General features: G+C 63.4%; 49 protein-coding genes and 2 pseudogenes. 13 read left to right on the top strand and 38 right to left on the bottom strand.

What is annotated here, in order from left to right; translation table 11 throughout:
• Nucleotides 1-142: 142 nt before the first annotated feature.
• From E8E95_RS08410 to E8E95_RS08375, 8 genes are all read right to left on the bottom strand, one after another.
• The gene (locus E8E95_RS08410) at nucleotides 143-976 is read right to left on the bottom strand and encodes a lipase secretion chaperone (RefSeq protein WP_280349420.1); all 834 of its coding nucleotides are present in this window, start codon (nucleotides 974-976) and stop codon (nucleotides 143-145) included.
• A gap of 15 nt (nucleotides 977-991) precedes the next feature.
• Nucleotides 992-1,960, bottom strand: coding sequence for a triacylglycerol lipase (locus tag E8E95_RS08405; RefSeq protein ID WP_280349419.1), 969 nt, complete (start codon nucleotides 1,958-1,960; stop codon nucleotides 992-994).
• A gap of 331 nt (nucleotides 1,961-2,291) precedes the next feature.
• Nucleotides 2,292-5,351, bottom strand: a complete 3,060-nt coding sequence (locus E8E95_RS08400) for an efflux RND transporter permease subunit (protein WP_280349418.1) — start codon at nucleotides 5,349-5,351, stop codon at nucleotides 2,292-2,294.
• Entirely contained in the window at nucleotides 5,348-6,364 is a 1,017-nt protein-coding gene (locus E8E95_RS08395; RefSeq protein WP_280349417.1) for an efflux RND transporter periplasmic adaptor subunit, read from the bottom strand. The genes E8E95_RS08400 and E8E95_RS08395 overlap by 4 nt, the downstream gene beginning before the upstream one ends.
• Nucleotides 6,365-6,479: 115 nt before the next feature.
• On the bottom strand, nucleotides 6,480-7,259 hold the full coding sequence (locus E8E95_RS08390) for an ABC transporter permease (protein ID WP_280349416.1): 780 nt from the start codon (nucleotides 7,257-7,259) through the stop codon (nucleotides 6,480-6,482).
• Complete coding sequence (locus E8E95_RS08385) at nucleotides 7,256-8,188, bottom strand: ABC transporter ATP-binding protein (protein WP_280349415.1); 933 nt, start codon at nucleotides 8,186-8,188, stop codon at nucleotides 7,256-7,258. The genes E8E95_RS08390 and E8E95_RS08385 overlap by 4 nt, the downstream gene beginning before the upstream one ends.
• Nucleotides 8,189-8,302: 114 nt before the next feature.
• A complete protein-coding gene (locus E8E95_RS08380; RefSeq protein WP_280349414.1) occupies nucleotides 8,303-8,923 on the bottom strand; it encodes a glutathione S-transferase in 621 nt (206 codons plus the stop codon).
• 90 nt (nucleotides 8,924-9,013) lie between these two features.
• A complete protein-coding gene (locus E8E95_RS08375) occupies nucleotides 9,014-10,978 on the bottom strand; it encodes a methyl-accepting chemotaxis protein (RefSeq protein WP_280349413.1) in 1,965 nt (654 codons plus the stop codon).
• A 261-nt stretch (nucleotides 10,979-11,239) separates the two neighbouring features.
• Here E8E95_RS08375 and E8E95_RS08370 point away from each other — a divergent pair, with 261 nt between their 5' ends.
• Nucleotides 11,240-13,909, top strand: a complete 2,670-nt coding sequence (locus E8E95_RS08370; RefSeq protein WP_280349412.1) for a cation-transporting P-type ATPase — start codon at nucleotides 11,240-11,242, stop codon at nucleotides 13,907-13,909.
• Between the two features lie 52 nt (nucleotides 13,910-13,961).
• Here E8E95_RS08370 and E8E95_RS08365 read toward each other — a convergent pair whose 3' ends face one another.
• From E8E95_RS08365 to E8E95_RS08355, 3 genes are all read right to left on the bottom strand, one after another.
• Nucleotides 13,962-14,570 (bottom strand): flavin reductase family protein, encoded by a 609-nt coding sequence (locus tag E8E95_RS08365; protein WP_280349411.1) that lies wholly within the window; start codon nucleotides 14,568-14,570, stop codon nucleotides 13,962-13,964.
• 98 nt (nucleotides 14,571-14,668) lie between these two features.
• The gene (locus tag E8E95_RS08360) at nucleotides 14,669-15,409 is read right to left on the bottom strand and encodes a tetratricopeptide repeat protein (protein WP_280349410.1); all 741 of its coding nucleotides are present in this window, start codon (nucleotides 15,407-15,409) and stop codon (nucleotides 14,669-14,671) included.
• Between the two features lie 815 nt (nucleotides 15,410-16,224).
• Complete coding sequence (locus E8E95_RS08355) at nucleotides 16,225-17,109, bottom strand: LysR family transcriptional regulator (RefSeq protein ID WP_280349409.1); 885 nt, start codon at nucleotides 17,107-17,109, stop codon at nucleotides 16,225-16,227.
• 136 nt (nucleotides 17,110-17,245) lie between these two features.
• On the opposite strand from E8E95_RS08355, the gene E8E95_RS08350 reads away from it, so the two are divergent.
• Nucleotides 17,246-18,226 carry an NAD(P)H-quinone oxidoreductase gene (locus tag E8E95_RS08350; protein WP_280349439.1) on the top strand — a complete coding sequence of 327 codons (981 nt, stop codon included), beginning with the start codon at nucleotides 17,246-17,248 and terminating at the stop codon, nucleotides 18,224-18,226.
• Between the two features lie 43 nt (nucleotides 18,227-18,269).
• On the opposite strand, the gene E8E95_RS08345 is transcribed toward E8E95_RS08350, so the two are convergent.
• Genes E8E95_RS08345 through E8E95_RS08325 form a run of 5 tightly spaced genes read right to left on the bottom strand, consistent with a single transcriptional unit; the run spans nucleotide 18,270 to nucleotide 22,382 of the window.
• Nucleotides 18,270-19,049, bottom strand: a complete 780-nt coding sequence (locus E8E95_RS08345) for an SDR family NAD(P)-dependent oxidoreductase (protein ID WP_280349408.1) — start codon at nucleotides 19,047-19,049, stop codon at nucleotides 18,270-18,272.
• Complete coding sequence (locus tag E8E95_RS08340; RefSeq protein ID WP_280349407.1) at nucleotides 19,046-20,221, bottom strand: acyl-CoA dehydrogenase family protein; 1,176 nt, start codon at nucleotides 20,219-20,221, stop codon at nucleotides 19,046-19,048. Before E8E95_RS08340 ends, E8E95_RS08345 begins: the two co-directional genes overlap by 4 nt.
• A gap of 25 nt (nucleotides 20,222-20,246) precedes the next feature.
• Nucleotides 20,247-20,960: a histidine phosphatase family protein gene (locus E8E95_RS08335; protein ID WP_280349406.1), complete on the bottom strand. Its 714-nt coding sequence runs from the start codon at nucleotides 20,958-20,960 to the stop codon at nucleotides 20,247-20,249.
• Nucleotides 20,950-21,327, bottom strand: a complete 378-nt coding sequence (locus E8E95_RS08330) for a DUF6285 domain-containing protein (protein ID WP_280349405.1) — start codon at nucleotides 21,325-21,327, stop codon at nucleotides 20,950-20,952. Before E8E95_RS08330 ends, E8E95_RS08335 begins: the two co-directional genes overlap by 11 nt.
• Nucleotides 21,324-22,382 carry a phosphotransferase family protein gene (locus E8E95_RS08325; RefSeq protein WP_280349404.1) on the bottom strand — a complete coding sequence of 353 codons (1,059 nt, stop codon included), beginning with the start codon at nucleotides 22,380-22,382 and terminating at the stop codon, nucleotides 21,324-21,326. The genes E8E95_RS08330 and E8E95_RS08325 overlap by 4 nt, the downstream gene beginning before the upstream one ends.
• A gap of 203 nt (nucleotides 22,383-22,585) precedes the next feature.
• Here E8E95_RS08325 and prpR point away from each other — a divergent pair, with 203 nt between their 5' ends.
• The 5 genes from prpR (at nucleotide 22,586) to E8E95_RS08300 (ending at nucleotide 29,892) form a co-directional block, all read left to right on the top strand.
• Nucleotides 22,586-24,559 carry a propionate catabolism operon regulatory protein PrpR gene (gene prpR / locus E8E95_RS08320; protein WP_280349403.1) on the top strand — a complete coding sequence of 658 codons (1,974 nt, stop codon included), beginning with the start codon at nucleotides 22,586-22,588 and terminating at the stop codon, nucleotides 24,557-24,559.
• 279 nt (nucleotides 24,560-24,838) lie between these two features.
• Nucleotides 24,839-26,449, top strand: a complete 1,611-nt coding sequence (locus E8E95_RS08315) for a long-chain fatty acid--CoA ligase (RefSeq protein ID WP_280349402.1) — start codon at nucleotides 24,839-24,841, stop codon at nucleotides 26,447-26,449.
• An 83-nt stretch (nucleotides 26,450-26,532) separates the two neighbouring features.
• Nucleotides 26,533-26,862 (top strand): DUF485 domain-containing protein, encoded by a 330-nt coding sequence (locus E8E95_RS08310; RefSeq protein WP_280349401.1) that lies wholly within the window; start codon nucleotides 26,533-26,535, stop codon nucleotides 26,860-26,862.
• A complete protein-coding gene (locus E8E95_RS08305; protein WP_280349400.1) occupies nucleotides 26,859-28,505 on the top strand; it encodes a cation acetate symporter in 1,647 nt (548 codons plus the stop codon). Before E8E95_RS08310 ends, E8E95_RS08305 begins: the two co-directional genes overlap by 4 nt.
• Nucleotides 28,506-28,629: 124 nt before the next feature.
• Complete coding sequence (locus E8E95_RS08300) at nucleotides 28,630-29,892, top strand: OprD family porin (RefSeq protein WP_280349399.1); 1,263 nt, start codon at nucleotides 28,630-28,632, stop codon at nucleotides 29,890-29,892.
• A 41-nt stretch (nucleotides 29,893-29,933) separates the two neighbouring features.
• Here E8E95_RS08300 and E8E95_RS08295 read toward each other — a convergent pair whose 3' ends face one another.
• The 3 genes from E8E95_RS08295 to E8E95_RS08285 form a co-directional block, all read right to left on the bottom strand.
• Nucleotides 29,934-30,230 carry a putative quinol monooxygenase gene (locus tag E8E95_RS08295; protein WP_280349398.1) on the bottom strand — a complete coding sequence of 99 codons (297 nt, stop codon included), beginning with the start codon at nucleotides 30,228-30,230 and terminating at the stop codon, nucleotides 29,934-29,936.
• 74 nt (nucleotides 30,231-30,304) lie between these two features.
• Nucleotides 30,305-30,988, bottom strand: a complete 684-nt coding sequence (locus E8E95_RS08290) for a type 1 glutamine amidotransferase domain-containing protein (RefSeq protein WP_280349397.1) — start codon at nucleotides 30,986-30,988, stop codon at nucleotides 30,305-30,307.
• A 90-nt stretch (nucleotides 30,989-31,078) separates the two neighbouring features.
• Complete coding sequence (locus E8E95_RS08285; protein ID WP_280349396.1) at nucleotides 31,079-31,510, bottom strand: nuclear transport factor 2 family protein; 432 nt, start codon at nucleotides 31,508-31,510, stop codon at nucleotides 31,079-31,081.
• A gap of 136 nt (nucleotides 31,511-31,646) precedes the next feature.
• On the opposite strand from E8E95_RS08285, the gene E8E95_RS08280 reads away from it, so the two are divergent.
• Entirely contained in the window at nucleotides 31,647-32,618 is a 972-nt protein-coding gene (locus E8E95_RS08280; RefSeq protein WP_280349395.1) for a LysR substrate-binding domain-containing protein, read from the top strand.
• Between the two features lie 156 nt (nucleotides 32,619-32,774).
• Here the strand turns inward: E8E95_RS08280 and E8E95_RS08275 are convergent, their stop codons facing one another.
• The 7 genes and pseudogenes from E8E95_RS08275 to E8E95_RS08245 form a co-directional block, all read right to left on the bottom strand.
• Nucleotides 32,775-33,950 carry an MFS transporter gene (locus E8E95_RS08275; RefSeq protein ID WP_280349394.1) on the bottom strand — a complete coding sequence of 392 codons (1,176 nt, stop codon included), beginning with the start codon at nucleotides 33,948-33,950 and terminating at the stop codon, nucleotides 32,775-32,777.
• A gap of 21 nt (nucleotides 33,951-33,971) precedes the next feature.
• A complete protein-coding gene (locus E8E95_RS08270; protein ID WP_280349393.1) occupies nucleotides 33,972-34,343 on the bottom strand; it encodes an ethanolamine utilization protein EutQ in 372 nt (123 codons plus the stop codon).
• The gene (locus E8E95_RS08265; RefSeq protein ID WP_280349392.1) at nucleotides 34,340-35,668 is read right to left on the bottom strand and encodes an FAD-dependent oxidoreductase; all 1,329 of its coding nucleotides are present in this window, start codon (nucleotides 35,666-35,668) and stop codon (nucleotides 34,340-34,342) included. The genes E8E95_RS08270 and E8E95_RS08265 overlap by 4 nt, the downstream gene beginning before the upstream one ends.
• Nucleotides 35,669-35,678: 10 nt before the next feature.
• A complete protein-coding gene (locus E8E95_RS08260) occupies nucleotides 35,679-36,914 on the bottom strand; it encodes an FAD-dependent oxidoreductase (protein WP_280349438.1) in 1,236 nt (411 codons plus the stop codon).
• Nucleotides 36,903-37,064: pseudogene (locus E8E95_RS08255) on the bottom strand (rubredoxin); the annotation flags it as partial. The gene E8E95_RS08260 and the pseudogene E8E95_RS08255, both read right to left, overlap by 12 nt.
• Before the next feature lie 13 nt (nucleotides 37,065-37,077).
• Nucleotides 37,078-38,523 (bottom strand): aldehyde dehydrogenase family protein, encoded by a 1,446-nt coding sequence (locus E8E95_RS08250; RefSeq protein WP_280349391.1) that lies wholly within the window; start codon nucleotides 38,521-38,523, stop codon nucleotides 37,078-37,080.
• A gap of 10 nt (nucleotides 38,524-38,533) precedes the next feature.
• Nucleotides 38,534-39,721: an aromatic ring-hydroxylating dioxygenase subunit alpha gene (locus E8E95_RS08245; protein ID WP_280349390.1), complete on the bottom strand. Its 1,188-nt coding sequence runs from the start codon at nucleotides 39,719-39,721 to the stop codon at nucleotides 38,534-38,536.
• 407 nt (nucleotides 39,722-40,128) lie between these two features.
• Between E8E95_RS08245 and E8E95_RS08240 the strand changes: the two genes are divergently transcribed.
• On the top strand, nucleotides 40,129-41,835 hold the full coding sequence (locus tag E8E95_RS08240; RefSeq protein WP_280349389.1) for a BCCT family transporter: 1,707 nt from the start codon (nucleotides 40,129-40,131) through the stop codon (nucleotides 41,833-41,835).
• Nucleotides 41,836-41,996: 161 nt separating this feature from the next.
• Here E8E95_RS08240 and E8E95_RS08235 read toward each other — a convergent pair whose 3' ends face one another.
• Nucleotides 41,997-42,905 (bottom strand): LysR substrate-binding domain-containing protein, encoded by a 909-nt coding sequence (locus tag E8E95_RS08235; RefSeq protein ID WP_280349388.1) that lies wholly within the window; start codon nucleotides 42,903-42,905, stop codon nucleotides 41,997-41,999.
• Nucleotides 42,906-43,210: 305 nt separating this feature from the next.
• On the opposite strand from E8E95_RS08235, the pseudogene E8E95_RS08230 reads away from it, so the two are divergent.
• Nucleotides 43,211-43,499, top strand: a pseudogene (locus E8E95_RS08230) (hypothetical protein); the annotation flags it as partial.
• Nucleotides 43,500-43,644: 145 nt separating this feature from the next.
• Here the strand turns inward: E8E95_RS08230 and E8E95_RS08225 are convergent.
• From E8E95_RS08225 to E8E95_RS08185, 9 genes are all read right to left on the bottom strand, one after another.
• Nucleotides 43,645-44,379, bottom strand: a complete 735-nt coding sequence (locus E8E95_RS08225; protein ID WP_280349387.1) for a lipoate--protein ligase family protein — start codon at nucleotides 44,377-44,379, stop codon at nucleotides 43,645-43,647.
• The gene (locus E8E95_RS08220) at nucleotides 44,376-45,080 is read right to left on the bottom strand and encodes a 2-oxo acid dehydrogenase subunit E2 (protein ID WP_280349386.1); all 705 of its coding nucleotides are present in this window, start codon (nucleotides 45,078-45,080) and stop codon (nucleotides 44,376-44,378) included. Before E8E95_RS08220 ends, E8E95_RS08225 begins: the two co-directional genes overlap by 4 nt.
• Nucleotides 45,081-45,083: 3 nt before the next feature.
• Nucleotides 45,084-45,317: a lipoyl domain-containing protein gene (locus E8E95_RS08215; protein WP_044872454.1), complete on the bottom strand. Its 234-nt coding sequence runs from the start codon at nucleotides 45,315-45,317 to the stop codon at nucleotides 45,084-45,086.
• Nucleotides 45,318-45,321: 4 nt separating this feature from the next.
• A complete protein-coding gene (locus E8E95_RS08210; RefSeq protein ID WP_190832110.1) occupies nucleotides 45,322-46,347 on the bottom strand; it encodes an alpha-ketoacid dehydrogenase subunit beta in 1,026 nt (341 codons plus the stop codon).
• Between the two features lie 24 nt (nucleotides 46,348-46,371).
• A complete protein-coding gene (locus E8E95_RS08205; RefSeq protein WP_280349437.1) occupies nucleotides 46,372-47,451 on the bottom strand; it encodes a 2,3-butanediol dehydrogenase in 1,080 nt (359 codons plus the stop codon).
• Nucleotides 47,452-47,507: 56 nt separating this feature from the next.
• Nucleotides 47,508-48,497, bottom strand: a complete 990-nt coding sequence (locus tag E8E95_RS08200) for a thiamine pyrophosphate-dependent dehydrogenase E1 component subunit alpha (protein ID WP_280349385.1) — start codon at nucleotides 48,495-48,497, stop codon at nucleotides 47,508-47,510.
• A gap of 12 nt (nucleotides 48,498-48,509) precedes the next feature.
• Nucleotides 48,510-50,090, bottom strand: a complete 1,581-nt coding sequence (locus E8E95_RS08195; RefSeq protein ID WP_280349384.1) for a GMC family oxidoreductase — start codon at nucleotides 50,088-50,090, stop codon at nucleotides 48,510-48,512.
• A gap of 51 nt (nucleotides 50,091-50,141) precedes the next feature.
• The gene (locus E8E95_RS08190) at nucleotides 50,142-50,660 is read right to left on the bottom strand and encodes a transcriptional initiation protein Tat (RefSeq protein ID WP_280349383.1); all 519 of its coding nucleotides are present in this window, start codon (nucleotides 50,658-50,660) and stop codon (nucleotides 50,142-50,144) included.
• Nucleotides 50,661-51,013: 353 nt separating this feature from the next.
• On the bottom strand, nucleotides 51,014-51,937 hold the full coding sequence (locus tag E8E95_RS08185; protein WP_280349382.1) for a transporter: 924 nt from the start codon (nucleotides 51,935-51,937) through the stop codon (nucleotides 51,014-51,016).
• Nucleotides 51,938-52,267: 330 nt separating this feature from the next.
• On the opposite strand from E8E95_RS08185, the gene E8E95_RS08180 reads away from it, so the two are divergent.
• Nucleotides 52,268-54,217 carry a sigma-54-dependent Fis family transcriptional regulator gene (locus E8E95_RS08180; protein WP_280349381.1) on the top strand — a complete coding sequence of 650 codons (1,950 nt, stop codon included), beginning with the start codon at nucleotides 52,268-52,270 and terminating at the stop codon, nucleotides 54,215-54,217.
• Between the two features lie 59 nt (nucleotides 54,218-54,276).
• Here the strand turns inward: E8E95_RS08180 and E8E95_RS08175 are convergent, their stop codons facing one another.
• Complete coding sequence (locus E8E95_RS08175) at nucleotides 54,277-54,828, bottom strand: VOC family protein (protein WP_044872449.1); 552 nt, start codon at nucleotides 54,826-54,828, stop codon at nucleotides 54,277-54,279.
• A 260-nt stretch (nucleotides 54,829-55,088) separates the two neighbouring features.
• Here E8E95_RS08175 and lipA point away from each other — a divergent pair, with 260 nt between their 5' ends.
• Nucleotides 55,089-56,066, top strand: coding sequence for a lipoyl synthase (gene lipA, locus E8E95_RS08170; protein WP_280349380.1), 978 nt, complete (start codon nucleotides 55,089-55,091; stop codon nucleotides 56,064-56,066).
• Between the two features lie 20 nt (nucleotides 56,067-56,086).
• Nucleotides 56,087-56,281: a twin-arginine translocase TatA/TatE family subunit gene (gene tatA, locus E8E95_RS08165; protein ID WP_280349379.1), complete on the top strand. Its 195-nt coding sequence runs from the start codon at nucleotides 56,087-56,089 to the stop codon at nucleotides 56,279-56,281.
• Between the two features lie 280 nt (nucleotides 56,282-56,561).
• Here the strand turns inward: tatA and E8E95_RS08160 are convergent, their stop codons facing one another.
• Nucleotides 56,562-56,999 carry a heme-binding protein gene (locus tag E8E95_RS08160; RefSeq protein WP_077522374.1) on the bottom strand — a complete coding sequence of 146 codons (438 nt, stop codon included), beginning with the start codon at nucleotides 56,997-56,999 and terminating at the stop codon, nucleotides 56,562-56,564.
• Between the last annotated feature and the right edge of the window lie 138 nt (nucleotides 57,000-57,137).

Here is a 57,137-nt window from a genome sequence, read left to right as displayed (position 1 = left end):
GCTAAGGGCAGCGCAGCTGCCCCGAAACACCTAAAGGGCAGACCTGTGGTCTGCTTAGCGATTGAAATCGCCCCCACAGGTGCTCCCGACAGACCTCCAGTCATGACTGATCTCACCACCCGCCAGAATCAGGTCCACTCGCTCAGCGTTCCACAGGCGGGATATCGCTTTTCCCATCGACTGGCTTGCTGGTGACCTTCGCCCGTTCCCGGTCCAGTTGCGCCAGGCGATCCGCCGCTTCTGGGTTCAGCGTCGCTGCCCGCATGCGGTAAACCTCGTCATCGCTTGCCCCTTGCTCGCGCATCTTGCTCACTGCAGCCTCCAGCTTGAGTATCTGCAACGGCGCTTCCTTGGCTTCCCGCACTTCCGGTACCAGCGCAGCATCCAGTGCGGCCAGTTTCTCTTGCTTTTGCGCGTCGGAGAGCCTGTGGTCCTGCAGGATTTCCAGTCGCGCCAGTGCATCCGCGTTGAAGGCGTCCTCGTCGCCAAACAAGCCTTGCACTTCCTTTTGGCTGAAAAAAAGAGCCCGCGTCTGCCGCATCGCTTCCACGCGAGCCCGCATGTCTGCCAGCGAATTACCCTGCGCCTGAATGCGTTTTTCAACGTCCACAAGCGCCCTCTTGTAATCGAAATAGCATCCCAGCAGGCGCTTGGCTTCGGCTGCCGGACGGGGCTTGAGCCGCTTGTCGATCTCGCGCTCGATTTCGGTCCGGATCTGGTCGAGGCTTGCTTCGCCCACTGCCGCCAGGAAGTACTCGAACCACAGGCGCAAGCCGCTATCGACGACCAGCACGTCACCGTCGCTGCGCAAGTCGCCATCGGGCTGGGTGCCATCCATGGAACGTACGAAGGAGGGCGCATGGGTATCGCCTGCCTCGGGCGTTTCGACGCCTCGGAGAAGCGACATCTGGACAAGAACGGCGGCCATGACGGCCACCGCTCCCAGTCCCGCACACACTGCTTTGGTTTTCTTCATGCCGATCTCTTGCCGCTACAGCCCCGCATTCTTCAGACGATTTGCGTGTTGCCGATACAGCGTGATCGGGTTGGTCTCGAAGAGGTTCACCAGGCCCGCCGTATGGTTGATGGCATCCATATGGTTCATGCCGTAATCGTCGCGAATGACTTTGCCCAGATGCTGGGCGCAGCTACTGACCAGGCCATCGTTCTTCGCTCCCCGGAAGACCAGCGATACCAATGCCAGGGTTGGATCGATGGCGTCGGCGGTGTTGGTGTACGCCTGCGCACCGCCCCAGGAAAAGTACTTCACGCCATTGACTTGATAAGCGCCTTCGCCGCACTCGGTGGTCGGGATACCTTCTGGATGCGCGGCGTTGAATGCCAACGAACCGGCGGTGCTCAGGGATTGAAGCGAGGCTGCGGAGTTTTGTGGCAGGCCGCCATCATTCGAGAGGATGCCGATCAATTGCGTGAGGCCATTGGATATCGACTGCACCGCATCACCGGCCATTCCCGGAGGTGTAATGCCGAGGATCGCATCCACGGCCTCCCCTTTGCCGTTGGCCCCGTGCACGCTGGTGACTGAAGCCACCAGGTCCGGTCGCACCGAGGCGACATAGCGCGCGGTCGGGCTGCCCTGGCTGTGGCCGATGAGGTTGACTTTGGACTTGCCGGTGACTGCGAGAATTTGCTGGACCTGAAGCAGCAATTGTTCGCCGCGAACTTCATGGCTGTTGGAGGCGGACACTTGCGTCAGATAGACGTCGGCGCCGTCGTAGGCGCGCAACTGATCAGGGATGCCGTACCAGTAATCGAGCAAGCCGATCTTGTCGAAACCAAGTGCACCATGTACCAGCACGATCGGGTACTGGGTTTTCGTATATCCGCACTGGCCGGTGAGGCTGAAACATGCGGCCTGCGCAGACAGCGGCAGGGCGGCAGTGATGGTGACGGCGGTGAGAGTTGCGGCGGCAAGTAGCTTGCCAACGTGCTTATTCATTTCATTCCCTCTGGTTTTTTATTTTTGTAGTTCTGGAATGCGGTTTTTTAGTTGGTGGCCTGGTCGTGGGTACCTCCTTTGCTGAAGTTCGTTCTGGCAATCACTTCAGCAAGGTATTTGATTCAGGTGCGACCCTCCCCCCTCCAAACAAGGGGGTAAAGAGTTCGACATGTTCGCGATCAGGACGGGGGGCGCGATGAGTTACATAAAACGGCAGTTTTCAATGCTGTCGTTTCATCTTTCGCATAGGTGAGAGCTAGACACTGGCGTCTATTCGCAAGCGCTTATCCTGCGAAGCGCGACGGTCCCTTGAAGCACAGTCGAATGCCCATCAGGCCGTCGCCGCTTCCAGCTTGTGAATCGGCTTCCAGCGGCGCACTTGCTGGTAGAGGGTGGGTACTACGAAGAGTGTGAAGAAAGTGCCCACCAGCAGGCCGCCGACTATCACCATGCCGATCTGTTGCCGGCTTTCCGCGCCGGCGCCCGAGGCGATGGCGAGCGGTACCGAACCCAGGACCATGGCACCGGTGGTCATCAGGATCGGCCGCAGGCGTTTCACCGAGGCTTCCATCACCGCCTCATGCAGGTCGATGCCTTGGCGCAGCAACTGGTTGGCGAACTCGACGATGAGGATGCCGTGCTTGGTGATCAGGCCGATGAGGGTGACCATCCCCACCTGCGAGTAGATGTTCAGGGTGCCGCCGAAGAGGGTCAGCGCCAGCAAGGCGCCAGCCATGGAGAGCGGCACGCTGAAGAGGATGATCAGCGGATCGATGAAGCTCTCGAACTGCGCCGCCAGCACCAGGTAGATGAACACCAGGGCCAGGGCGAAGATCAGCGCGACGCCGGTGCTGGAATCCTTGAAGTCCCGCGAGGTGCCGGTGTAGTCGAACTGGGTGTCCGACGGGAACACCGCGCGCGCCGCCTCTTCGAGATAATCCAGTGCCTCACCGAGGGTGTAGCCGGAGCCGACGTTCGCCGTCACCGTCACCGCGCGCAGTTGGTTGAAGTGGTTGAGTTCGCGAGGCGCCACGGTTTCCCTCACATCGATCAGGTTGGCCAGTTGCACCATACTGTCGTTGCGGCCGCGGACGTAGACGCGATTGAGGTCGTCCGGATTGCTGCGGTCGACGTTGGCCAACTGCACCAGCACGTCGTACTGCTCGCCATTCTGCTTGAAGCGGGTGACCTGGCGACTGCCGAACAGGCTTTCCAGGCTACGGCCAATGGCGGCGGTGTCCGTGCCCACCGCCACCGCCTGCTCGCGGTTGACCGTGACCTTGAGCTGCGGCGAGTTGAGTTTGAGGTCGCTGTCCAGGCTTTCCAGCGCCGGGTTGTCGCGCACCCGCTCCATCAGCTGGTCGACGTACTTCTGCAGCTCGCTGTACTCCAGCGAGGAACGGATGACGAAGTTGACCGGCTGGTTGCGCGCGCTCTGCCCGAGCGGTGGCCGGTTGATCGGGAAGGCGCGCACGCCGGGAATGTCTCGTAGCTTGGGCAGGAGCTCGTCGCGGATCTCGAACTGGCTGCGGCCACGGGAGTCCCAATCCTCCAGCTTGAGGAAGGACAGGCCCTGGGCCACGGTGGGGAAGCCCACCACCACCATGTAGCGGTTGGCTTCGGGAATCGATTTGTAGGCCTCTTCCAGCAGCTTCGCGTAGCGGCTGGTGTATTCGATGGTGGCGCCATCGGGGCCGTTGATCGAGCCGACTATGGTGCCGGTGTCCTCGGTGGGCGCCAGTTCGCTACGCAGGCCGCCGAACAGGATCAGGCAGAACACCAGGATGCCCGCCAGCAGCAGGATGATCAGCATCCAGGCACGCAGCACCCGTTCCAGCAGGTGGCGGTAGCTGTAGGTCAGCGCATGGAGGAAGGACTCCACCAGGTTGTAGAGGCGGCCGTGCTTCTGCTCGGCATGGGGCTTGAGCAACTGCCCGCACATCATGGGCGACAGGGTCAACGCAACGAAGCCGGACACCAGCACCGCGCCGGCGAGTGTCCAGGAGAATTCGGTGAAGAGCTTGCCCGAGGTGCCCTGCATGAAGCCGATGGGGGCGTACACGGCGGCCAGGGTCAGGGTCATGGCGATCACCGCGAAGGCGATTTCCCGGCTGCCCTTGTAGGCGGCCTGGATCGGCGACATGCCCTCCTCTATGTGCCGGTGGATGTTCTCCAGCACGACGATGGCGTCGTCCACCACCAGGCCGATGGCCAACACCATGGCCAGCAACGTCAGGGTGTTGATGGAGAAGCCCAGCAGCACCATGAGGCTGAAAGCGCCGATCAGCGACACCGGGATGGTCACCAGCGGAATCAGGGTGGCGCGCAGGGAGCGCAGGAACAGGAAGATGATCAGGATCACCAGCACCACCGCTTCCCAGATGGTGGTGTAGACGTTGTCGATGGACTCGCGGATGAACAGCGAGTTGTCGTTGGCGATGGTCATTTTCATGCCGTCGGGCAGCAACGCCCGCAGTTCCGGCAACGCGGCATTGAGGCCATCGGAGATTTCCAGCGGGTTGGCCGTGGCCTGCTTGACCAGCCCCAGGGAGACCGCCGCGCGGCCATTGAAGCGCACGATGCTGCGTTCATCCGCCGCGCCGATCTCGGCGTGGCCCACATCGGCCAGCCGCAGCAGATAGCCGCGCTGGTCGTTGAGGATCAGGTCGTTGAATTCCTCGGGTGTGCGCAGGTCGGTTTCCGACAGCACGCTGAACTCGCGCTGCACGGACTCGATGCGTCCGGCCGGAATTTCCACGTTCTGCCGGCGCAGCGCGTCTTCCACGTCCTGCACGGTGAGGTCATGGGCGGCGAGCTTTTCCGGGTCCAGCCAGATGCGCATGGCGAAGCGCCGGGCGCCGCGAACCTGCACCTCGGAGACACCGGGGATGGTCTGCACGCGGTCGCGGATCACCCGCTCCAGCACATCGGTGATCTCCATCGCCGAATGCTGCTCGCTGTAGAAGGCAATCCAGATCACCGGCTGCGCATCGGCCTCGACCTTCTGCACGATGGGTTCGTTGATCTCGTCCGGAAGCAGGCCACGCACCCGGCCCAGTCGGTCGCGCACGTCATTGGCGGCTTCGTCGGCGTTGGTGCCAAGGCGGAACTGCGCGGTGATCTGGGTGTTTTCCGAGCGACTGATGGACGCCACGAAATCCAGCCCCTCGATGCCCGAAAGCACGTCCTCGATGGGCTGCGCCACCTGGGACTCCATGATCTCCGGGCTGGCGCCGGGGTAGATGACGTTGACTGTGACGATGGGCACGTCGATGTTGGGATATTCCCGCACCGCCAGCCTTTGGTAGGCCAGCAGCCCGAGCAGGACCAGGATCAGCGACAGGACGGTGGCGAATACCGGCCTGCGGATGCACACATCAGAGAGGGTCATGCCCCACCTCGCGCTACGGTGCGGACCTCCAGTCCGGGACTGACCTTCTGCCAGCCCGCGGTAATCACCTGCTCGTTACCCTGCAGGCCCTCACGAACCTCAGCCTTGCCGCGCAGGCGCTGGCCGATCTTGATCGGGCGCCGCTCCACCTTGCCGCCCACCACCAGGTTGACGAACAGTTGCTGCCCCACCGGCATCACGGCTTCTTCAGGGATCAGCAAGGCCTGCGGCCGTTCGGCGAGGATCACCGATACCTTGACGAACTGGCCGGGCTTCAGGCGATGGTCCTGGTTGGGAACCTGGGCGCGGATCGCCTGGCTGCGGCCGACTTCATCCAGGCGCGGGTTGAGGGCGATGATCGCCCCACGGAAACGTTCGCCCGGATAAGCGTCCAGGCTCAGTTCCACCGCCTGGCCGATGCTCACCTGGCTGACGGCTTTCTGCGGCACACGGAAATCCACCTTCAGCGGGTCCAGCACCTCCAGGTTGACCACATCCTGGCCGGCGCTGAGATAGTCGCCGACGCTGACCTGGCGCAGGCCGAGCGTGCCGTCGTAGGGGGCGCGGATCTGGGTCTTGTCGAGGCGCGCCTGGGCCAGGGCCAGGCTGGCGCGGGCGGCCTGTTGCTGGGATTGGGATTCGTCCTGCGCCTGGGCGTTGCTGGCGCCACGGGAGAACAGCATTTTGGCCCGCTCGTAGCTCTTTTCCGCCAGGTCGAGATTGGCCTGGGCCTGAGCCAGCTCAGCGCGGGCGATGGCATCGTCCAGGCTGACCAGCAGCTCGCCGCCCTTGACCATCTCGCCCTCGCGAAAATGCAGGCGGGCCACCCTGCCCTCCACTTCCGGACGGATCATCACCGACTCGTCCGAACGCAGCGAACCGAAGGTCACCAGTTCATCGCGCACCAGCGCCCGCTGCGGCTCGGCCACCTCCACCAGCGGCGCCTCCTGGGCCACGACGGACCACGAGGCGAGTGCCCCGAACAACAGCCAGGCGGTGCGAGGGAAGGTCATCCGGAGCCTCTGCGACAGGGGATAGGGGGGAAGGAAGTCTGCCGACTGTTTCGGCAGACTTCCACGGGCGTCGATACTGAGGATAACGCCAGTCTGTGTCGCTATGTTTCCCGGTTTACTGGCGCATGCCGCGCCCGCTCACGAGAAGGCGGATGCAGGCGACATAGAGAATGGTCATGGTGATCAGCATCAGCACGATGGCAACGCCGATGTTGATGTCGGAAACACCGAGGATGCCGTAGCGGAAGGCGTTGACCATATGCAGGATCGGGTTGCCCAGGGAAACCGCCTGCCAGAACGGCGGCAACAGGTTGATCGAGTAGAACACGCCGCCCAGGTAGGTCAGCGGGGTCAGCACGAACGTCGGGACGATCGAGATGTCATCGAAGTTGCGCGCGTACACGGCGTTGATGAAGCCGCCGAGGGAGAAGATGGTGGCAGTTAGCAGCACCACCAGCGCGGTCACCCCGATGTGGTGCACCGTGAGCTTGGTGAAGAACAGCGACAGGAAGGTGACGATCAGCCCCACCGCCAGCCCGCGTAGCACGCCACCGATGGTGTAGCCGAGCAGGATGGTGTGCGGCGACACCGGCGATACCAGCAGCTCCTCCACCGAACGCTGGAACTTGCTGCCGAAGAAGCTCGACACCACGTTGCTGTAGGAGTTGGTGATGACCGACATCATGATCAGGCCGGGGACGATGTAGTCCATGTAGCTGAAGCCGCCCATGGCGCCGATCTGCTTGCCGATCAGGTTGCCGAAAATGACGAAGTACAGCGCCATGGTGATGGCCGGGGGCAGCAGCGTCTGCGGCCAGATGCGCGTGAAGCGGCGGACTTCGCGGTAGACGATGGTTTCCAGGGCGACCAGGTTGGCGCGCAGTTCCGAACTCATACGGCCACCTTCGCCAGGTTTTTCTCCACCAGGGACACGAACAGCTCCTCGAGGCGATTGGACTTGTTACGCATGCTCAGCACGTCGACGTTCAGGGCGGCCAACTGACGGAACAGCTCGGTCAGGCCCTGGGTCTTCTCCACCTGCACTTCCAGGGTGTGGTCATCCACCAGCTCGGCGGGGTAGCCATTGAGCTGCGGCACCACTTCCAGGGGCTCCTTGAGGTCCAGCAGGAACGTCTCCTTGTGCAGCTTCTTCAGGAGGTCCTTCATGCTGGTGTTCTCGATGATGCGGCCATGGTCGATGATGCCGATGTTGCGGCAGAGCTGCTCAGCCTCCTCCAGATAGTGCGTGGTGAGGATGATGGTGATGCCCTGCTCGTTGAGCTCGGTGAGGAAGCTCCACATGGAGCGGCGCAGCTCGATATCCACGCCTGCGGTGGGTTCGTCGAGGATCAGCAGGCGCGGCTGGTGGACCAGCGCGCGGGCGATCATCAGCCGGCGCTTCATGCCGCCGGACAACTCGCGCGAAGCCGAATTGCGCTTTTCCCACAGGCCGAGCTGGGTCAGGTACTGCTCGGCGCGCTCCTTGGCGATGTTCGCCGGGATGCCGTAGTAGCCCGCCTGGGTGACGACGATGTCGAACACCTTCTCGAACTGGTTGAAGTTGAATTCCTGGGGCACCACGCCGAGGCAGCGCTTGAGCGCATAGGGCGATTTGTCCAGGTCATTGCCGAAGACACTGACGCTGCCGCTGGTCTTGTTCACCAGGGTGGACAGGATGCCGATGGTGGTGGACTTGCCCGCGCCGTTGGGGCCGAGCAAGGCGAAGAAATCACCTTCGGCCACGTCCAGGTCGATCCCCTTGAGGGCCTGGAAGCCATTGCCGTAGGTCTTGGTCAACTGCCGGATGGACAGAGCGGAGCTCATGATGGATTCGTCTGCTTCAGAAGGAAGGGGCTAGATAAGGCCGATTGCCAGCAAATTCAACTGCAAAACGCTGCACATCAGCCTAGGTTCCAGGAGTCGGATCGGCGAGCCGGATCACGTAAGTGCCGTCATCACCGCCTTTCGATAGGCCGGTCGGGCTTTCAGGCGCTCGTACCAGGCTTCGAGATTGGGCAGCTCCGGGCGCAGGACCGGCATCTCGAACCAGGCATAGGCAAAGCAGCCGAGGGGAATATCACCCATGGCAAAGCGTTCACCTGAAAGGTAGGGACGCTCGGCCAGGGCCCGGTCGGGAATGGCGAGTAGTTGACCGCAGCGGGTCAGTGCCGCCTCGATCATCGCGTGATTGCGTTCAGCCGGCGGCGTGCGCAGGGTGCCCCAGAACAGGTCGCGGAATGGCGTGGCGAAGCTGGACGTGGCCCAGTCCATCCACTTGTCCCCTTCGGCGCGCGCCACCGGCGAGTCCGGGTAGAGGCTGCCGGCGGAATAGCGCGCGGCCAGGTAGCGGACGATGGCGTTGGACTCCCAGAGCACCAGGTCGCCATCTTCGATCATCGGCACCTGGCCGTTGGGGTTGCGCTCGCGATACGTCGGCTCATTGACCAGGCCGAAGGCGCCACCGGCATCCAGCTGTTCATAGGCGACGCCGACTTCCTCGGCACACCAGAGTGCCTTGCGCACGTTGGTGGAATTGATTCGCCCCCAGATCTTCAGCATTGCGACACTCCAGGCCGGTTGGACAGGGGCACCATTCTAGAGCGCGATGCCGGGTGACGGAATGCCGAATCCTCCAGACTTGCTCTGGACTCAAAGCCGGAAGTGACCGGCCATCCCTTGCAGCTCCTGCCCCAGACGGGCGAGCTGGACACTGGAGGTTGCGGTTTCATCCATGGCCACGGCCGATTGATCGGCGATATCGCGAATACTGGTAACGCTGCGATTGATCTCCTCGGCCACTGCACTCTGCTGTTCGGCCGCTGCGGCGATCTGCTGGTTCATCTGGTGGATCAGTGTCACCGCTTCGGCGATGCCGGCCAGGGCCTCTTCGGTCAGGTTGGCGTCCTGCACCGTCAGACCCACCAGGTTTTCGCTCTGCTGCATGTGTTCCACCGAGCTGCGCACACCCTCGCGCAAGGTGGCGATCAGCCGTTCGATCTCTGCAGTGGACTGCTGGGTACGCCGCGCCAGCGCCCGCACTTCGTCCGCCACCACGGCAAAACCACGGCCCTGCTCGCCTGCGCGTGCCGCTTCGATGGCGGCGTTCAGGGCCAGCAGGTTGGTCTGCTCGGCGACGCTCTTGATCACATCCAGCACGGTGCCGATGCTCTGCGTGTCCTGGCTGAGGCGCTGGATGCTGGACGTGGTTTCTTCCATGGCGTGGGCCAACTGGTTGACCCGCTCGAGGGTCTGGCGCACCACCTGGTTGCCACTGCTGACGCGGTTGTCCGCCGCTTCGGTGGAACTGGCCGCAGCCTCGGCGTTACGCGCCACCTCCTGCACGGTGGCAGCCATCTGGCTCATCGCCGTGGCCACCTGATCGGTTTCTTCTCGCTGGCCGTTCACGCCCACGCGGGTCTGCTCGGTGACGCTGGACAGCGCCTGGGCCGAAGCGGAAATCTGCGCCACGCCGCCCTGCAGGCGGCCCACCATGTCGCGCAGATTGCCGGACATACCGGCCATGGCCTCCATCAACTGGCCAATCTCGTCGCGTCGCTGTACCTCGATGCTGGCACTGAGATCGCCCTCGGCGATCTGCCGGGCCAACCCGATGACGCGGCGCAATGGCCGGACGATCAGCAGGCTGATCAGCGCCGTGGCGGCCAGGCCGATCACCAGGGCCAGGGCCGCCGCCAGCAGGATCAGCAGCGAGCTGGAGTCCTGCTGGGTACGCATGTCGGCCTTCTGCAGTTCGTAGGCACGGTCCACCGCCTGCACCACCCGGTCCGCCTGGGCGGCCAGGCGCACGTACTCCTGACGCTGCTGGGCCAGGGTGGCGGTGTAATCCTTGAGGCGTTCGTTGAAGGAGTCGACGTTGCCGATGACTTCGGTGAGCACGGCGGCGTAGCCGGGGTCCTGCATGGCGTCGCGCAGTTCGGCGGCGAGCTTCTGCGCGTCCAGCGCTTCCTGGATCTGCGGGGCGCTGGCTTCTTCCGTGCCCCGGCTCTGTTCCAGGCGCAAGCGGGCCTGGTTGAGCGCCTGCAGGAGCAGCTGGTAGACGCGGCCGATTTGCCCGCCTTGAGTCACCAAATCGGCGCCCTGCGCGCCCTGGGAGCTTTTCAGCAGGTCGACACCATCCTCGTTCAGGCCGCTCTGCAACACATCGAGGCTGTTGGATGCGCTGACCACCAGCCAGTTGGCCGCGTCGAGCGCCAGGCGCTGGTTGTCGGTGAGTTCCACGTAGCGGTCGAATGCCTGGCGGTATTCGGTCATGGCCTGGGTCACTTCAGCCAGGGCCTCGCGACCGGGGCCGGAAAGCTGCGCGGCCAGCGCCTCGCTGCGGGCGGCTATGGCCTCGGCCTGCTGGCGCAGCGTCTCGGCATGCTTGGCGTCGGCGGTCAGGGCGTAGTCCTTTTCCGTGCGCCGAATCACCAGCACATCGCTGCTGATGGCGCGCATTTCCTCCAGCAGGCGCGCCCTGTCGTCGACCGCGCGCAAGGCGGTGAAGCCGGTGGCCGCCACCACCAGGGTCAGCGCCAGGACGACGCCGAACCCCAGCATCAACTTGTTGGCTGTGCTCAGGCTCGCCAGCCTGCGTTGCAAGACAGTCCACATGCTCCTACCTCCCCGCAAGGCGACAACCGCACGAACGCGATCTGCTATCCGCTTCCCCGAAGGCGCGACCATAGGAGCTGGCGCATGGTGGCGACAAGCCACAATCCTGCCTTCCCAAGGGCCGTGCTGTTTTTGGCTAACTGGAGGTCGTTTCTGGATAGCTTTCTATTCTTCCTACAAAAAACCAGGAACTGACCCAGGCCAATAAAGGACGCCCGCCGGGAAACTAGGCTTGACTCAGGATTCGCCAAGGAGGACCCCATGACCGCCCCATCAGCTACCCATTGGCACGCCGAGACCGCCGAAGCCAGCCTGCAGCAGCTGGACAGCAGGCCAACCGGGCTGGACATGGAGGAAGCGGAACGTCGCCTTGCCAGTTTCGGACCCAACCGTCTCCCCGAGCGGGCCGGCGCAGGCCCCCTGAAGCGCTTCCTGCTGCAATTCCACAACCTGCTCATCTACGTGCTGCTGGCCTCCACCCTGGTCACCCTGGCCCTCGGCGAATGGTTGGACAGCGCAGTGATCTTCGGTGTGGTGCTGATCAATGCCGTGGTGGGTTTCATCCAGGAAGGCAAGGCCGAATCGGCCATGCGCGCCATCCAGAAGCTGTTGACCCTGGACAGCCGGGTCAAGCGCGGCGGCGAAGTTCGGCAGATACCCGCCGAGGAACTGGTACCGGGCGACCTCGTCCTGCTGGAGGCCGGCGACCGCGTACCGGCGGACCTGCGCCTGCTGGAAACCCGCGACCTGCGCATCGAGGAAGCAGCGCTCACCGGCGAATCGGTCCCCACCGACAAGACCAGCCAACCGGTGACCCCGGACGCCAGCCTGGGCGACCGCCACAGCATGGCCTACTCCGGCACCCTGGTCAGCGCCGGCAGCGGCATCGGCCTGGTGGTCGCCACCGCCGGCGCGACCGAGCTGGGCCGCATCAGCCACCTGCTGGGTTCGGTGGAGCAGTTGCAGACGCCGCTGCTGGCGGACATGGCGCGCTTCGCCCGCCAGCTCACCCTGATCATCCTCGTGCTGGCGGCCGCCACCTTTATCTTCGGCATCCTGCTGCGCGGCTACAGCGCCGACGACATGCTGATGGCTGCTGTAGGTCTGGCCGTGGCCGCCATCCCCGAGGGCCTGCCGGCGGTGCTGACCATCATCCTGGCCCTGGGCGTGCAGCGCATGGCCCGCCGCAACTCGATCATCCGTCGCCTGCCGGCCGTGGAAAGTCTGGGCGCGGTGACCGTGGTCTGCTCCGACAAGACCGGCACCCTGACCCGCAACGAGATGACGGTGCAGCGCGTCTACACTGCCGCCCGCCGCTACGACGTCTCGGGGGTGGGATACGCGCCCGAAGGCGACGTCAGCCCGACGATCGACCTGGCGCATGACCTGCACGAACTGGCGCGCGCCGGCCTGCTCGCCAACAGCGCCAGCCTGTGCGAGGTGGGCAGCCAGTGGTGCATCACCGGCGACCCCACCGAAGCTGCCCTGCTCACCCTGGCCGGCAAGCTGCAGCTCGACTCGGATGAGGAAGCCTCGCTACGGCCCCGGGTCGACGCCATCCCCTTCAGCTCCGAGCGTCGCTACCTGGCCAGCCTGCACCGCGACGACAGCGGCCAGGGCGTGATTTACCTGGTGGGTGCACCGGAGCGGTTGCTGGAAGTCTGCGATCGGCAATGGCGCGACGGTGCCTCCGAGCCGCTGGACCCGCGCATCTGGGACGACGTGTTGGGCGAAGGCGCCGCCTCCGGCCTGCGCATGATCGGCCTGGCCCGTCGCACTGCCGGTAGCGGCCAGCACGAACTGGACCATGCCGACCTGGACAACGGCTTCGTGCTGCTGGGCCTGGTGGGCATGCTGGACCCGCCGCGCGAGGAAGCCATCCTCGCCATCGAGGAATGCCACAGCGCGGGCATCCACGTGAAGATGATCACCGGCGACCATGCCGCGACAGCCGCGGCCATCGCCGAACGTCTGGGCCTGCCGGCGGGCAACCCGCTGACCGGAGCCGACCTGGATGACCTGACCGACGCCGAACTCGATGCCCGGCTGAAGGAAACCAGCGTATTCGCCCGCACCAGCCCAAGCCACAAGCTACGGCTGGTGGAGCGCTTGCAGGCGATCGGCGAGCGGGTCGCCATGACCGGTGACGGGGTCAACGACTCCCCTGCCCTCAAACGCGCCGACATCGGCATCGCCATGGGCATCAAAGGTACCGAGGCGGCCAAGGAGGCCGCTCAGATGGTGCTGGCCGACGACAATTTCGCCACCATCGCCCACGCGGTGGAGGAAGGCCGTACCGTTTACGACAACCTGAAGAAGTCCATTCTCTTCATCCTTCCCACCAACGGTGCCCAGGCGATCGTCCTGCTGACCGCCATCCTGCTCGGCCTGACGCTCCCCATCACGCCGCTGCAGATCCTCTGGGTGAACATGATCACCGCCGTCACCCTGGCGTTGGCACTGGCCTTCGAGCCAGCCGAGGACGACCTCATGGCGCGCCCGCCGAGGGACCCGAAGGCGCCGCTGCTGTCCGGCGAGCTGCTCTGGCTGATCCTGCTGGTTTCGGTCCTGCTGACCGTGGCCAGCCTCGGCCTGTTCATCTACACCCAGCAGTTGGGCTGGAGCATGGAGGCCAGTCGCACCCTGGCGGTGAACGCCCTGGTATTCGGCGAGATCGGCTATCTGTTCAGCAGCCGGAGACTGAACGGCCCGGCGAGTTTCAGCTTCAAGGACAACCCGATGGTCTGGGGCATGGTCGGCCTGATGGTGCTGCTGCAACTGGCGTTCACTTACGTGACGGCGTTGCAGCAGCTGTTCGGTACCAACAGCATGAGCATAGAAGGCTGGAGCTGGTGCCTCGGGACGGCCGTGGCGACTTGCTTGGTCGTGGAGGCGGACAAGTGGGTGCGCCACCTTCGATCAGCAGGATGACGCGGGTCAGGAGCGTACGCCGGTCACGCCCTACTGGCAGCGAAGGTGCGGCTCAGGTCGGCCGCACCATGTTGAAGGTCTCACGGGTGCGGGTGTAGGCACTGCCGCCCAGGCGCCCCACCAGATCCAGACGCTGCGGATCCACCCGGCCCGCTTCGGTCAGCACCGCGTCATCGATATGGGCCAGCAGCACCTCGGCGAAAACCAGGTGGCAGTTGGGATTGTTACGCGGATAGGGCTGGATCTCGGCCACCCGGCACTCGAAGGCAACCGGCGCGCCGAGCACCCGCGGTGCCCGCACACGCACGGACGGTTCGGTGGCGATGCCACAGATCTCGAACTCACTCACGCCGTGGGGCAGCAAGGCGGCGCTGGCATTCATCGCTTCCGCCTGTTCGAAGGAAACCAGCTGGATCACCAGTTCGCCGGTCTCCTGCACGTTGCGCAGGGTGTCCTTGAGCTGGCCGTCGCCGCGCGTATTGATGTTCACCAGCACGGTCGCCGGATCATCACTGATGACCTGGAAGAAACTGAACGGCGCCAGGTTGCTCACACCCTCCTTAGACAGAGTGGAAACCCAGGCGATAGGGCGCGGCGTAATGGTGGAGGCCAGCCAACGGTAGGCGTCCAGCGGTGCCAGCTGGGCGAAATCGAGCTGCATGAATGAGACTCCAGCAGGGAGAAAACGGCGATTATGCCCTGCCGTCGGGAGCAGCGACACAGACGCCTTGAGCGCTGGAAGGGCATCGCGTCCCGGCGTCAGCCACGTAGCAGATAAGCCCCCGGGGGAATCCGTCCCTGCAGCTTCTTGCATTTGCCGGGAGCCGGCTGCTGACCCGCTGGCCGATCCGGGAACCAGACCCGGCACTTCCCCGGTGGCGGCATGTATTCGCGAGGAATACGCACCTCATCATCGGCCGGCTGGGAACCGTACGACGCAGCCTGCAGGCCACCGCCCTGCCAATCACCCACCTGCGAATCGGCCAACAACTCGCCCTCCGTTGGCGCCGCCAGCCCATCGGCGGCAATACCGGCCACCTGCCGAGCCTGCACATCCTGGTCGAGGCCAACGCGGACCTCAGCCTCCTCGTCCCGCTCCACTTCCACCTCGGACCCAGTCGATATCCCTGGCCCCATGGCCTGCCGGGCCGACTCGATCAACTGGAAATTGCGCTCACGCAGTTCGGGATCGTTGCGCCCCCGCGCATTGGAGCGCGTGGCCAGTGCAACGGCCTGCGCGTACTGCCCCTGCTGGAAGCGAACCTGTCCCAGGTAATGCAAAGTCGCCGGATTGTTCGGCTCGATCCGCAAGGCGCGCTCCAACGTATCGTCGGCCTGCTCCACCTCACCGAACTCCAGTTGCAGTGAAGCAGCCTCCAGCAGGGCAGCCGAAGCACCGTTGTTCGGTTGAGCAACCCGTCGATCTGCCGAAAAAGCCGGCAGCGCAGCGGCTACACAAAGCGAGAGCGTCAGGATCGACAAGAGGGACTTGGCTTGCATCGAAGAGGGCTCTCAACTGGACTCATGGGCGGAAGATCGCGGCGAAATCCGACCTTGGCCAACGCCCTGAAGTTCCCGACCGCCCCGCGTACGGCCGAAGGCGTGGCTTTCCTGATAAACTTGCCGCCCATTAGGCACGATCCACCCTGCGCCGCTCAGCCAAACGTCCTTTTCCTGCATTTCCTCCCGCGTCCCTTCGGAATCAGCGGAGATACCCGGTAAACGCAGCACATCAGAAGCTCCCGAATGACCGCTCTAGACGCCCTCCAGCCCCAAACCACGCGCCCTGCCCTGTCCCGCCGCTTCTCCGTGGCGCCGATGATGGATCGGAAATAGTCATCTATTCAGACCAATACTGGTGCACCTTCCAGCGAAACCCTCTGCACCATGTACCAAATCTGTACCAGTGTGCAGATCAGTCCCACCGGGATTGGACGGACCGAGAACTTCCGGGCACAAAAAAGCGCCCCGCAAATGGGCGCCCTGACAGTTGCCGAGCACTGACGAAGGGATTCGAACCCTGGAAGCTGCCATACCGCCCCAAGCCGCGCTAGAGCAGCCGCCGGGCCTTGCTGGTCGGCCTAAAGCGGCTCTCGGCGGTACCGTTTTTGCCCCATATTTGCCACATAACCAAACGACCTAAAGCAGCCATCGACTGGTGCCGGCGGATAGTCGAGCCTGGTGCCAAGCATAAATGAGGGAATGTCTGAGCCGCCTTTGCAAGGCAAGGTAGCCCAGGCCATCTGAGTGCAGCGCCCATGCCCGGCGCCAAGGTCCTTCCGTCATGGAGAGAGCAGCTTCGTGAATTTGGTGATTCACAAAGCAGACGATGCCGCTCCGTCAAATGCCATCAGTACGGCCTCTATCACCACGCGGATCTTGGCGGTATGACGCAGGTCGCCGTGCGTGACCATCCATACCTCGTAAGGGTGACTGCGCGCACGAGTGGGCCAGACACGGACCAGGTCATCCCGTTCGCCCATGTATAGGGGAAGCTCGCCCATGCCCAGACCGGCAGCAATGGCGTTTCGGACCATAACGCTGGAATTCACTGCGGTGACGATCCGGCCGGATGCGGCCGACTCGTCCACCAGGGTCACGTCGCGGCCTTCGACCAAGTGGGGTTCGTACATCACCAGGTCGTGCCCCAGGAACCCGGTGCCGGGCTCGGGGGTGCCATGGACATCGAGGTACCCCGCCGAGGCGAACAGCCCCATGGGCCAACTGGCCAGGCGCCGTACCACAAGGTCCGGGTTGTCCGGCTTTCGCGTGCGGATGGCGATATCGGCTTCGCGGCGAGCGAGGTTGAGCACGTCCGATGAACTGTTGAGATTGACCCTCACATCTGGATAGCGGGCGTGCACGCGCGCCATGGCCGGAATCACGAAATCGACGGCCAGGGAGTCAGTGGTGGTTACCCGCACTTCGCCGGAGAGCGCCTTGTCGCGCCCTTGTGCCCGGCGTACCAGCTCAAAAGCCGCGGTTTCCATACGCTCGGCCGCTTCCAGGACGGTTTCCCCTACCCCGGTCAGTTGGAATCCGCTGGAGGTGCGCAGGAACAGGGTCGAGCCAAGCGCCTGCTCCATGGCGGCGATCCGCCGGCTAACCGTCGCCTGGTCCACGTTCAGTTCCCGGGCGGCGCCACGCAGCGTCTGCTGCCGGGTCATCGCCAGGAACACTCTTGCATCGTTCCAGTTCATTTCGCCTTCCTCCTGCTGCATTCCTGCAAACAGGGCTTGTGAAAACACTGCGCGACGGTGCAATCCCGCGCTCCTACGATGCTCGGCATCTCCCGTCGAGGTTCATGACATGCACAATCCCCCTCTCCCCCAGCATATGACCGCCATCGAGATCAGCCAGCCGGGCGGGCCGGAAGTCCTACTGCCGACCCTCCGCCCCACGCCCGCACCACGGGGTCGCGAGGTCCTGATCCGGGTCCGGGCCGCCGGCGTCAACGGCCCTGACGTGCTCCAGCGCAAGGGTCTGTACGACCCGCCGCCCGGTGCCTCGGATATTCCTGGCCTGGAGGTCGCTGGTGAAGTCGTGGCGCTGGGCGAAGGCGTGACCCGACTGCGTATTGGCGAGCAGGTGATGGCGCTGATTCCCGGTGGCGGCTACGCCGATTATGCGGTGGCCGACGAACGCAACGCACTGCCATTGCCGAAGGGCTTGGAACTCACCGAGGCGGCCGCCCTGCTGGAAACCTTCATGACGGTCTGGACCAACCTGTTCCAACGCGGGCAGTTCAAGGCAGGCGACAGTGTGCTGATCCACGGAGGCGCCTCCGGTATCGGCACCACCGCGACCATGCTGGCTCGTGCATTCGGCGCCTCCACTGTGATCACCACCATCCGCAACGAAGAGCAGCGTCAGGCCAGCCTGGCCCTCGGCGCCGACGTCGCGATCAACTATCAGACAGAGGATTTCGTTGAGGCCGCGCTGGCCGCCACGGCTGGCAAAGGCGTGGACGTGGTGGTCGACATCATCGGCGGTGACTACGTGAGTCGGAACTATCAAGTCGCCGCCATGAACGGACGCATCGTACAGATTGGCCTGCTGAAGGGGCCGGCCCAGAACGTCGACCTCTTCCCCATGTTGACCAAGCGCCTCACTCACCTCGGCTCTACCTTGCGTTCACGCAGCCACGAGGAGAAGGCTGCAATCATGGCGGAGCTGCAGGCTCACGTCTGGCCGCTGATCGAGTCCGGTCGGGTCAAGCCTCGGGTCAGCGCCACTTTCAGCCTACGGCAAGCCAGCGATGCTCATCGTCTGCTCGATACCGGCGGCCACATCGGCAAGGTCGTGCTGACGGCCTAATCCCACCGGGAGGTGCGATGCCCAGCGGGCATCGCATCCTTCGTCACAGACCCGAGCAGGCATGTCCTCCGTCCACTATGATCTCGGCCCCGTTCATGCCCCGCCCGGCGTCGGAAGCCAGCAGCAGCAACGCCCCCTCCAGGTCTTCATAGGTGCAGAAACGCCGCGACGGTACGCGCGCTCTCAGGCGCTCGCCCGCCTCGCTGGCGAGGAATCCATCGTTGATTTCAGTCACCACGTACCCCGGCGCGAGGGCGTTGACGCGAATTCCGAAGCGCGCCAGTTCCAGTGCCATGGAGCGGGTCAGGTGGCTGAGGCCGGCCTTCGCGGCGCAGTACGGACCAACGCCCCCGCCCACGCGCGATGCGAGGATCGATGTGACGTTGATCAGGCTGCCACCCTGCCCCGCCTCGACCATCCTCCGAGCAGCCTCCTGCGCGACCATCCAGGCGCCTTTCAGGTTGGTATCGAGAACGGCGTCCCAGTCTTCATCGCGATAGTCGAGGACGCGCTTCGTATCGCTGACTCCGGCATTGTTGACGACGATGTCCAGCCCGCCGAAGTCCGCCTGGATCGCATCCAGGCACTCCACCACCGATGCGCGGGCAGTCACGTCCAATGAATAGGCCCTGGCCTCGTGATCGTTGAAACGGATATCGCTGACCAGTTCATCCAGGCGCTCTACCCGCCGCGCTGCGACGGCGACGCGAGCACCAGCTGCGGCCAGCACCCGCGCGAAGTGCCGGCCCAATCCACTGGACGCGCCGGTCACCAGGGCACGCTTCCCGCGCAGGTCGAAAGCAAGCAGCGGAGAACGACTCATTGGGCACCTGCCTGCACACGAGCGAGGATTTTGCGCGCGAGGCTCATGCGATGCACTTCGTTGGGGCCGTCGTAGATCCTGAAGCCACGGGCGTCGCGGAAGATGCGGTCGACAATTGCTTCGCTGGTGACGCCCTGGCCACCCAGCACCTGCACACTGCGATCGATCACTCTCCAAATGCTTTCGGAGCTGATCACCTTGGCCATGCTCGACTCGGAATTCCCACGTTCACCCTGGTCCAGCACCCAGGCGCAATGCCAGATGGCGAGGCGCGTGGTGAGCAGGTCCATCTCGTTATCGGCGAGCATGAAGCCGACGCCCTGGTGCTCGCCCAATACCTTGCCGAAGGATTCGCGACGGCTGGCGTAAGCACAGGCCACGTCATGAGCACGGCGCGCCTGCCCCAGCCAGCGCATGCAGTGGGTCAGGCGCGCAGGCGCGAGCCGCACTTGCGCATAGCGGAAGCCCTTGCCAACCTCGCCCAGCACATCACTGGCGGGCACCCGCAGGTTCTCGAAACGCAGCACCGCATGGCCACCAGTGAAGCAGCTATCCAGGGAATCCATCATGCGTTCGAGGATGAATCCGGGGCGGTTGGTATCAGTCAGGAACATAGTCGCGTTGCCGTCCTCGGTACGCGCCATGATGATGGCGAAGCTGGCACCCTCCGCTCCGGTGATCAGCCACTTGTGGCCATTGATGAGGTAATCGTCGCCGTCGCGCACGGCCGTAGTGGCCAGCATCGACGGATCGGAGCCAGCGCCTGGCGCCGGCTCGGTCATGGCGAAGCAGGAGCGGATATGGCCCTGCACCAGTGGGCGCAACCAGCGATCCTTCTGCGCCTCGGTCGCCACGACTTCCATCAGGTGGATGTTGCCCTCGTCGGGGGCATGGATGTTCATCGCGGTCGGGCCGAGCGGCGAATAGGCGGCCTCCTCGAACACGATTGCCTTGGCGGTGTGGGACAGTCCCAACCCGCCCATTTCGCGAGAGGCATGTGGCGTCAGCAGGCCACGTGCGCGGGCTTTCGCAACCAGTTCCTGACGTAGCTCGCCGGATGGACCATGCGGCGTCTGTCGGGGGTCGTTCTCCAGCGGGATGATCTCCGTGGCAATGAATTCCCGTACACGGGCCTGCAGGTCTAGAAGGTCATCCGAAAGCGCAAAGTTCATGGGTGATTTCCTGTGGTGAAAAGGTTCAAACCCTCAGCCCGGCCGGTTCGATGGCCAGGAAGAGGTTTTCCAGCACGGTGCCGTGGATACCGGCCTTGTGTGGGTCGTAGGGGGTGAAATTGAGCGTGCGAATGAGGGCGCCAAGTACCTGGTCGCCACGCATATCGATGTCGAGCACGTTTAGGCAGGCGGTGTCCTGCTCGAAGGCGGCGATACCGGCGAGCCCCAGGCCCGCCGCCCAGCCCAGCAGGATGCGATTGACCGCGTCATGGCTGACGATCAGGGCGCTGTCCCAGGCCGGGTCCTGCAGCAATTCGAAAAAGAGACTGAGCACGCGGCGCTGGAAGTCATCCCAACGCTCACCGCCGAGGAAGCGCGCCCCGGCGACACCCGCTGCACGGTATGCGCCAACCACCTGCTCCCGAAGCGCTTCGGCCGGAATCTCGCGCAGGCGTCCCGCGCGAATCTCACGAAGCTCGGGCATGGACTCCACCGGGGCTTGATTCCCCTGCAACAGCAAGTCGAGCGTCTGCCTGGCGCGCGGATAGTCGGAGCACAACACCCGGTCGAACGGAACATCCTGCAAGACCTGCCCAAGCGCCCACGCCTGCTGCGTGCCCGTGCGCGAAAGCGCCACGGTACGCGGATCCAATGGCCGTCCCTGTGCGTCGAAGTAGTCGACGTGCCCGTGCCTGACCAGGTAGCAACGGCGCCGCCGGACGTCGGACTCAGCGTACATCGTTGAGCACCTTGGGATTGCTGATGCCGAGGCGTGCCCGGGTGATGTCCGCAAGCGCATCCAACAAGCGCGCCTGTTCGCCTCCGGGCTGATCGAAGATGCCCTGGCGAATGAACTGCGCTAGCAACGCCATTGCGTCGTCCCGAGTCAGCCCTGCCAATCCGCGCGGTTCCAGTACCTGCGCCAGGGCTTCGCATTCGAGGTCAACAGCGCTATTACCCCGCTCGATCTCACGTGCGGCGATGGCCATGGCGCTGGCGATCATCCGGCAGTCATAGGCAAGGCTCGCGGGCAGCGCCGGAAGCAGCTCCCCAAGGAGCAGGCCGCGGGCGGTGGCCAAGAGTTCGGTTGCGTTCGGCGCGCTCATGACGTGGCTCCACTGAGGATGAGGATTTCGTGCTCCAGCTCCGGCACCATACGGCCGGTCAGCGCCAGCTCCAGGGACGTCTGCTGCCCGGTCAGGTGGCGCTGCGCCTGCTGCAACGCAACCACCGCCCAGCGCAGGTGGGCCATCAGTTGCCAGAAGCGCAGCTCCTCAGCGCCGGGACGATAGCCGGACACCGCTGCGTAGCCATCGAGGAAGTCATCCAGCTCCCCTACTCCGCCGGCCAGTCGGTCCGGGCGGGCGAACCGCCAGCAACGTGCAGTGAACCAGCCGATGTCCTCGCGGGGGTCGCCCCAGCCGGTGAACTCCCAATCGAGCACACCCGCCAGCCGTCCCCGGTCCACCATGTAATTGCCGGTGCGGTAATCCCGGTGAATCAGCCGCGAGGGGACCGGCGCGGGGCGGTTCAGTTCGCACCAGCGCAACCCCCACTCGATGACTGGGTGACTGCCCGGCAGTGCGTCGAGGTAGCTCCGGTGCTGGTCGATGCTCGCCTGTACCGGGTCGGCAGCGGCGGCCGGCAGGAAGTCGAGCGCCGCATGTTCAGGCGTGATCCGGTGCAGCAGCGCCAGACTTTCGCCCAGTTCGCGACAAAGCGCCGCGCGGGTTGGCTCAAGAGCCGGATCGGTGGTGAGGCGATGGCCGCTGGCCGTACCGCCGAGCGCCTGCATGACGAAGAAATCGCGCCCGATCACCTGCGTATCACGGCACAGCCAGAGCGGTTCCGGCGCCTTGACACCTGCCTGGTGCACTGCCTGCAACACGGCGAACTCCTGCGCCCGGTCCATGCTGACCGCCACCGAGGACGGCGCATCGGTGCGCAGAACCCAGCGCCGCTCGGCTTGCCAGGAGCCCGAGGACAACCTGGCCTTCAGTAGCCAGTTTTCCTGGATGGCACCGCCCGACAGGCGTTCGCAGCTTTCGATCTGGACACGCTCACAGCCGACCTGCTGGGCGAGAAATTCAGCCAGCGGCGCCAGGGCGTCTGGAATGTCGATCCGGTACGGGCCGGATCCTGCGGAGGGAATGCTATACATCGGCAGCTCTTGCTCACGGGTGATGACTTACGAGCGAGAGAGCAAGAGCTATTCCAGTTCTCTATAAATTCTTATAACTCCTTTAATAACAACGCTTTATGGCGAATCTTGAAGCCTGCCCTGACTTATCAGCCCCCTTGCTCATTGCAGATCTGAAATCTTTGTTTCAGGCTAGAAAAGCCAGAACACCAGCGGACCCGACCATGCCAGATGCGCAGTACCTGCCCCGAGTCGTCGCCCTCATCACCCACCTCCGTGCCCCCGAAGGCGCCAGCCGAATGGCTCGGATCGTCCAGCAGGTGGTGCCCGATTATCACCAACGCGCCCAGGTGGAAATCGTCGAGACGACGGTCACCGAACTGCGACGCACCGGCAAGGAGCTGGAAAGCCGCGAGGACGTTGACCTGATCATCTGCTCCGGGGCCACCGCTGATTACCTGCGGCGCCATATCGGCACCACCATCCTGTCCATCCGCATGGGCGAGTACGACCTCATCCGCGCCCTGGACATGGCCAGGGCACGGGCCACCAAGGTGGGTATCGTCAGCTTCCAGCAGGCTCACCCGGAACTGGACGCGATGGCGTCACTGTTCACCGTCGACCTCCGTCAGGCGACTTACACCAACTTCGACGAGGCACGTCAGCGCATTCGCGAACTGGTGGATGAGGGCTATCGGGTGATAGTCGGCTCTTCCACAGCAGTGGAAGTGGCCGAAGCGGCCGGCGCCCAGGGTGTGCTGGCGTTAAATGCCGACGCGGTGCGCCGGACGCTGGACGAAGCGCTGGCGATCTGCCGCAGCCGTACCCAGGCGCTGATCCAGCAGCAGCGCCTGAGCGCGGTGCTGCGCAACCTCAGCGATGGCGTGATCGCCGTTGACGCCGATGGCATCGTTCAATCGATCAATCCGCGTATGGCGCAATTGCTCGGCATTTCCATCGAGTGGGCAAGGCAGCGTCCTCTCGCCGAGCTGATGCCGGAACTCGACATCAGCAGCAGCCTGAACCAGGGCGAAAGCGAAGAGAGCCGGCTGGTCCGCGTTGGTACCCGAACCCTGGTCGCCAATGTCACCCCGGTCATCGAGCATGGCAAACCCGACGGTGTGGTGATCTCCTGCCAGGAGACGAACGCCATCCAGCGCGCCGACCGCCGTATCCGCAGTCAGGCGCGCCCCCGTCAGTTCACCGCGCGCTACCACTTCGACCAGCTCCTCGGGCAGGCCGCCGATTTTCGTGCCTTGCTGGAACTGGCCCGGCGCTATGCCGACACGGACTCCACCGTACTGATCACCGGTGAAAGCGGCACCGGCAAGGAGCTACTCGCGCAGAGCCTGCACAACGCCAGCCAGCGCCAAGCGGGGCCGTTCGTGGCGATCAACTGCGCGGCGTTCCCAGAAGCGCTGCTGGAAAGCGAACTTTTCGGCTACGAGGAAGGCGCCTTTACCGGTTCGCGCAAGGGCGGCAAGTCAGGCCTGATCGAAGCGGCGCATACCGGCACCCTGTTCCTCGACGAGATTGGTGACATGCCCGTGACCCTGCAGACCCGGCTCCTACGTGTGCTGCAGGAGCGTGAAGTGTTGCGTCTGGGCGCCTCGGAGCCGACCCCGGTGGACATACGCGTGGTCGCCGCGACCCATTGCGACCTGCGCGGACGGATTGCCGATGGCCGCTTCCGCGAGGACCTCTACTACCGCCTGAACATACTCCGCCTGGTCGTACCGCCCCTGCGCGAACGCCTCGGGGATATCCGCCTGCTGGCCGGCGCCATCCTCGACCGGCTCGCGCTTCCGATGGCGGCCGCCAACGCTGGCCAGGCACTGCTGGACCGACTCATGCCGCGCCTCCAGGCGCACCGCTGGCCCGGCAACATTCGCGAACTGGAAAACCTGGTGGAGCGCGCGGCGCTGTCGGCGCAGACCCTCGGTGACAACGATCAGGACAACCCGGCTGGCCTGCGCGCCCTGTTCCCCGAACTGTTCGAGCCGGGCGCCCAGGTGCCGACGGCGGACCAGCCGGATACGTCGGACCAGGCGCTGCGCAGCGTCGCCAAGGCCAGCGAAATCGCCCATGTCCGCCGGGTGGTGGATGCCTGCGACGGCGACCTCGATGAAGCGGCGCGACAACTGGGCATCAGCCGCACGACCCTGTGGCGACGCCTGCGCGCGGGGCGTTCAACCTAGCTCGCGCCGTTTCGCGCCAACCGCCGGCAGCCGCGACCGAAATTTCAACCCTGAAAAATCATTACAGAACTGAAACTGGAAGACGTGAAACGAGGGGGCTTTCGTGAGGTGAGCGATCAACTCACCAATCACCTATCCATTTGAAACAAAAGACTTTAAATCCACAAATCCCCGTCACCGAAAGCCTCTGGCACAGCCCTTGCTCTGACCCGATTGAGAGGCTGTGACCGACCGGACCCAGCCTCTATGCCCAAACAAGAACAAGGCAGGAGGTTGCCCGTGCAAGGCCTGATGATGAATTTCAACCTGGGAATCACCGCAATCATGCGGCATGCACTCCAGGTTGCGGCCGATACTGAAATCGTTTCCCTGTTTGCCGATGGCAGTGTGCATCGCTATCGCTATGCCGAGGCATTTGCACGAGTGGCCCGCCTGGCCAACGTCCTTGATGCCCTGGATTGCCCTCCGGGTGCGCGGGTCGGCACCCTGGCGTGGAACGACCATCGCCACTTCGAACTGCATTACGCCGTGCCCTGCTCCGGGCGCGTGTGTCACACCATCAACCCCAAGCTGTTCCCGGAGCAGATCCGCTACATCATCCACCACGCCGCAGACGATCTGCTGTTCATCGACCCGCAGTTCATTCCCCTGGTGGAAACGCTTCAGCATGAACTCCCCTCGGTACGGCGCTTTATTGCCCTCTGCGCAGAGGACGAACTACCCGCCAACAGCCTGCCCAACCTGCTCAGCTACGAAACGCTGCTGGCGCAGGCGGCGGACAGCTATGCCTGGCCGGAACTCGATGAGCGACAGGCCAGCGGCCTTTGCTACACCTCGGGCACCACCGGCAACCCAAAAGGCGTACTCACCAGCCACCGCAGCACCGTGCTCCACGGCATGGCGCAGAACATGGCCGACAATGTTGGCCTGCGCGCCCTGGACGTGGTGATGCCGCTGGTGCCGATGTTCCACGTCAATGCCTGGGGCATGCCGTACAACGCCGCCATGGTAGGCGCCAAGCTGGTCCTGCCCGGTCCCAAGGTGAGTGACGCGGCGGCGATGGTAAATCTGATCAACGATGAAGGCGTCACCTTCTCCCTAGCCGTACCGACGCTCTGGGCCAACATCAGCCAGTACCTGGCCACCCACGACATCGCCGTGCCCGCACTGAAACGCGCCGTCAGCGGCGGCGCCGCCTGCCCGCTGGCACTGATCGAAGCCATGGCGCAGCACAACATCGCCCTGGAGAACGGCTGGGGCATGACCGAGATGAGCCCCATGGGTAGCTACAACCGCTATCAACCCTGGTATGCCGAGCTGGATGACAGCGCACGCGGCCCGCAATTGCTCAAGTCCGGCCGGGCACTGTTCGGCGTGGAAATGCGCCTGGTCGACGAGGCAGGGAACCTCCAGCCCCACGACGGCCTCGCGTCCGGCGCGCTGCAGGTACGCGGGCCCTGGGTGTGCAGCGGTTATTTCGGCCAAGAGGGTTCCGAAGAATGGTTCGACACCGGCGACGTGGCCACCATCGACCCGCACGGCTACATGCAGATCACCGACCGCATCAAGGACGTCATCAAGTCCGGTGGCGAATGGATCTGCTCGGTGGAAATCGAGAATGCCGTGATGGCCCATCCGCAGGTGGCCGAAGCGGCGGTGATCGGTGTCGCCCACCCACGCTGGAGCGAACGCCCGTTGCTGGTGGTGGTACCGCGCCAAGCGGATGCCGCCCCCAGCCACGAGGAGCTGATCCGTTTCCTGGAGGGCAAGGTGCCGAAATGGTGGCTGCCCGACGCCAGCGAACGACTGGATGAGCTGCCCCACACGGCCACCGGCAAAGTGAGCAAGAAAACCCTGCGCGAGCTTTACAGCGACTACGCCTGGCGCTGATCGCCCCCCCAGTTCTCCTCCTCACGGCCCGCCTCCCCGGCGGGTCGACGGGCAGCCCTACAACAAAAACAAGTGGAGTCACCATGACCAGCACACCCGAAGACCATGCCGAACACTATCGCCGCATCCGGCAGGACCCGAGGTATATCGCCCTCACCCGAGCCCGCTCGCGTACCAGTTGGTGGCTCACGCTGCTGGTACTGGCGAGTTACTTCCTGTTCATGGGAGTGGCGGCCATACGGCCGGATCTCCTGCATCTACCGCTCTACGCCGGCAGCCACCTCAGCCTCGGCATCCCCCTGGGTGCCCTGTTGATCCTGGCGACCTGGCTGCTGACAGGCTGGTACGTGCACCGCGCGAACACCCATTTCGACCGTCTCGGCAACAGCATCATCGAGGAGAGCCAGGCATGAAACGCACTTCAATTGCCGGCCTTGCCGCACTGCCCCTGTTCGCGCAGGCCGGCGAAATCGGCCAGGCGGGTCCGAACCTGCACGCCATCGGCATCTTCCTCCTGTTCGTCGGCATCACTCTGCTGATCACCTGGTGGGCGGCAAGGCGGACCCAATCCACCCACGATTTCTACACCGCCGGCGGCGGCATCACCGGCTTGCAGAATGGCCTGGCCATCGCCGGCGACTACATGTCCGCGTCCACCCTGCTGGGGCTGTCGAGCCTGATTTTCGCAAAGGGCTATGACGGGGTCATCTACGTCACCGGCTTCTTCATCGGCTGGCCGGTGCTGACCTTCCTGATGGCCGAGCGCCTGCGCAACCTCGGCAAGTACACCTTCGCCGACATTGTTTCCTTCCGCCTCGACCAGCGCTGCATCCGCATCCTCGCGGCCTGCGGCTCGCTGACGGTGGTGAGCTGCTACCTGTTGCTGCAGATGGTCGGCGCCGGCCAGTTGATCAAGTTGCTGTTCGGCCTGGACTACGGCGTCGCCGTGGTGCTGGTCGGCCTGCTCATGCTGGTCTACGTGGTGTTCGGCGGCATGCTCGCCACCACCTGGGTGCAGATCACCAAGGCCATCCTGCTGCTGGCCGGCGGCACCACCCTGATGCTGATGGCCCTGGCACAGTTCGACTTCAGCCTGGAAACCCTGGCGCGCCGTGCCGTGGAAAGCCACGCCAGCGGCTGGAACCTGATGGGTCCCGGCAGCATGCTGTCGAACCCGGTGAACGTGGCGTCCATGGCGCTGGGCCTGGTGTTCGGCCTGGCCGGCCTGCCGCATATCCTGATGCGCTTCTTCACCGTGCCCAACGCCCGCGAGGCACGCAAATCGGTGTTCTACGCCTCGGGCTTCATCGGCTTCTTCTTCCTGGTGGTCTGCGTGCTCGGCTTCGCCGCCATCGTCATCGTCGGCACCGACCCGCAGTACTTCGTCGACGGCAAGCTGGGCGGCGCCCTGGTTGGCGGCAGCAACATGGTGGCCATGCACCTGGCCAAGGCCGTGGGCGGCAACCTGTTCCTCGGATTCCTCTCCGCCGTGGCCTTCGCCACCATTCTCGCGGTGGTCGCCGGGCTCACCCTGGCCGGCGCCTCGGCCATCTCCCACGATCTCTACGTCACCGTGATCAAGCGCGGCCAGGCCAGCGAAGCGCAGGAAATGCGGGTCTCGCGCCTGGCCGTGCTCGGCCTCGGCCTGCTGGCGATCACCCTCGGCATTCTCTTCGAGCAGGTGAACATCGCCTTCCTGGTCGGCCTCACCTTCGGCATCGCCGCGTCGGCCAACTTCCCGGTGCTGATCATGGCCATGTACTGGCAGGGCCTGACCACCCGCGGCGCCATCTGGGGCGGACTCACAGGGCTGGTCAGCGCACTGGCGCTGGTGATCCTCTCGCCCACCGTCTGGGTCACGGTGCTCGGCCACGACAAGGCGATCTTCCCCTATGACCACCCTGCGCTGTTCTCCATGCCACTGGCCTTCCTGGTCATCGTGCTGGTGTCCAGGTTCGACCGCAGCGCGCAGGCCGCGCGGGACCGCCAGGGCTTCGCCGACCAGGCCGTGCGAGCCGAGACAGGCCTCGGCATGGCGGGGGCGACCGCGCACTGACAGCCCCCACCACCGGCGCCGCTCTCGCGTCGCCGACTGTTGAGCGTGGCGCGGTCCTGGCTCCTTTGGACCGCGTCCTTTTTATTCCCGCCCTACCCCAACAACAAGAAACAGAGGACTCACCATGCGTTACAACACCTTCACCGCCGGCCTGCTTCTGGCCGGTGGCGCCTTCGGCTTGCCTGGCCTTTCCCTGGCGGAGTTCGCCAAGGACAGCAAGGCCAGTCTGGAACTGCGCAACTTCTACATGAACCGTGACTTCCGCCAGAGCGGCGCTACTCAGGCCAAGGCCGAAGAGTGGGCCCAAGGCTTCCTGCTGCGCTACGAGTCGGGCTTCAGCGAAGGCCGCATCGGCGTGGGCGTCGACGCGCTGGGATTGCTCGGTGTGAAACTCGACTCGGGTGCGCAACGCAGTGGCACCCAACTGCTAAAGCAAGACCGGGAAACCCGCCGCGCCCAGGACGAATACGCCGAGCTGGGACTTACCGCCAAGCTCAAGGTCTCTCGCACATTGCTGAAGCTGGGAACCCTTCAGCCGCGCTTGCCGTCGGTTGCCTACAACGACGGACGCCTGCTGCCCCAGACCTTTCGCGGTGGCCACCTGAGCTCGCAGGAAATCGACGGTCTGACCCTGGACGCCGGACGGCTTACCCAGGTCAACCAGCGCAATTCCTCGGACTACGAGGACATGACGGTCAGCAATGGCAGCGCCGGGGGCATTGGCGTGAAGAGCAGCAAGACGAGCGACGCTTTCAACTTTGCCGGCCTCACCTACCAGTGGAGCAGCCAGTTGGCGACTGCTTACCACTACGGCGAGCTGGAAGACCTCTACCGTCAGCACATCCTCAACCTCACTCACAGCCTTGCGTTCTCGCCGCAACAATCGCTGCGTACCGAATTGCGCGCGGCTAGAGCCAACGATGCCGGCAGCAGCAATGTCGACAACGACGCCTATGGCGCCATGCTGACCTACCGCTTCGCCGCCCATTCTCTCGGCGTCGCCTACCAGCGCATGGCGGGAGACACGGGCTATGCGTACATCGCCGGTAGCGACCCATTCCTGTTCAACTACGTCCAGTTCGGCGACTTCGCCAACCGTGACGAGCGTTCCTGGCAGCTGCGCTACGACTACGATTTCGCCGCCATGGGGATACCGGGACTGACCTTCATGACCCGTTACATCACGGGCGACGGTATCGAGTTGGGCGCTGGCAAAGCGCATGGCAAGGAATGGGAGCGCAATACGGATATCGCCTATGTGTTCCAGAGCGGAGCGCTGAAGAACCTCGGCGTGAAATGGCGCAACGCCACGGTACGCACTCGCCACTTCGGTAACGATCTGGACGATAACCGTCTGATCCTCAGCTACACACTGCCAGTCTGGTAACCCCAGGGCGCGGGCGGGCCATTCCCGCCCGCGCGGGGAAGTCAGGTGACGCGGGTCGAGCGAATGATATGCGGCACAGACTGCAGCAGCGGCTCAGCCTTCTTCAGGGCTTGCAGCAGGTGCTCCGTCTGCCAGTGGGCGGCCTCGTCGCCCGCTGTTTTCCAGACCTCGAACGAGCAGAACTCCAGAGCATCTTCCGTGGACTGGTAGTAGGCATATTCGAGGCAACCTGGCTCTCCACGCGTAAGCGTGCTGAGTTCGCGCAGCAGCTCCAGCATCTCGCTGACGGCCTCGGGCCTGACCCTGAAGTACGCCATCACATACAGCGGAAAAGACATTGGAAATTTTCTCCGGAAAAAGCGAACGCCCCCGGCCGTGCGTGGCGGCGCGGGGGCGTTTGCAAGGGCCTCTATCAGCCGGCGAGTGCCTTCAGGACCAGCTCCGCGACCGGTGCGCCAGACGCAGGGTTCTGACCAGTGATGACCCGTTGATCAGCCACAGCGAACGGCATCCAGGGTTCGGCGGCCTTCTTGTAGATCGCCCCGCGTTTCACCATTTCGTCTTCGGTCAGGTAGGGCACGTACTTGTCCAGTTCCGCGAGCTTCTCTTCGGCATTGGAGAAACCCGTGACTTCCTTGCCCTTGATCAGCAACGAGCCGTCGGAAAGCTCAATGTTCAAAAGCCCGACTGCGCCGTGACAAACCGAGGAGACGATGCCGCCGTTCTCGTAGATGCGACGGCTCAGCGCCTGCAGTTGTTCATTGTCAGGGAAGTCCCAGACCACCCCGTGACCGCCGGCGTAGTAGATCACCGCGTAGTCATCGGGGTTGACCTCGCTTGGCTTCATGGTAGAGCCCAGGCGATTCATGAAGTCCTTGTCCTGATACCACTCCCAGTCAACCGCCTCGGCCATTGCCAAGCTGTGGGGGTCGATAGGCGTGTAACCGCCCTTCGGGCTGACGTAGTCGACCTGGTAGCCGGCTGCCTCGACCTTCTTCACGAAGTGAACGGCCTCACCCAGCCAAAGGCCTGTGGCCCGTGCGAGGTTTGGGTATTTGGGGAAACTGGTCAGCACCACCAGCATCTTCTTGCTCATGTCACACCTCATTGCTGCGTTGTGGAAGGGCAGGCCCGGTCCCGCTCAGGGAGACCCACCCGTCAGAAAGCGGTATGGATCAGTTCGGCTTCAGGGAGTCTCGACCAAGCTGGTTCTGCCAAGGGCGGCGAACCAGGCGGCATTGTCCCAATAGGCCTTCATCTGGCTGATCCGCTGGTGGTCGTCGACCCGTACGATAAAAACGTGGGGCAAATGGAACTGGCGCCCCTTGTTGCGGATACCAAAGGCATCGCGGGACTGTGTACCGCTGATGGTCACTTCGAGGATTACGGTACGGCCGTCAGCACAGGGATAGGTTGCAGTGATCTCATTGGAGAGATCGGGAAACACTTCGATCAAGGCCGACCAGATGGAGCATCCGGCCTCTTCTGCGAAGCCCTCCAGCGCAATCGGGAGATAGTCGATCCGCCCCTCTGGGGCAAAGCAAGCCAACATCTTTGTCAGGTCGTGGGCCCGATAACTGGCAAAAAAAAGTTGTGCGACCTCCAATGCAGACTTCACTTTTCCAGACCCCACTGCTTGTTCGGTTCCAGGAAACCGGGCGGCTGCACCGGTGAGTTGCCACCTTAGTCGCCGGTCCGATTGCTCGGTAGACGCCGGATCAGAAATCACTATTTCAAAAATGGAACACCACGCGATGTATGACCTGAATGAACTCTATTACTTCATCCAAGTCGTCGATCATCAGGGGATCGGTGCCGCCAGCCGCGCGCTGGGCGTAACCAAGTCGAAGCTGAGCCGTCATCTCGCGGCGCTGGAAGAGCGTCTCGGAGTGCGTCTGATCAACCGCTCCACGCGTCAGTTCTCAGTGACCGATCTCGGCACGGCCTACTACCAACACTGCTTGACGATGCTGGAGGGAGCACAGGCGGCACAGGCCGTGATCGACAACGACCAGGCAGCGCCGCGCGGACTGGTACGCATTGCCTGCCCCACCGCCCTGCTCAATTTCCTGGTGGCCGGCATGCTGGCACGCTTCATGGACCGTTATCCGGAAGTAGAGGTGCATCTGGAGAGCACAAATCGCCAGGTCGATCCGTTGCGCGAAGGGTTCGACATCGTGCTGCGGGTCGGCTTCCCGCCTTTCGAGGACAGCGGGCTGACCATGAAACGTCTTTCGGCAAGCCCGCAGGAACTGGTCGCCAGTCCTGGCTTGATCGAGCGTGTCGGTCCCGTTCGCAGCCTCGCGGACCTGGCTCGCTTCCCGAGCCTGGACATGGGACTCAGCGCGCCCCAATACGAGTGGAACATGGAGGACCGTGGCGGCATCCAGGCCACCGTGCGTCATACGCCACGCCTGGTCACTGACGACATGATCACCTTGCGCCGCGTCGCCCTGGAGGGCGGCGGCATTGTTCAACTACCCAAGCTGGTGGTGTTCAAAGACATCCGCAATGGGGTACTGCAGCCGGTACTGGACGATTGGAGACCGAAGGGTGGCATTGTCCATGCCCTCTTCCCCACGCGCCGCGGGATGCCCCATTCCGTCAGGACCCTGCTCAACTTCCTGGGAAACAGCTTTGAGGCTCTCGACTTCGAAAATCTCTACGAAGGATATGTACTGCGTGGGGATGAGGACGCCTGCTTTTTAACTAACTCTCGGCTCTAGTGGGCGATGAACTTGGCGGGCGAATCGGGCCAGAAGCCTCTTTCCGGTAGACGCACTCAGAACCGTACGTAGTAGTCCGCTTTCGGCCTTTTAGCGGACATGCGGACGAGCTCCGCTCTGGTCGACTCACCAGAAAAGTCGAATGAACAGCGCCGGTCAGCTTGTGATGCTCGTCCGACCTGGCCCGGCGGTCGAAGCGCAGTTCTCCCGTCTCGTTCTGATCAGCAGGGTCAGCAGCGCCGTCACGCCGATGCTGAACAGGTAGAGCGCCTGAGGCCCGGATCGCTCCATGAGCGTGCCTGCAACCAGCGGCCCGACGGCGGCACCGATGCCGAAAGCCATCAGCAGCACCCCGGCTACGGCCACCCGGAGTTCGGCTTCCAGGTTGTCGTTCGCATGCGAGACACCCAGTGGATACAAGCAGAACTGCAAGAAGCCGATGATCGCGCCGGCCAACATCGCCCATCTCGCGCCCGGTGCGTCGATAACGGCCAATGGTAAGTAGGCAACGCAGAGCAAGATAGAGATCAGGCGAATCAGTGCGACACGGGAATAACGGTCCGAAAGCATGCCAAGGGGAAGTTGCGCGATGAGCCCCGCGGCGATGCTCAACGCCATGAACTGACCGACCTCCTCGGGCGAGAATCCCAGCTGCGCCGCGAAGATTGGTGTCAATCCGTAGAAGCAGCCATTCAACAGCCCCGAGACAAACACGGTGCCCAGGGCCTGGGGCAGTCTGCGAATGTAGAGCATCGGCTGCACGCGCACTTGGCTGATGGCGCTCGGCTCCGCGCCACGGTGCAGCGCCATGGGCACAATTCCAATGGCAAAGGCGATGGCCACGCCGGACAGGACCAATGCACCCAGCCCATGGCCGAGGCCAAGGAGCAGTTGCCCGAGCATCATGCCGACGTAGCTCGCCACCATGTACAACGACAGGGCGCCGCCAAGGCGACCCGACGGTGCGCAGTCGTTGAGCCAGCTTTCGATGACCATCATCTGGCACATCATTGCCACGCCCACAATGAATCTCAACGCTAGCCAGAGCGGCAGCCAGTCGCTGAACTGATGGCCGAGCACCGCAGTCACTATCACTCCGGCAGCGGCCACGAATGCGCGGACGTGGGAGACGCGGCCGATCAGCCAGTATCCGACTCGCCCCCCCACCACCATTCCCAGTGCATTGGCGGCCATGAGACCGCCACCCCAGAACTCCGCGCCCCCCGCGGTATCCAGGCGCAGTGCCAGGTAAGTCATCAGCAGACTTGAGCCCAGCTGCATCAGCAGGGTCGCGGTATAGATCGGTCCGAATACCTTGGTGAGCGCGAACAAGTTGTGTCCCCAAGTCAGTTGTCAGGCGAGCCCATGGCGCTGCTTCCAGTCGCCCGGATGAACGACGTAGCCGAATAACGCATGGCCTCCGTAGACGAGATCGGTCCCTTCGGGGATCCACAGCAGTTGCCCCGGTTCCACCCGATACAGCTCGCCATTGGCCCTCAGCTCGAAACAACCTTCGATGACGAAGATCACCTCGTCGTACAGCAGCGTCCATGCGACTTCGGCGCCCTCCCACCGTGCGAAGCCGATACCCAGGTTGGGCGAGACTTCGTTGGTGATCGCGCGGGCCACGCTGGCGCCGCCAGGTGGCCCTCCACGATGGACGAAGTCCAGGTTCCGATGGTCGACAAGGAGCACCGGCCCCTTGCCACTCGGCGCTATCGTCATAGCTCGCTCCTGCTGTTCCAGGCCGCCCAGCGGATGCGTGTACGCACCCCCAACCCGAGGAAAGGCTCCGGAGGATTGAGCGAGGGCATGCCGGTCACTGCCTGGATGTCGCTGAGCAACGAGGACTCCGCACCTAACACCCGGTCGGCCAGCAGCGTTCCGGAAATGGTGCCCCAGGCGGCGCCGACGCCGTTGTCGCAAGCCGTGGCGAATACCCCATCGTCCAGTTGGCCGAAGAAGTTGGTGAAGTTCCGCGAGATGGCGTAGGCCCCGCCCCAGGTGTGGGTGAACGGCACGCCGGCGAGCTGCGGATAGCGTGCGAGGAAGGCCTTGCGATGATCGTCGCGGATCTTCGCGCGGGTTCCTTCGCCGACGCTGTTCCCGTAACGCGGCACGTGCTTGTAGGTGTTGCGGATGATCAGGCGACGATCCTGGGTCATCCGCACCGTGGTGCCGGCATGGTCGGCCGGCGTCAGGCCCCAATCGGCCTGGATGCCGATGGCGCGCACTTCCTCATCGGTCAGCGGACGCGTCCAGCTGGCGAACGTCATGACCGGCAGCAGGCGATTGCGCAGGTAGCCGAACTCCTGGGTGAAGATACTGGTGCCCAGCAGTACGCGCGGAGTACGGATCGATCCACCATTGCCATGAAGTACCCAGTGCCCGTCGGCTTCCTTCTCCAGGCGCTGGATGGGCGACTCCTCGAGCACCTCGACATTCTCCGGTAGCGACGCGCCGAGTCCGCGCACCAGGGCGGCCGGCTGCATCAGGTAGCAGCCGGGGGTGAAGATGGCGCGACTGTAGTAGTGGCTTCCCAGCACGCCGGCCAACTCATCCCGCTCCACCAGACGATAGGGCTCGCCGAGGTCGGCCATCAGTTTCTCGAAATGATCGAGATAGGCGAGTCCACGCTCGCCCACTGCGCCCTGGTACTTGCCGGCGTGGGACCATTGGCAGTCGATGCCGTGGCGGCCTATCAGTGTCTGCAACTGGTCGATGGCGGCACGGTTGAGCCCGAGCAGGCGTTGCTTGTGTTGCGGATCGGGATGTTCGAGCGCGAACTTGTGCGGCAGGTCGATTACGAAGCCCGAATTGCGGCCGGAGGCGCCGTAGCCGATGCGCTGGGCATCCACCAGCAGGATGCGGGAGTTCGGCAGGTGCTCGGCCAGCCGACGCGCGGCGGCCAGGCCTGCGAAGCCCGCACCGATCACTACATGATCGGCCTTCTGCACGCCGGTCAGGCGTTTGCAGGGAAGCGGTTCGGGCAGGGCGGCATACCAGCCACAGGTGCGATCATCGTGAGGCAGATTAACGATACTGTTCATGGTTCGGCTCTCAAGCCACGTTCTGTGGGATGTCCTGGCAGCTCTGCAGCCAGGCATTGCGTTTCTGTTGTGCCTGACGGCCGAGAAGGACGAAGCCACGCATGGCACCGGAGGCGTCATGGAAGGCCGCGCTCAGCCCATCGCCGGTCGCATCGCAGCGCCATTGGCCCTCGCAATTGACCGGTGGCGGCAGCAGGCAGAGCGGTGCCGCCGGGGTCTTCACCGTCACCGGCATGAGCGGGTAGCTGACGGCCGTCGGCTGGCCCACCAGGGTCCGGGCCAATGCGCGGATACCCTCGTTGATCGGCGCGAGATAAGGCAGCAACTGCCCATCGACCTCGATGCAGTCGCCCAGGGCGTAGATGCCGGGCCTGGAGGTCTGCAACGAGGCATCCACCTTGATTCCGCGCCCACAGTGCAAACCGGCGTCCGCAGCCAGTTGCAGATTCGGCCGCAGGCCGACGGCGGAGAGCACCAGGTCCGCCTCGACGACCTCACCGTCGGCCAGGGTCAGACGGTAACCGTCGGCCCCCTGCTCGATGCGCTGCAAGGTCGTGCGCAGGTTCCACTGCACCCCGATGCCGGACAGTGCCTGTTGCAACTGCTGGCCTGCCGCTTCCGGTAGCAGGCGCTCCATCGGCCAGGCGCCGAGGCCTATCACCCGCACCTGGTAGCCACCGCTCGCCAGGTCGTTGGCGAACTCGCAGCCGATCAGGCCATCGCCGAGGATCGCCACCCGGCGCACGCCCTCCAGGCGCTCACGGAATGCCTGGTAGTCCTGCAGGTTGTTGACGCTCAGCAGTGCATCGGCGCAACCCTCGATGGGTAACCGCACGGGTGAGGCACCGCTGGCCAGGACCAGTTGGCCGTAGTCCATTTCACCCAGGCTGGTGTACAGGCGCCTGGCCTCGGTATCGATTCGCTCGACCCTGCAATGGGTGTAGATGCGGATGCCCAGGCGCCGCTCCAGGGTCATCGGGCTCTCCGTCGCCAGGGCCGCCGCACTGCGACCCTGCGCCAGGGCAATGGACAGCGCCGGCTTGGAGTAGGTATGCCCGGACTCCTGGGTCAGCACACGGATATCCAGCTGCGGGTTGGCCCTGCGCAGCTCCTGGGCCAGGCCGTAACCGGCATGGCCGCTGCCGATGATGACCACCGGCCCGGCAGGCACGACGGCCGCCACCGGTTGCTTGGCCGCGGCCGGCGGAGCGGCGACGGCGGCGACCGGCTCGCTGATCTCGATCATCTCGAAATCGGACTTGCCGACTTTGCAGTCCGGGCACAGCCAGTCTTCCGGCACATCTTCCCAGCGCGTGCCCGCGGCAATGCCGTCGTCCGGCCAACCAAGGGCCTCGTCATAGATCAGGCCACAGATGATGCAGAGCCATTTCTTCATCGCCGCAACCTCCTCACTCGCCCTTGATCCGCAGTGCCAGGTTCTTGGTGCGGACGTAGCTGTAGAGCGCCTCCTGGCCCTTCTCCCGACCGAAGCCGGACAGCCCCACCCCGCCAAACGGCGTTTCGATGCCGCCGGCATACCATTCGTTGACGAATACCTGGCCAGCCCGCAGGCGCCGGGCGCAACGCAAGGCACGATTGAGGTCCTGGGTGAAGACCCCAGCCACCAGTCCGAACTCGGTGCCGTTGGCGATGGCGATGGCCTCCTCCTCGGTATCGAATGGAATCACCGCGAGGACCGGCCCGAAGACCTCGGCCTGGGCGATCTCCATGTCCGGGCTGACATCGCGGAACACCGTCGGTGCCATGAAGTGCCCGCCAAGCCCGCTGAGCGCCTCACCGCCGGTGGCGACCACCGCACCTTTTTCCTGGGCGCGCCGGCACAGGGTCTGGATACCGTCGAGCTGGCCGGCGGAGATCACCGGCGTCAGGTCCGGATCGTCCTGGCCGAGGCCGGCTTTCAAACCCTCGGCCATCGCCACCACATCGGCCACCACCTCGTCGTAGACCGAGCGATGCACCAGCAGGCGGGACATGGCCGAGCACACCTGGCCGGCATTGAAGAAGATGCCATTGCGGACACTGGCGAGCAGTTGCTCGCGATCGGCATCGGGGAACACCAGCGCAGCCGACTTGCCGCCCAGCTCCATGACACTGGGGATAGCATGTTCGGCAGCGGCACGCAGGATGCTCTGGCCGGTGCCGACGGAGCCGGTGAAGACGATCTGGTCGACCTCGCGATGCCCCGCCAGATAGGCGCCGACTTCCCGGCCGCGGCCGCAGATCAGGTTCACCGCGCCGCGCGGCAACCCGGCACGCTCGATGGCCTTCAGCAGGACGCACAAGCCCAGCGGAGAAAGCTCCGGCGACTTGATCACCACCGCGTTGCCGGCGGCGAGCGCCGGTGCCAGGGAACGGGCGCAGATGGACACGGGGAAGTTCCACGGCACGATCTGCAGCGACACCCCCATGGGGTCGTAGACGGTGAAATCCATGTAGCCATTGCCGAGGGGAATGGACGTCCCCTCGATCTTGTCGGCCATGCCGGCGTAGTACTCGAAGTAGCGCGCGGCCTCGACGAATTCGTCGCGGGCATCACGCAGGCTCTTGCCGTTCTCCTGGCACAGCACCCAGGCGCCCTCCTCCGTCACGGCGCGAATCTGCGCCGCGATGTTCAGCAGCCAGGCGACCCGTTGCGCCGGGCGCGGCCGGGTCAGCTCGCCGCTGTCGGCGCAGCGGCGCGCGGACTGGATGGCGCGCTCCGCGTCGGCCACTGTGGCCTGGGCGATGGTGGCGACCGCTTCCGTGGTGCCGGGATTGTGGACGCTGAGGTGTTGTTCACTGTCGGTCCACTGGCCGTCGATGAAGTTCAGCCAGTGCGATGCGATCGAATGCATGGCGATTTCCTCAGGCGCTGTGGGCGTTATCGAGCAGCTGGCGGGCGGCCCACTTGTGGAAGTAGTGGGTCGGCAGATCCATTTCGGGCGAGAACGCACCGCCGTTGTAACCGGGAGAGCTGCGGCCCATCTGCATGCCCTCTACCGAGGCGATGTCCTCGGCGAAGACCACGCGCCAGGACTCCATGACGGCTTTGCGCGCCATGTCGAAGCGGCTGTCGAGGGCCTCGTCGCCGACATAGAACAGACGCAGGTGCTCGACGGTCTTACCGGGTGCGATCGGCTCCAACATCATGGCGAAGGCGTGATCCGCCTGGATGCCCAGCAGGACGTTGGGGAAGAAGGCGACGTACTCCGCCGTGCGCAGGCGGTCGGTCGGCCAGGAGGGGAAGATCGGCAGGTGGGTGCCGGCGACATCGGACAGGTTGTAGGCGTGGCTGCCCTGGCCGGCGAACTGGTCGAACATGATGTTGTAGTGGTCTTCCAGACGCGAGTAGCTGTTCAGGCTCGGGTGTACCCACGGCAGGTGGTAGGCCTCGCAGTAGTTCTCCACCGCCAGCTTCCAGTTGCAGTTGACCTCGATGCTCATGGCGCCGCTGTTGGCCTCGCGACGCAGCAGGCCCATGCCGTCGGTGCCGAGGAACTGGGTCCAGCGCTCGGTCAGCGGCGCGAGCTGCTCTTCCAGGTCCGGCGCGTCGGCGGACAGGTTGATGAACACCATGTCCATCCAGATCGCGCTGCGCAGGGCCTTCAGGCCGTGTTTCTCGCAGGCGAAGCGTTCGTCCTTGTGCTGGTTGATCCCGCCGACGTGCGGCGTGCCTTTCAGGCCACCGTTCAGGTCATAGGTCCAGGAGTGGTAGGGGCAGCGGATCACGCCCTGCACTTCGCCCGCCTGTTGCACCAGCTTCACGCCGCGATGGCTGCAGACGTTGTGGAAGACCTGAACCACACCTTCTCGGTTGCGCATCATCAGCAGCGGCAGGCCCATGAAGTCCACCGGCTTCACATAGCTGTTCTTCGGCAGGTCGCTGGCAAAACCAATGCAGGCCCAGTTGCGGCCGAGCACGTGGTCCCGCTCCAGTTCGAAGTAGCGCTGCTCGGTGTAGAACTCGTTGGTCAGGCCGTGCGCCTGATGGATGGGAGCCAGGACGGTTTCCAGGGCATGGGTCGGAATAAGGCAGGGAGCAGTCGAAGTCATTGTTGTTCTCTCTTGCTAGCACGGAAGGAAATGCGCAGCCGATGGGCCTGCTGCATGGCGGCGAGTTTCGGCAAGAGACGGAGCAGTCGACAAACGATATTTTTTGGCTGATTAATTACTTTTGCTCATTAATTAGAAAACCTCAATATCAAACAAAGCCCACATATTCAGTGGCTTGTAAGCAGTCATAGCGGGCAATCCGATTAATGATTACTGGTAATAAGTTGATGAGGAGAAATGAGTTGTCCGCGTGAAAGGCTTCCCCCATTTTGATGCCACTTCTCGGATCTCGAATGATTCGAGAACGCCCTGCGCTGGAGCGGTGGCCACAGGCAAAAGCCGGTGGCAAACCCCGCTTCAACGAGCAAAGCCCTCAAACCCTTGAACAAAAATAAAAGGGGACAAACATGCGTGCAGAGTCCGGCCCTCTCAAAGGCCTAAACCCGACCGTAACCCTGATCTCGATAGCAACCGTGGTGCTATTCGTACTGTTCTGCGCGCTCATGGACGAGCAAGCGGCCGAAGCCTTCGAATCGGCGTCAACCTTCATCCTGAACAACTTCAAGTGGTATTACCTGGCACTGGTGAGCGGTGCCCTCGGCCTCCTGATCTGGATCTCCATCAGCCGTTTCGGAACCTTGAAACTCGGTGCCCACGACGACGAACCCGAGTTCAGCTTCGGTTCCTGGATCGCCATGCTTTTCAGCGCCGGGATGGGCATCGGCCTGATCTTCTGGTCCGTCGCCGAGCCAATGCTGCACTACGCCGACAACCCCTTTTCCAAGGGGCTGACAGATGAAGCCGCGAGCATGGCCATGCGGATTACCCTGTTCCATTGGGGCCTGCACCCCTGGGCGATCTTCTCCCTGATCGGCCTGAGCCTGGCCTACTTCGCCTATCGCAAGGGTTTGCCCCTGGCGCTGCGCTCCCTGCTGTATCCCCTCATCGGCGACCGCATCTACGGCTGGATCGGCCATGTCGTGGACATCATGGGCGTCGCCATCACGGCGTTCGGCGTGTCCCAGTCCCTCGGCCTGGGTGTGGCGCAAATCAATACCGGGCTTCACCTGGTGTTCGGCTTGCCCATCAGCACCGTGCTCCAGCTGTCCATCATCCTGGGGGTCACCATCATCGCCTCCGTCTCCCTCCTCGCGGGCCTGTCGAAAGGGATGAAGCGGATTTCAACGCTCAACATGTACATCTCCTTCGTACTGATGCTGATCGTCCTCGCCCTCGGACCGACCCGTTACATCCTCAATCTCATGTTCGAATCCACCGGGGACTATGTGCAGAACCTGGTCGGTCTGAGCCTCTGGATGGATACCCAGAAAGACACCGAATGGCAGAACTGGTGGACCGCCTTCTACTGGCCGTGGTGGATGACCTGGGGGCCGTTCGTGGGCCTGTTCATCGCGCGAATTTCCAAAGGACGCACCATTCGGGAGCTCATCGTCGGCGCCCTGGTAGTGCCCACGCTGGTGACGATTCTCTGGATGTCGGTCTTCGGCGGAGCGGCACTCAAGCAGGAACAAACCGAGCGCCAGCAGTACGAGAAATCGGCCGCAAGCACTGAGCTCGTGCAGGAACAGGCGAAGTTCGAAGGCGGCTCCGTGCTCCTGGCGACCAAGAAGGAAGCGACGGCGGCCATGTTCACCTTGCTGGAGAAGCTGGACGGCCCGGTGGTCGGTGGCGCGCTCTCCATACTCGTGTGCCTGCTCCTGGCCGTGCACTTCGTCACCACCGCCGATGCGGGCACTCAGGTGCTCTGCACCCTGAACGCGCTGGGAAGCACCAACCCGCCCAACTGGATCAGGCTGCTCTGGTGCATTCTCGAAGGCGCCGTTGCCGCCGGACTGCTCCTGGCGGGCGGGCTCAAGGCCATCCAGATGGCGAGCATCGTGGTCGGCCTGCCAATCGCAATCCTGATGATGGTAATGAGCTACACCCTGGTTCGCAGCCTGCGCCAGGAGTCGTTCAACGGCCAACACGACCTACCCCCGGGTGGCCGTCTACCGGTTCAGGAACATTCCCAGGAGGGTGTCTCGCAACTTCGCGGACCGGTACTGGGCGGGGCTGTAGCGGCCACTTCATTGACCGCACGAAGAGCCAGCTGACATTGGCAAACCTGTGGCGCCGCTACGGTTGGCTGTACGCAATCAACCGCAAGCGCCACTAGCCACCTGACAGCACCAGGGCCGTCAGCCACAAGCTGACGGCCCTGGTCGTTCCGGCATCCGCAAAGCCGATCCGCGCACCGCCAGCAGCAACCGTCTCTTTATCCCTGCACCGAGGGGAGCCCCATGAGCCAGTCGCGGAACAGCTTTACGCTGTGTCGTGGCCCACGGGTATTGAGCGGCTCCAGCAAGCAGAACTTGGCGTCTGTCTGCAGCACCAGATCGTTCGGCCGTACCAGCGCGCCGGTGCTCAACGGTTCATCTACCAGCCGGTTCCAGGCGAGCGCCACACCCTGGCCGCTAGCGGCTGACTGGATCAGCATGCTGTAGCTGTTGATATTGACCCGATGCTTCGGAATGACCGGCTCATGCCCCAGGCGCTTGAACCACTCAGGCCAGCCGATCCAGTCGCGCTGCGAGTCCTCAAGCCATAGCCAGGTGCAGGAAGACAGCCCTTCGATGGATGAGAGCCGGGGGTTCTTCGCCAGGTAGGCAGGGCTGCAGACCAGATAGATCTCTTCCGAGAAAAGCGGCGTGACCTCCATGTCCTTGGGCGGCGTGCTGCAGTAGTAGAGCGCCAGATCGCAATCTAGCCGGGCGTAGTCCTTCACATGATCGAGCGCGATGATGCGCAGGTCGATCTCCTCGTGCTGACTTTGAAACTCCGCAACCTTGGGCAAGAGCCAGAGCGATGCCATGGCCGTGCTGGTGGCCACCGTCACTTGCTGGTCCCCTCGCCATTGCCGGATTTCACCTGTGGAGCGGGCCAGGTGAAGCAGGCAGTCACGTACCGTCTCGTGGTACTGGGTACCTGTCGGCGTCAACGCGATGCTTCGGGTGGTCCTCTCGAACAGCGTCTTGCCGAGATAATCTTCCAGTAACCGGATCTGGCGACTGATCGCACCCTGGGTGACGTTCAGTTCCTTGGCGGCAAGGGTAAAACTCAAATGACGGGCAGCGGATTCAAAGGCGAGCAGGCTGTTCAGAGGTGGAAGAGGCTGGATTTTCACGGCGTTTACGACCACTCATTCTTATTCTGTCGAGTCGCATCATCTTAGTGGTCTGAAGCCAGTTACGGTGCAAAGCAACACCGAGTTACTTCCATTTTTTATGCGTACCCGTGTCTGCACGAGGTGCAGACGGCCACGCGTCGGACCTCAGCCACAAGATCGGCCGCGGGCACTTGCGAAGGTCCTCTTCCGACCGGAAGCGAACGTTGACGAATGGGTGCTACTGACGTGCAGTTTCCGGCCATAAGCTGCCGCTCGATCAAGGATGTTTTCGGCGAAGAAGAAACTTGGTGCACACCACCGTTTCCGTTTCTAGCGCAATGCAGCAACGTCTGGATAAGGCCTCGGACATAGTGCGGATACGCCGCCAGACAGTGGAGCATCCATTCGGTAAATTGCAGGCCTGGATGCGCGCAACACTCCCTCACCAGAGCGCTAGATCCGGCGAGCACCGAAATGAAACTACATGTGCTCGCCTACAGGTTCAAAAGGGTGCTGATGACAGCGATCCCCCATCGGCGGCGCTGCATCGCGCGGCGGTCCAAATTAGTGGCACGACGAAGTTCGATGCACCACGCGCCCAGATGGCTCTGAGGACCAAGGAAACAGCCCAACAGCCTGATGTCCGCTACCGGCGCCGTTTATACATGGCCGGGGCCCATAGCAGGCGCTTCCTTGCGCCCACTACGACAGGAACGTCTTTAGAGGATTGTGCTTTGCTTGGAAACCAGGCGACGGATCAGCAGAAAGCTATCTGATTGCCAGCCCCCTTGTCGGGTAACCATGCCTCCCAAGGAGCTTCAAACCAGTCAGCGAGGCTTTTCGCTTCTTGCCACACCGGAGCCAACCACTCATCCAGAGACACGTGGCTGGCGGATCGACATCGTTGCTCCAGACCGCAGCTCTGGTAGAAGCGATTGACCACATCGACCATGGCCTCTCGCTGGTCCTCGAACAGGATTGCGCCATGAACCAGCACCACCAGGCGATTATCTGCTGCACGCCGCCGCCAACGTTGCGCGGTTCCCACCAGCTTGCGGCGCCCCAAGGTCACGTTGAACCGACCGTCACAGAATGCGCCGGGAACCTCCCCGAGACCAGGTATCAGCCCCATGCCGCTCAACCACTGGCAGATGGGTTCACACAGTCGCAGGTAGGCAGCCTCTATCCGCGACTGTTCGTCTTCCTCCAGCGGCACGACGTAGGCCAAGGCCACATTGAGCACCGCAGGCGACTGCGGTACCGGTTCGCCACCGGTGTCTCGCAATGCGATGGGCCAGCCCAGCGCGGCACAGCTGATGTCTGCCGCCATGAACCCCGGAAGCCGGCTCAGCCTGCGGGGCATGACCAAGGCGGAATCAGAGGGCCGCCATAACAACACGCCCCACTCTTCCTCGCCGGCGTGCACACGGTCGAACAGCTGCCGCTCAGCTTCCAGGCCAGCCTCGACACTGACACGCCAGATCTGGCTCATGACAGCTCGCCTCCTTCGATTCGCTGGCACAGATCATCGATGAAGTCCGCGGCAGGTGCGCCGTTGACAGCCCGGTGATCGAAGGTCAGCGAAAGCCCCATGAAATCGCGCTCCACCAAAGAACCATCGGTGTCCCGTTGTAGACGACGCTGGACGCCTCCTAGCCCGATAATGGCCACCTGGGGAACATTGAGAATGGGGGTGAAAAAACGCACCCGCGACAGCCCCAGGTTGGTCACGGTCACCGTGGCACCCGTTAGCTCCTTCACCGAGAGTTTTCCGGACAGTGCCTTGTCCACCAGGGCCCGGCGTGCCAGCGCCAGGCCCTCCGCATCCAGCTGATCGGCATCGAACAGTGCAGGCGCCACCAGGAGATCGTCCGGCAGCGGGATCGCCAACCCCAAATGCACCGAACCGTGCCGCGTGATCTGATTATCCGTCAGGGTCGCATTGAGTCCCGGATGGTCCTTCAGGGTTCGTACAATCTCGAACAGCAGCAGGTCCTGGAGCGACACCACGCTACCCGCAGCCTTCAGATTCGCTCTTTTAGCCTGAAGGGCAGTCAGTTCGCACTCGGCATGGTGAGTGAGTTGTGCTGCGGTCTGCAGGCTCTCGCTCATCTTCGCAGCGATCATTTTGCGCATGCCTTTCAAGGGCACGGTGCTACCGGTACAGGCAGCTGGAGTCTGCATTTGCCCCATGGCTCACTCCACCAATCCGATGGTCGCGCCCTTGCCGACCACCGCGTCTTCTTCTTCAAGGATCTTAAGCAAACCGGAAGCCGGAGCCTCGATCTCGAATTGCGCCTTTTCAGACATGATCTCGGCCACCAGGTCGCCCTGGCCAACTTCGGCGCCGTCACTGACCAGCCAGGAGGTGATCACGGCTTCGGCATCGCCTTCCCAGAGGTCGGTTGGAATCAGGATTGGGTTAGACATGGTGTTATTCCTCGTTCTTCAGGTTTTGGTAGGCCGCGACGATCTTGGCGGCGGAAGGCAGTGCCCACTGTTCCATGGGTGGGGTGAAGGGAATCGGGATATCGGGGAAGGCGACACGCTGCGGCCGCGCCTTGAGCATGCCGATATCGTGCTCGACGACGCTGGCGATGATTTCGCCGCTGACACCGAAGCTGTGGTAGTCCTCGTCGACCACAATCAGCCGCCCGGTCTTGCGCACCGACTCGATGACGTGCTCGCGGTCCAGCGGCACAAGACTGCGCAGGTCCACCACTTCAGCGCTGACGCCCTGCTGCTCCAGTTGCTGGGCGGCGCGCAGTGCGTGGTGCACACCGGCGCCGAGGCTGACGATGCTGACGTCGCGGCCCTCACGCACGGTCTTCGCCTTGCCGATCTCCACCGTATAGGGGGCTTCCGGCACCGCCACCGTGGCGCCCTTCTCCGTACCCAGCCAGCCCATGCCCTGCAGGGCCTTGTGGAACAGGTAGATCACCGGGTTGTCATCGCGGATGGCGGCGGTCATCAGACCCTTGGCGTCATAGGCGTTGCTCGGCACCACCACCTTCATCCCCGGTAGGTGCGCGAAGGTGCCGTAGAGGCACTGGGAGTGCTGGCCGGCGTCCGAGTAGCCGGCGCCAGTGGAGGCCATCAGCACCATGGGCACGCTGACCTTGCCGCCGGAGAAGTAGGTGTTCTTCGCCATCAGGTTGTAGATGGCGTCCATGCACACGCCGAAGAAGTCGACGAACATCAGTTCGACGATTGGCCGCATGCCGTCGGAAGCCGCACCCACGGCGGCACCGATAAATGCGGTTTCTGAAATCGGCGTGTCGCGGATGCGCGCGCTCCCGAACTCTTCGTGCAGGCCACGGGTATTGCCGAACACCCCGCCGAGCTGGCCGATATCCTCGCCCATTACGAACACGCGCGGGTCGAGGCGCATTTCCTGGGCCACCGCCTCGGCCATGGCGCGGGCGATGGTGAGTTTGCGTTCTTTGATCGCTGCGGACATTTCTCGATTCCTCCGTCTATGGGATCAGTGACGGGCAGCGGCAGGCGCGCTCGGCCTGACGATGATCTTCACGTTCTGGTCCTTGTTGTTCACCAGTTCCTCGAAGCCCTGTTCGAGGATGTGTTCAAGTTCGATCCGCCCGGTGATCAGCGGCGTAACGTCCAGGCGACCGTCGGCAATCAGCGCGATCACATCGGCAAACTCCCCGTTGTAGGCCAGCGCGCCTATGACCTGTTTCTCGGTGGCGACTATCTCGAAGAAGTTGAATTCGCTGGGTTCCTCGAAGATGCCCACCATCACGCAACGGCCCCCCTTGCGGATGACATCGATGGCCAGCTTGGCGGTGGCCTTGTGGCCAATGCACTCGAAGGACACGGCAGCGCCATAGCCCTCGGTGAGATCGCGCACGGCGGCGATGGCGTCGCACTGGCTGGGGTCGATGACTTCAGTGGCACCCACTTCGAGGGCCTTGGCCTTGCGCGCCGTGGACATTTCCAGGGCGATGATTCGCGCCGCACCGGCGGCGCGGGCGCACATGATGGTGCACAGTCCGATGGTACCGGCGCCGACCACCACCACCGTCTGGCCGATCAGGCTGCCCGCCTTCTTCACTGCGTGCATGCCCACCGCCAAGGGCTCAATCAACGCACCGGCTTCGGTGGGGAAGCCTTCCGGCAAGCGGTACAGCAGGTTGGCGGGAACGTTGACACGTTCGGCAAAGGCGCCGTTGTTCATCAGCCCGGTGAAGGCAAGGTTCTCGCACAGGTTGTACTGGCCCTGCTGGCAGAACCAGCACTGGCCGCAGTGCTGGCAGGCGTCGGCGGCGACGCGCTCGCCCACGGCGAAATGCGAGACGCCCTCGCCCAAGGCGACGATCTCGCCACAAAACTCGTGGCCGAGGATGCACTGGCCCTTCAAGCCGGTGAGCGGATGGGCTGTGTCGGTGGGAATGAATACCGGCCCGGCCAGGTATTCATGGAGGTCCGAGCCGCAGATACCGCACCACTCGACGCGGATCTGCACCCAGCCGGCCTGCGGTTGCGGCGGGAGGGCGACATCCTGCAGGCGGATGTCGCGACGGCCGTGCCAGACGGCCGCCTTCATGGTTGGTTGTCGGTACATATCGGTCTCCGTTTTGTCGTTGTTATGCCGAGTTCCGTTCACACGAACACCATTTCCAAAGCTTCTTCCGGTGCCGGATAAGCGCTGTCGCGGGCGAACCGCACGGCGGCATCGACACGGCTGCGGGCGCGCTCGTCGATGTCGGCTGCGGCGATTTCGTCCAGCACACCCAGCTCCAGCAGGCGCTGGCGGTAGGCGGGGATCGGGTCCTTGGCCAACAGCGCCTCCTTCTCGCCGGCCGGGCGGTAGGTTTCGCCGTCGCCCATGAAGTGGCCGGCCAGGCGGTGGGTCTCGATCTCGATCAGGGTCGGCCCTTCCCCAGCGCGGGCACGGGCGATGGCCTCACCGGCGGCAGCGAATATGGCGTCGGCGTCGTTGCCGGGGACGAACACACCGGGCATGCCATAGGCAGCGGCACGCAAGTAATTGCGCTCGATGGCGGTGGAAGCGGCCTTGGCCACCGAGATGCCCCAAGCGTTGTCCTCGATGACGAACACCACCGGCAGCTTCCACAGCGCTGCCAGGTTCAGCGTTTCGTGGAAGGCGCCCTGGTTCGCAGCGCCTTCGCCCAGATAGGCCACGGCAACGCCAGACTTGCCCTGCAGCTGGCGCGACAGTGCGGCCCCCACTGCTGGGCCCATGCCTTGGGCAATGATGCCGGAGCAGGAGAAATTCACCCTGGCGTCGAACAGGTGCATGTGGCCGCCCCGGCCACCGGACAGGCCGGTCTTCTTGCCGAAGATTTCGGCGACCATCTCGTCCAGGTCGACGCCCTTGGCCACGGCTATGTGGTGCGGACGATGGGTGGCGGTGACGATGTCTTCGGCCGCCAGATGGGCGCAGACACCCACGGCGCAAGGTTCCTGACCGTTGGACAAGTGCATTTCGCCGGGGATGGGCCCGTTGGCCATGTTGAAGACCGGCGTCTTGCCTTCCATGTAGATGCGTTCGATGGACTCTTCCAGGTAGCGGCTGACGAGCATCTGCTCGAGCATCCAGCGGCGCTGGTCGTTACTGGGTGTGGTCATGGAGTCGGCTCCTCAGAGGGCGCGCTGATTGATCAGCGAGCCGATGTGCTCGGCCTGGCGCAGGGCCAGGGCGACAATGGTCAACGTCGGGTTCTGCCCGCCGCTGGTGGTGAACTGGCTGCCGTCGGAGACGAACAGGTTGGGGATGTCGTGGCTCTGGCCCCACTTGTTAACCACGCCGTCGGCGGCCTTGGCGCTCATGCGGTTGGTGCCCATGTTGTGGCTGGCCGGGTAGGACGGCAGGCGGATGACTTCCGTGGCGCCGACCGCCTCGTAGCACTTGCGGGTCTGCTCCACGCCGTGGTCGCGCATGGCGTTGTCGAAGGGATGGTCGTCCTTGTGCACCACCGGAATCGGAAGGCCGTACTGATCCTTCTCGGTGCCATGGAGGGTGATGCGGTTGCTCTCCATGGGCAGGTCCTCGCCGCACAGCCAGACGCCGGACATGTGGTCGTAGCGCTCCATCTTCGCCGTGAAGGCACGGCCCCAGCCCTGCGGGGTCGGGTCGAGGAAGGCGGACATGAACGGCAGACCGAGAGAGAGGATTTCCAGCCGGTAACCGCCTACGAATCCGCGCGAGGTATTGTTGTAGGACTCGTCCGAAATGATCCCGGCGCAGGTGGTCCCCCTGTACATGTGAACCGGCTTGGGAAGAACCGCATAGATCCCAGCGGTGGTGTGGCACATGTAGTTGCGCCCCACCTGGCCAGAGGAGTTGGCCAGGCCATCCTTGAACATCGAGGATTCCGAGTTGAGCAGCAGGCGCGGCGACTCGATGGAGTTGCCGGCCACGCACACCACTCTGGCCTTCTGCCGTTGTTGGCGGCCCTGGGCGTCGGCGTAGACCACCCCGGTGACCCGGCCGCGGGCGTCGTGCTCGATACGCAGCGCCATGCTCTGCGGACGCACCTCGCAGTTGCCGGTGGCCTCAGCGCGGGGGATGTCGGTGTAGAGAGTCGACCACTTGGCGCCGATGCGGCAGCCCTGCATGCAGAAGCCGATCTGCATGCAACCCGGCCGGCTGTCGTACGGCTGGGTGTTGATCGCCATCGGTCCAGACTGGATTTCCTTGTAGCCGATGCGCTGGGCCCCGGCGGCCAGCACCTTGAAGGAGTTGTGCCACTGGTGGTACGGCATCCCGGTGCTCGGACCGGTCACCCCCATGTGCTTCTCGGCCTTGACGTACCAGGGCTCCAGCTCCTCATAGCTGATCGGCCAGTCCAGCATGTTGGCGCCCTTGATATCGCCATTCTCGGTACGCATGCGGAACTCAAAATCGCGAAAGCGCAGGGCGACGCCGGCCCAGTGCACCGAACTGCCGCCGACCGCCTTGACGATCCAGGCCGGCAGATTCGGATGGTTGCGCGCCACGTCCCAGCCGCCGGTGGCGATACGTTTGTCGAGCCAGGAAATCTTGTTGAACATGGCCCACTCATCGTTCTCGATGTCGGACATCTCGTAACGCTTGCCAGCTTCCAGCACCACGGTACGGATACCTTGCCGGGCCAGGGCGTGGGCCAGCGTGCCGCCGCCGGCGCCCGAACCGATGATGACGACGACGTCGCTGTCGTCCTGGGAGAATTTCGCTGCCATGGGGTTAACCCTCATTGTTGGAATGGATGGAGCCGCGAAGGGAGTGGCCGCTCAGAGCCAATCGAGGTCGTTGAAGCCACGCGCGATGTAACCGCCCTTCTCCACCGACGAGCCCTCGTAGCCGAACAGAGGGAACAGGGTCTTGTTGTCGTAGAGGCCGAACATCAGCGCGCTGCGGGTTTCACGGAAGAAGGGGGTGGTTTCGATCTCGCGCAACAGCGCAACGCGGTCGTCTTCGTTGGCGATGTCTTCGAAGGCTCGGTCATGCACGGCTCGGGCGCGGGCCTGCAACGCGTTGATGCCTTCACGGACCAGGTCCGGCTTCTTGCCAACCAGCTCGAACAGCGACTTGGCGTAGGGCGCATCGCCGAGGCGGTCGTGGGGATAGATGTCGCGGCCCATGCGCAGCAGACCGGCGGGCAGCTGGGGCAGCACGTCGTCGGCGAGGACTTTGACCGGGATGAGCTGGCCGGCGACGGCGGTGGCGCCGATGATCAGCGCGGACTGACCCGATAGGCTGAGGAAGCGTCGGCGGCTCAGGGGACCGCTCAGGGAAGAAGAGTCATGCATGGCAGAGCTCCAGGCTATTGCCGGCACGCCTGCAAGGTGGGAACAGGTGTGGCCGACGTTGTTGTTATTCGTCCGGGTGCCTTTTCGGCCCCTCGATAGCCATGGAGCAGCTTGTGTGCCAACGCAGGGACTCATCCCTAACCATTTGTTTTTATGAGGTTTTATCCAAAGAGCGCCAGATGTCTTGGAAGCAGGATCTGTAAAGCGACGGCTTTACACCTGTAAGCATCCTTCCAAACGGTTTACAGCCGCATGGAAGTCAAATTGGTGTCATGGATGCTTCCCCTGACCCACGAGAAGAACCCGTAAAAAAGGGGCCCGTGGGCCCCAAGAGAACGGACCGTCCAGACCGTTCAGAACACCTGCATCAGGCGTATGTTCAGCCTGTGCTCTTCGCGAAAGCCGTTCTCCACTGCGAAGTCCCGCCCATAGGTGGCCGCGACCTGAGTCTTCGGCAGGAAAAACCAGGAGAAGCCAAGGTTCCACTTGCCGGTCTCCTGGCGGTCATCCAGTTGAAGGTCATCGACGCGGCTAGCGCCGCCATCGAGCCACGACAGGCCGGCGCGCACGTCCGCCTGCGGGGTCAACTGGTAGCGCAGGAAGCCTTGGTACTGGTAGCTGGGTTTCTGCCGCTGGGTCCAGCGGCCGCTGCCGTAATGGTTGTTGCGCCCGTAAAACATGACATCGGCGGCCAGGTCCAGAGAGAGGTTTTCGGTCAGCCCGGTAACGTAGGCGGCCTGCACGTTCAGCTTCCAGCGGTTCTCGCCCAGGTTGAGATCGTCATCGGCGTCGTACTCGCCCAAGGGCAGGAACAGATAGGGAGTGATGCCCAAGTAGCGGCGACGCTCCGGTTCATTGATCAGCCAGAGAGGCATGGCAAGGATCGGATCGGCCAGGCCACTGGAGTCGCCCAAGCCCTGGCGTCCGTCCAGGCGCCCGAATGGCAGCAGCACTTGAGGCGCCACGCGAAAGCCTCCGATGTCGGAATAGTGGACCAGGCGCAATATCCCGATCTCCGAGTCCAGCCCCGGCGCGTCGGGTAGGCTGTGCCCCGCGCGGTACAGCCGATCACGCTCGGCTCCTTGCAGGTAGAGCAGGCCCAAGGTGGTGCCGGCAGGTGCAGCCACATAGTCACCGGCATCGAGATCCAACGCCCTGGCCGGCCACGTTGCGGAGAGTCCGCTGGCAAGCAGCACGAGGCCCCACGCAGCGGCCCAGGTTCGGTTGTCGAGTGACGAGGGACCAGTCAGGCTGGTCCGTTGCAGGTAAGGCAGCATCGAGCATCCTCGTTTCTTGTTGTAGTACCCCGGTGGGGGCCGGGGTAGCGCGGCGCAGAATGCGTGCCAAACCGTTGGATTATCCTTCAAGACCCTGAATCAAAAGGATTTCTCAGCCACGAGCAGAAAGCCTGATGCTCTCCTTCGAGTGTTCGGGGTATTACAGGTGTAAGAAAGAGGCGCCTGACCTCGACTAACGGGCAGGTGACGTCGGAGGGCTAAACTCGTAAGGTGATTGCACCGGTGCCAGGCAGCTCCCTGTGCAACCGGTCAACAAGAACAAGATCGTCACGGATCTCGGGCGCCTCACCCTCGAGTCCGGGAGGCCGCATGAGCATCATTTCGACCCCCAGCCTGCATATCGACACCGTGCTGTCCTACGCCAGTGACGGTGCTGGGCACGAATCCATCATCACCCGCTCCTGGAAACGCTGTATCCAGGATTACGGCCTGGATCCGGCAAAGCCAGCGCCTCCGCGTTTCGTCCCGCGTCAGGTACTGCGAGAGCACCAGGACCATGCAGACGAGCTGATCAATGTGGCGCGGGCCGGTGTCGAGCAGTTGTACCGGCACATCGCCGAACTCGGCTACGTCATACTCCTCACCGACAACCGGGGCATCACCGTACAGTTTCTCGGTGATCCGCTGGATGAAGCGGCACATCGCAAAACCGGTCTTTATCTGGGTGCCGACTGGAGTGAGGATCATGCCGGGACCTGCGCAGTGGGAACCTGCATCAAGGAGCAGCAGCCGCTGACCTGCCACCATCATGACCATTTCAGCGCTCACCACGTCGCGCTGACCTGTACTGCCGTCCCCATCTTCAATCCCCAGGGGCAGCTGTTGGCGGTGCTTGATATCTCGGCATTGAAATCGCCGCCGTCCAAGGACTCGCAGCTATTTGCCCTGCAACTGGTCAAGCAGTACGCGCGGATGATCGAAGATGCCTACTTCCTGCGTCGCTACCGTGAAGCGCACATCCTCTGCTTCGACCGATCCCGCGAGTTCGTCCTGATCAATCGCCAGTACCTGTTAGCGCTTGCTGGGGACGGCAGTCTTCTGGCAGCCAACACCGCGGCCCGGGGGTTGCTCGGCGATTGTGGCCTGCAGTTGGCGGAGCGACCGTCGGCTCTGGCAAGAAGGATTGGCATCCAGGATCTGTTCGACTGCGTGCCTGAAGATATCTTCAGCATTCCTCACGCCAGTCCAGACCAAGTACGAGCCTTCCGCACCCACCGACAGAACGCCCTGTTCTTTGCCGCATTGATGGAGCCCAGCCGTGCGCCTGCTGCCCCTCAGGCCCAGCGCACAAATCAGGAAAGCTGCCCACTGGACGAGTTGGCCGACGACGACCCTGTCATGCGCAAAATGCTGGCACGTGCCAAGCGACTGTGCAGCGAGCCGCTGAACGTACTGCTCAATGGCGAAACCGGTACAGGCAAAGAACGCCTTGCCCGCGCCTTGCACGACAGCAGCAACAGGCGGAAAGCCCCCTTCGTCGCCATCAACTGCGCTGCGATGCCCGAATCATTGATCGAGAGCGAACTCTTCGGTTACCAACCCGGCACCTTCACTGGGGCACGCAGCAAGGGTATGCGAGGACTGATCCAGCAAGCCGATGGCGGTACGCTCTTCCTGGATGAAATCGGTGACATGCCACTGCACCTGCAGACACGGCTGCTGCGCGTGCTTGCCGAGCAGGAAGTGATGCCGCTGGGCGGCGAGAAGCCGATCAAGGTCGATATCCGTGTCATCGCGGCGAGTCACCGCGACCTGCGGCAAATGATCGAACAAAGCGAGTTCCGCGAAGACCTCTACTACCGCCTCAATGGCGCAATCTTGCGCCTGCCGGCACTGCGCGAACGGGCCGACAAGAATTACCTGATAGAACGCATATTCAGAGAGCTCTGTGATCAACGCCAACGTCCCGCTCGAATCCGGGGCGACGCCATGAGTGCTCTCCTCGGCTACGCCTGGCCAGGCAATATTCGCGAGTTACGCAATGCGCTGCAATTTGCCCTGGCCACTGCCGAGACGGATGAAATCACGGTCAACGACCTGCCCGAAGAATGCCTGCCGAGCGTCAATCCAAGGCCGGTCATGAGTTCTCTTCCGGGCCAAGAGCAGCAGACCTCCCATGGGCGTGCAATCGAAGATTGCTTGCGCCGACAGCGCTGGAATGTCAGCGCTGCGGCGCGTGAGTTGGGTATGTCGCGCCCGACCCTATATCGCTGGATGAAACTTCATCACATCGTTCCGCCCAACGCCCTGGACAGCTGAACGATGACCTCAAGTGCCCTGCCGACCCCACGCGGGGCCGGCCGGGCCATTGAGCCGAATCAGTGTTCAGGCGTGCGCGGATCCCACAAAAGACGCGTCAATCCTCTCTCATAGCCCATCCCATCGGGGAAGCTGACCAGTTCCAGCTGCAGACCCCAGGGCGCCAGAAAGTACACCCACGTCAGTCCTTTGGCTGGGCCTTCGGTGAAGGTCGATGGAGTATCCAATACCTGTACGCCACGAGACTTGAGGTAGTCGACCGCAGCCGCCATATCGTCAACATAGAACGCCAGATGGTGTCCACCGACATCACTGTTACGGGGCAACCGGCGATTCTGGTCTGGCGCCGAGTATTCGAAAATCTCCAGGTTGGTGCCATTGCCACAGCGAACCATCTGGAAGTCGCGAATGGCTGCTCGCGGATGCACGTTGAGATGCCGCTCCATCCAGTCGTCTTCAAAACGGAACTCACCGAACGTGAAGTATGGCTCGCAGCCAAGCACCTCGACGAAGAAGGCAACGGCCTCTGAAAGGTTTGGCACTGTGATGCCGATATGTTGCATCCCGCGCATTCCGGGCAGAGCGCCATTCGGATTGTAATTTTGGGTCATGAGGGCCTCGATTGTTGTTGTTGGAGACTCGGTAGCTCGGCGCTACCAGACTCCCCAATGCACACTCGATACCAAAAGCTAACCTATTGATTTAGAAGATAGTCGCGCTTACTGACAGCCTTGGCGGTGTAAAGATCTTTACAACTGTAAGGTGTTACAACGATGTCATTTCATGGCCCCCGCCCCCGCCAATCGGCCTTGCACAAGCTGGCCCGGCTCTTGCCTAAGACGTATCGACCTGTTCTGAACGATGGAGATCAATGGTGGAGTCTCGACACACAGAGTTTGGGCCGAGGAGCGTGCAGGCCGGAGTGAAATTACGCGGCGCCGAGAAGGTCGCGCGTATTCCGGTGAAGATAATCCCGACCGAAGAACTGCCGAAGAAACCGGACTGGATCCGCGTGCGCATCCCGGTGTCTCCCGAGGTGGAACGCATCAAGCAACTGCTGCGCAAGCACAAGCTGCACAGCGTTTGCGAGGAAGCCTCCTGCCCGAACCTGGGCGAGTGCTTCTCCGGCGGTACCGCCACCTTCATGATCATGGGTGACATCTGCACCCGTCGCTGCCCCTTCTGCGACGTCGGCCATGGCCGGCCAAAGCCGCTGGATGCCGATGAGCCGACGAACCTGGCCATCGCCATCGCCGATCTGCATCTCAAGTACGTGGTGATCACCTCGGTGGACCGCGACGACCTGCGCGACGGCGGTGCCCAGCACTTCGTCGATTGCTTGCGCGAGATCCGCAAGCTGTCCCCCGGCGTCCAGCTGGAAACCCTGGTGCCGGACTATCGTGGACGCATGGACGTGGCGCTCGCCATCACCGAGCAGGAGCCACCGGATGTGTTCAACCACAACCTGGAAACCGTGCCACGCCTCTACAAGGCTGTGCGTCCGGGCTCTGCCTTCGAGTGGTCACTGGACCTGCTGGAGAACTTCAAGAAGCGCGTGCCCCAGGTACCGACCAAGTCCGGCCTGATGCTGGGCCTGGGCGAGACCGACGACGAAGTGATCGACGTCATGCAGCGCATGCGCGAACACGACATCGACATGCTCACCCTTGGCCAGTACCTGCAGCCGTCGCGCAACCACCTGCCGGTGCAACGCTTCGTCCACCCCGACACCTTCGCGCGGTTCGCCGAACTGGGCGCCGAGATGGGCTTTTCGAACGTGGCGGCAGGTCCCCTGGTGCGTTCTTCGTACCACGCGGACCGGCAGGCTCACGGGCACAAGATCACTTGACCTGGAGAGGAGAACTGCAAATGGGCATTTTCGATTGGAAGCACTGGGCAGTCATTCTGCTGATCGCTCTGGTGCTATTTGGCGGTAAGCGTCTGCGGCACCTCGGCGGTGACCTGGGTGAATCGATCAAGGGTTTTCGCCGATCGATGACAGACGCCACGGACACGAATGAAATCATGCCGATGGTTTCTTCTCGCGGCCAGGATGAGAGTTAGCCCGCCCCCCGGAAACCATTGCATGAAAAACTATCCATGAGTGTCGCTAATGTCTGCTTTTAGCTATGGCTGCCATTCGGGACTGGCTGATTCCGGTGAGAAGCGCTCCTCCCCACCTGAGGCCTCTCGTCCGGCATAAACCTCCCAAATTAGTGCCTGGCGTCGAAGCGCTGTGCCAACCTTTGCTCGCGGCTATGTTCGACCAGCAGATCAACGAACACGCGCGTCTCTGCAGGCCATAGCGTCAGTCTCGCTGGAGTCGTACAGCTAGCCAGGCAGATCAGGACTCGCCGGTATCCGGCACCAGGTGCGCCGCCAGCACACCGGCGATGGCGCAGCGTTCGTCATTGTCGGAGGTGTCGCCGCTGATGCCGATGGCGCCGAGGATCTCGCCGCCGCCATTGCGCACCAGCACGCCCCCCGGCACCGGCAGCATCTGCCCACCGGCCAGGTCGCTCAGGGCGTTGAAGAAAGCCGGCATCGCCGCCGCGCGGCGCGCCAGTTCGCGGCCACCGAAGCCCATGCCGAGCACCGACGCCGCCTTGCCGCTGGCGATCTGCGGCCGCAGCAGACTGGCGCGCTCGTCGCGCTTGAGCGCCAGCGGGTGCCCGCCGGAATCCAGCACTGCCACGCACAGGGGCTGCAGGGCCAGCCGCCGGCCTTCGGCGAGAGCGGCATCGACCATCAGCGAGGCCAGTTCCAGAGTGAGTCTGCGCATGCCGGTCATCCCCGCGCCGGGACGGGACGCTTGCCAGCCGCCACCGCACGCTGCCGGGTATGCAGCTCGGCCCATTTGACGGTGTTGAAGTCGCTCACCTTGTAGGGGTCGTAGCCCGGCACCTGGGGCTCCATACGC

The sequence above is a fragment of the Pseudomonas sp. BN414 genome (genome assembly GCF_029871275.1).
Taxonomy (GTDB): domain Bacteria; phylum Pseudomonadota; class Gammaproteobacteria; order Pseudomonadales; family Pseudomonadaceae; genus Metapseudomonas; species Metapseudomonas resinovorans_C.
The sequence above is the reverse complement of the archived record's forward strand: the minus strand, read 5'-3'. Positions and strand labels throughout refer to the sequence as shown.

Coding starts and splice junctions, on each gene's coding strand:
- E8E95_RS08410 (WP_280349420.1), bottom strand. CDS start 976: ATGAAGAAAACCAAAGCAGTGTGTGCGGGACTGGGAGCGGTGGCCGTC.
- E8E95_RS08405 (WP_280349419.1), bottom strand. CDS start 1,960: ATGAATAAGCACGTTGGCAAGCTACTTGCCGCCGCAACTCTCACCGCC.
- E8E95_RS08400 (WP_280349418.1), bottom strand. CDS start 5,351: ATGACCCTCTCTGATGTGTGCATCCGCAGGCCGGTATTCGCCACCGTC.
- E8E95_RS08395 (WP_280349417.1), bottom strand. CDS start 6,364: ATGACCTTCCCTCGCACCGCCTGGCTGTTGTTCGGGGCACTCGCCTCG.
- E8E95_RS08390 (WP_280349416.1), bottom strand. CDS start 7,259: ATGAGTTCGGAACTGCGCGCCAACCTGGTCGCCCTGGAAACCATCGTC.
- E8E95_RS08385 (WP_280349415.1), bottom strand. CDS start 8,188: ATGAGCTCCGCTCTGTCCATCCGGCAGTTGACCAAGACCTACGGCAAT.
- E8E95_RS08380 (WP_280349414.1), bottom strand. CDS start 8,923: ATGCTGAAGATCTGGGGGCGAATCAATTCCACCAACGTGCGCAAGGCA.
- E8E95_RS08375 (WP_280349413.1), bottom strand. CDS start 10,978: ATGTGGACTGTCTTGCAACGCAGGCTGGCGAGCCTGAGCACAGCCAAC.
- E8E95_RS08370 (WP_280349412.1), top strand. CDS start 11,240: ATGACCGCCCCATCAGCTACCCATTGGCACGCCGAGACCGCCGAAGCC.
- E8E95_RS08365 (WP_280349411.1), bottom strand. CDS start 14,570: ATGCAGCTCGATTTCGCCCAGCTGGCACCGCTGGACGCCTACCGTTGG.
- E8E95_RS08360 (WP_280349410.1), bottom strand. CDS start 15,409: ATGCAAGCCAAGTCCCTCTTGTCGATCCTGACGCTCTCGCTTTGTGTA.
- E8E95_RS08355 (WP_280349409.1), bottom strand. CDS start 17,109: ATGAACTGGAACGATGCAAGAGTGTTCCTGGCGATGACCCGGCAGCAG.
- E8E95_RS08350 (WP_280349439.1), top strand. CDS start 17,246: ATGACCGCCATCGAGATCAGCCAGCCGGGCGGGCCGGAAGTCCTACTG.
- E8E95_RS08345 (WP_280349408.1), bottom strand. CDS start 19,049: ATGAGTCGTTCTCCGCTGCTTGCTTTCGACCTGCGCGGGAAGCGTGCC.
- E8E95_RS08340 (WP_280349407.1), bottom strand. CDS start 20,221: ATGAACTTTGCGCTTTCGGATGACCTTCTAGACCTGCAGGCCCGTGTA.
- E8E95_RS08335 (WP_280349406.1), bottom strand. CDS start 20,960: ATGTACGCTGAGTCCGACGTCCGGCGGCGCCGTTGCTACCTGGTCAGG.
- E8E95_RS08330 (WP_280349405.1), bottom strand. CDS start 21,327: ATGAGCGCGCCGAACGCAACCGAACTCTTGGCCACCGCCCGCGGCCTG.
- E8E95_RS08325 (WP_280349404.1), bottom strand. CDS start 22,382: ATGTATAGCATTCCCTCCGCAGGATCCGGCCCGTACCGGATCGACATT.
- prpR (WP_280349403.1), top strand. CDS start 22,586: ATGCCAGATGCGCAGTACCTGCCCCGAGTCGTCGCCCTCATCACCCAC.
- E8E95_RS08310 (WP_280349401.1), top strand. CDS start 26,533: ATGACCAGCACACCCGAAGACCATGCCGAACACTATCGCCGCATCCGG.
- E8E95_RS08305 (WP_280349400.1), top strand. CDS start 26,859: ATGAAACGCACTTCAATTGCCGGCCTTGCCGCACTGCCCCTGTTCGCG.
- E8E95_RS08300 (WP_280349399.1), top strand. CDS start 28,630: ATGCGTTACAACACCTTCACCGCCGGCCTGCTTCTGGCCGGTGGCGCC.
- E8E95_RS08295 (WP_280349398.1), bottom strand. CDS start 30,230: ATGTCTTTTCCGCTGTATGTGATGGCGTACTTCAGGGTCAGGCCCGAG.
- E8E95_RS08290 (WP_280349397.1), bottom strand. CDS start 30,988: ATGAGCAAGAAGATGCTGGTGGTGCTGACCAGTTTCCCCAAATACCCA.
- E8E95_RS08280 (WP_280349395.1), top strand. CDS start 31,647: ATGTATGACCTGAATGAACTCTATTACTTCATCCAAGTCGTCGATCAT.
- E8E95_RS08270 (WP_280349393.1), bottom strand. CDS start 34,343: ATGACGATAGCGCCGAGTGGCAAGGGGCCGGTGCTCCTTGTCGACCAT.
- E8E95_RS08265 (WP_280349392.1), bottom strand. CDS start 35,668: ATGAACAGTATCGTTAATCTGCCTCACGATGATCGCACCTGTGGCTGG.
- E8E95_RS08260 (WP_280349438.1), bottom strand. CDS start 36,914: ATGATCGAGATCAGCGAGCCGGTCGCCGCCGTCGCCGCTCCGCCGGCC.
- E8E95_RS08250 (WP_280349391.1), bottom strand. CDS start 38,523: ATGCATTCGATCGCATCGCACTGGCTGAACTTCATCGACGGCCAGTGG.
- E8E95_RS08245 (WP_280349390.1), bottom strand. CDS start 39,721: ATGACTTCGACTGCTCCCTGCCTTATTCCGACCCATGCCCTGGAAACC.
- E8E95_RS08240 (WP_280349389.1), top strand. CDS start 40,129: ATGCGTGCAGAGTCCGGCCCTCTCAAAGGCCTAAACCCGACCGTAACC.
- E8E95_RS08225 (WP_280349387.1), bottom strand. CDS start 44,379: ATGAGCCAGATCTGGCGTGTCAGTGTCGAGGCTGGCCTGGAAGCTGAG.
- E8E95_RS08220 (WP_280349386.1), bottom strand. CDS start 45,080: ATGGGGCAAATGCAGACTCCAGCTGCCTGTACCGGTAGCACCGTGCCC.
- E8E95_RS08215 (WP_044872454.1), bottom strand. CDS start 45,317: ATGTCTAACCCAATCCTGATTCCAACCGACCTCTGGGAAGGCGATGCC.
- E8E95_RS08210 (WP_190832110.1), bottom strand. CDS start 46,347: ATGTCCGCAGCGATCAAAGAACGCAAACTCACCATCGCCCGCGCCATG.
- E8E95_RS08205 (WP_280349437.1), bottom strand. CDS start 47,451: ATGAAGGCGGCCGTCTGGCACGGCCGTCGCGACATCCGCCTGCAGGAT.
- E8E95_RS08200 (WP_280349385.1), bottom strand. CDS start 48,497: ATGACCACACCCAGTAACGACCAGCGCCGCTGGATGCTCGAGCAGATG.
- E8E95_RS08195 (WP_280349384.1), bottom strand. CDS start 50,090: ATGGCAGCGAAATTCTCCCAGGACGACAGCGACGTCGTCGTCATCATC.
- E8E95_RS08190 (WP_280349383.1), bottom strand. CDS start 50,660: ATGCATGACTCTTCTTCCCTGAGCGGTCCCCTGAGCCGCCGACGCTTC.
- E8E95_RS08185 (WP_280349382.1), bottom strand. CDS start 51,937: ATGCTGCCTTACCTGCAACGGACCAGCCTGACTGGTCCCTCGTCACTC.
- E8E95_RS08180 (WP_280349381.1), top strand. CDS start 52,268: ATGAGCATCATTTCGACCCCCAGCCTGCATATCGACACCGTGCTGTCC.
- E8E95_RS08175 (WP_044872449.1), bottom strand. CDS start 54,828: ATGACCCAAAATTACAATCCGAATGGCGCTCTGCCCGGAATGCGCGGG.
- lipA (WP_280349380.1), top strand. CDS start 55,089: ATGGTGGAGTCTCGACACACAGAGTTTGGGCCGAGGAGCGTGCAGGCC.
- tatA (WP_280349379.1), top strand. CDS start 56,087: ATGGGCATTTTCGATTGGAAGCACTGGGCAGTCATTCTGCTGATCGCT.
- E8E95_RS08160 (WP_077522374.1), bottom strand. CDS start 56,999: ATGCGCAGACTCACTCTGGAACTGGCCTCGCTGATGGTCGATGCCGCT.